The organism is Chitinophagales bacterium, from assembly GCA_040877935.1.
Lineage (GTDB): Bacteria > Bacteroidota > Bacteroidia > Chitinophagales > CAIOSU01 > JBBDNB01.
Genome location: JBBDNB010000040.1, coordinates 1 through 57,671, shown reverse-complemented (window position 1 = coordinate 57,671; position 57,671 = coordinate 1). Strand labels below are relative to the sequence as shown.

Here is a 57,671-nt window from a genome sequence, read left to right as displayed (position 1 = left end):
TGCATCTTTCAGGAATTTATACAAAGGAACTTTCAATTGTTCGCCCAGTTTGCAGGCCGGGTCGCAGATTTCCCAATCATCAAAACGCAGGATTTCATTTGCTGCTGCGCGGCTTTTTTCAATGCGAATGGGATAGAGGTGACAGGATACCGGTTTCTTGAAATCAATATGTCCGGCTTCATGGGCTTTTTCAATTCCACAAACAGCAATGCCCTTTTCATAATTGACAAAAGCACAGGCTCCGCCATTGATCAATGTTGTTTTGCGCTGATATTCATCATTGGGGTGTGCAGTGTAAACACCTTGCCTATCTATGGCGGCTTTCCCTTCTTCAGTGAGAAAGGGCTTTATTTTATCAATATGGTCTTTTAGAAATTCTATTTCCCCCTTTTCCAGCGGTGCTCCGCCCTCACCCTCTACACAGCAAGCTCCTTTGCAGGCTTTCAGGTCGCATACAAAGTGCTTTTGTGCAATTTCGGGATGTACCAGTTTATCTTCTATCAGCAGCATAGTGAAAAAAATTTAGGCTGTAAGCCTGTAAGCCGGATTCTGTACTCTCGGAAAACCGAAAGCCTCTATCATTTATCTGGGACCATGATCGCTCACAGCCTCTATCGATCAACCCCTCCCGCCATCCCGACCCGAAGGTGCGGGATTCGACCGGGCAGGCTTTTTCCCAAAAGGGAAGCGGGATATATTTGATCTTTCGACTTGCAAGGTTTACCCGCTTTACCGGTTGCCCGGCAAAGCAGCAGGCGCTTATCCCTGCTTTTTCACCCTTGCCCCGACCCTTGCGGGTACGGGGCGGTTATTTTCTGCGGCACTTTCTGTGTTCCGATAAATCGAAACCCCACCCGTTAGGTGGTGCAATGCCCTTTGTCGTCCGGACTTTCCTCCCCGTATTTTGCAACGAGGCGATAGAGCGGCTTACAGCCCGGTGTAAATTTACGAAGAATCAACATCATATTTCTATCAAAGTAGCGCCACTGTCATTACACAAGCTAAATCGCCTGACCTGTTTATGAGCTTTGAGCCTGCGGTGTACTTCTTTTCTTAAAATGCCAGTACCTCTGCCGTGGATTACCAAAAAAGAATGCAAACCATTCGCAATAGCTCGGTCCAGCCCCTGTTCGAAGGCAGATAACTGATAGTCCAAAGCACCAGTGGAAATATCAATGGAACTCAATCCCATTTTATCGGCATGGATGTCCATTTCTTCTGTGCAATCTTCAATGTCGATTATTTCGTTCCCACTTTTGTTGTCGAGCAATGCTTCGCGTATAAGTTCCGGGTCTATTCTCAGCTCTTGTTTTGCAACTTGTTTTTTCTCCACTGATTTCCAAATTTCAATACAATAAGCAGCAGTCTCCAACTGGACAATCATTGGCGGAATATGGGCAACATGCTTTGCCTTTGGTTTTAGTTTTTTGTTGAATGATTTGTGCTTTTCAGGCCAATTTATGTCAATATTCAGTTGGGGCGTGTCGTGGAATTGCTTGAGGTCAAATTCAGAAAACTCCGCCCATTCATTGCCTTCCAGCTCAAGATCGTGTTCTTCATCTGCTGATTCACTGAAACAGATTTCCAGTTCTATAGAAAGCTTATCTTCTGTATTGTTATAGACACCGAGCAAAAACCCCGACAGACTATTGTCTATGGCATAATATTGGGGCTCCATAATCAGGTAAATGCCCATGCTTAGTATTTTTTCTTTTGATTCCGACATTTAAATAAGTGGCTATTTTTCCCAAAGATACCGAGTGATATTGGTATTCAACATAATGATTAACGCTTAGCTTCAATATCTTCAACAATTAAAATGGGAGATTGCTCAGTTTCTGGAAATTGGTGGACAAAAAAATACCAGAAAAAGAAAGAAGCAACAGAATAGCTTAAGCGGAAAAACGTGTGATGAAGCTGCAAGATAATAAACGGAAAGGTTTTTGATCATTACCCGATGCTTTTCAAAATTTCAAATTGAAAAGAAAATTTACCTAACTTTATTATCCTAAAATTCAAAAACAAATCGATTATGTCCAAAAAATTCAAAAAACTATTTCTGCCAGCACTTGCCCTCTTGTTTTTGTTTTCCGCTTGTGAGGAATTAGAGGGTTTGTCTGACTCAGAAATTGCAGCCGGTTTAAAAGAAGCGCTTGAAGTGAGCACCGACACATCAGTAAGCCAGGCCAATAGGGAAAACGGCTATTATGCAAATGCGGCCATAAAAATATTTTTGCCGCCTGAAGTTGAAAATGTTGCCAATGTCGTAAGGCAAATACCTTTTATTGACGGTGAGTCCCTATTAAACAAACTTGAATTAGAATTAAACAGGGCAGCCGAAGATGCTGCTGGAGAAGCCAAACCTATTTTCATAGATGCCATCACCGGAATTACCATTAATGATGCTCTTGGTATTTTAAACGGAACAGATTCTGCAGCTACTGTTTATCTGAAAGACCGAACATTTGTTGATTTAAAATCGGCTTTTAAACCCAAAATAGAAACTTCACTAAGCAAAGTAGGTGCACAACAAACCTGGAACACGCTTATCTCAGAATACAATTCATACATCAACAGTCCACTTGGGGAAAGATTGGGTGCAGAACCCATCAATACCGACCTAGCAGATTATACAACAGACCGTGGATTAAAGGGGCTTTTTCATCTTGTTTCTGAAGAAGAAAAAGAAATCAGGAACAATGTCAGCAATCGCGTAACTGATTTGCTCAGAAAGGTATTTGCCAAGCAAGACAATTAAAATTGAATTAATTGGCAAAGATTGATTAATCCTTAAAAAGATGTATCTTTGTGCTGAAAATTGAGGGGGCGCGGAAGTCCCCTCTTTTTATTAGTAATTTCGATGATCGATTTTCAGAACATAAAAGAGCAGTTGCAAAGTCTTGTCAATGAAAAGTTGCAAAGCGAACCGGAATATTTCCTTGTAGATATAAAGGTTTCGCCCGGTAAAAAGATCGAGGTGTATATTGATGGTGACGATGGCATTAAAATTGAAAAATGTGCTGAGATAAGTCGTTATTTAGAAACTTATCTCGATACTGAACAACCGCTTGGAGAAAAATATGTGTTGGAAGTTTCCTCTCCTGGAATGAGCAACCCTTTGAAAGTGCTGCGACAGTACAAAAGAAGAATTGGTCGGGAGGTGGAAGTAACATTGAAAAGCGGCAAAAAATTAGAAGGCTTTTTGAAAGATGCTGATGATCAGAAAATTATTCTTGAAGAAATATTGAAAGACAAAAAAGAAAAGGAAATAGATCGAAAAATGCATGAAATTTTATTTGACGATTTTAAATCCACAAAATTGAAACTTAACTTTTAAAGCGATGAGCGAATTAAATTTAGTTGAATCATTTTCGGAGTTTAAGGACTTTAAAAACATTGACCGTCCTACACTTATGAAGGTATTGGAAGATGTCTTCAAAACTCTGCTTAGAAAAAAATACGGTTCTGATGACAACTTTGATATCATTGTCAATACTGACAAAGGTGACCTTGAAATTTGGCGAAGAAGAGAAATTGTAGAAAACGGTGAAGTTGAAGATCCTCTGGAGCAAATTGCAATTTCAGATGCACTTAAAATTGAGCCCGATTATGAAGTTGGCGAAGAAGCTTATGAGGAAATCACCCTGATGAGTTTTGGCAGAAGGTCTGTTTTGGCTGCACGTCAAACGCTTATTTCCCGAATTCTCGAGCTTGAAAAAGACGAAGTCTATAAGAAATACAAAGACCGTGTTGGAGAAATTATTACCGCAGAAGTATACCAGACCTGGAAAAAGGAAATTCTTTGTGTAGATGAAGAAGGCAATGAACTGATCCTGCCAAAAAGCGAACAGATTCGCAGCGATTTCTTCAAAAAAGGAGATACTGTTAGAGCTGTTGTAAAACGTGTGGAAATGCGCAACAACAATCCGGTAGTTATTCTTTCAAGAACTGATGAAGCATTTCTTGCCAAATTGATGGAAATGGAAGTCCCGGAAATTTTTGACGGACTTATTACGATCAAAAAAATTGTTAGGGAACCCGGTGAAAAAGCCAAAGTAGCTGTAGAATCCTATGACGATCGTGTAGACCCTGTTGGCGCATGTGTAGGAATGAAAGGTTCAAGAATTCATGGCATTGTTCGTGAACTAAAAAATGAGAATATTGATATTATCAACTTCACAGCAAACAACAACCTTTTAATACAAAGGGCATTGGCACCGGCCAAGATCACTTCAATGGAAGTAGATGATGAAAATAAAAAAGCCAATGTATTTTTGAAACCGGATCAGGTTTCTCTCGCAATTGGCAGAGGCGGAATGAACATCAAGCTTGCAAGTAAACTTACCGGTTACGAAATTGATGTTTTCAGGGATATTGATGAAAATGAAGAATACGATATTGAACTGGAAGAATTTTCAGACGAAATAGAAGACTGGATCATTGATGCACTGAAAGGCATTGGGTGCGATACTGCAAAAAGCGTACTCGAGTTGGAAGTGGATGAATTGGTACGCAGAACAGATTTGGAAGAAGAAACCGTTAAAGAGGTTTTGAAAATCCTTAAATCTGAATTTGATTTAGAAGAATAAAAGAGAGTACTAAGAATACATGTCAGAAGTTAAAAAAGCACAGCGACTGGCCAAGGTGGCCAAAGATCTTGGCGTAGGAACCAAAACCCTCACCGATTTTCTAACAGAAAAAGGATATGAGGTAAAAAACAATCCCGGCACTAAGATCAGCGAAGAAATGCATACTGCATTGCTAATGGAGTTTCAGAAAGATGCTGCAGCTAAGGAAAAAGCTGACGACATTAACCTGGGAGCTTCAAACAGGGAAGAAGTATCTATTTCTGATGCAAAAAAATCTTCTAAGGAAAAAGCCAAAGAAGATTCTGATGAAGTGTTTATTAACTCTCCGGGTGTAACTGAAGAAGTTGTTGAAAAAGAAGAAAAACCAGCTTCAAAAGAAGAAGAAAAAGAGACTCCAAAAAAAGAAGAGAAAAGCGAAGAAAAAACCAACTTAAAAGCCCCCAAAGTAATTGGCAATATTGACCTTGATGCCGATAAGAAGAAAAAAGCTGCCGAAAAAGAAGAAAAGAAAGAAGAAGAAAAAGAGAAAAAGAAGAAAGAAGAAAAAAGCACAGAAGAAGTTGCCAAAAAGAAAGAAGCAGATCAAGAGAAGAAAGAGGAAATAGAAGAAGCCCACGAAATAAAAACCCAGAAGACCAATCTTCAGGGGCCTAAAGTACTCGGCAAAATCGACATTACCGATAAGTTTGAAGAGCGCAAAAAAAAGGAGAAAAAAGAAGCTGCCGAAAAGAAAGAAGGAGCCAAAAAGAAACGCAGAAAAAGATTTATTAAATCTACCGATAAACCCGGCACTTCATCGAGAAAAGGACCAGACAAGAAGAAAAGATCGGATGAACCCCAGGAAGTTTCTGAAAAAGAAATTGAAGAAAAAATAAAAGCAACACTTGCCAAGCTTGGCGGAAGTCAGAAAGGCGGAAAAACACGCTCTAAATTACGGAGACAAAAACGCCAGGATATAGCTGCAAAAACCGAGGAGGAAGAATTGCAGCATGAAATAGAAAGCCAAACATTGCAGGTTACAGAATTTATCTCTGTGAGCGAATTGGCTTCTATGATGGATACAACTGCTACAGAAGTGATCAGCAAATGTATGCAACTGGGCATTATCGTTTCCATCAATCAACGCTTAGATGCCGAGGTTATAGAATTGGTAGCTGATGAATTTGGCTTTGAGGTTAAGTTTATTGATATCGAAGATCAGGAAGAAGATATTATTGAAGAAGAAGAAGACGATCCAAAAGACCTGGTAGAACGCGCACCAATTGTCACTGTTATGGGACACGTTGATCATGGTAAAACTTCATTGCTTGATCACGTTAGAAAGGCCAATGTAGCCTCAGGTGAGGCAGGTGGTATTACGCAACATATCGGTGCATATGAGGTGATAACAGAAGATGAAAAACGCGTAGTTTTCCTTGACACTCCAGGTCACGAAGCTTTTACAGCTATGCGAGCCAGGGGTGCAAAAGCAACAGACGTTGCAGTAATTGTAATTGCAGCAGATGACAGTGTAATGCCGCAAACCAAAGAGGCCATCAGTCACGCTCAGGCAGCAAGTGTCCCAATGATATTTGCCATCAACAAAATTGATAAACCTGGATCCAATCCTGAAAAAATAAAAGAACAACTGGCGGGTATGAATCTTCTTGTAGAAGACTGGGGCGGCAAGTTCCAGTGTCAGGAAATTTCAGCAAAACAGGGCTTAAATATTGACAAGCTTCTTGAAAAAATATTGTTAGAATCTGAATTGCTTGAACTCAAATCCAATCCAAAAAAACCAGCTACCGGGACTATTATTGAAGCATCCCTTGACCGTGGTAGAGGATATGTATCTACTGTTCTGGTTCAAAACGGGACTTTAAATGTAGGTGATGTTGTTACTGCCGGAGTATATTATGGTAAAGTAAAAGCCATGTTCAACGAGCGCGGTGAGCGCAAAAAAGAAGCTGGCCCTTCAACTGCCGTACAATTACTGGGCTTCAACGGAGCCCCACAGGCAGGAGAGGTTTTCCGTGTTGTAGAAAGTGACCAGGAAGCCAAGCAAGTTACTCAAAAACGCGAACAGATTATGCGTGAACAGGGCTTGCGTACCAAAAAACATATTACACTTGATGAAATCGGCAGACGATTGGCACTGGGCAACTTTAAAGAACTCAATGTTATTATCAAAGGGGATGTTGACGGTTCAATTGAAGCGCTTTCAGATGCATTGATGAAATTATCTACCGATGAAATTCAGGTAGGTGTTGTTCACAAAGGTGTAGGGCAAATTACCGAATCCGATGTGCTGCTCGCTTCAGCTTCAGATGCTATTATTATTGGCTTTCAGGTACGTCCTTCCCAGGCTGCCAGATCATTGGCCGAAAAAGAAAATATCGAGATCAGGCATTACTCTATTATCTATCAGGCTATTGATGAACTGAAAACTGCCATGGAGGGAATGTTGGAGCCTACCATTCAGGAAAACATTACCGGCAACCTTGAAGTCAAGGAGATTTTCAAAATCACCAAAGTGGGAACTGTAGGTGGTTGCGAAGCAATTGATGGAAAAATCTACAAGAACGAAAAAATCCGTGTAATCCGCGAGGGAATTGTAGTGCACAGTGGAGAATTGGAATCTCTCAAGCGCTTTAAAGATGAAGTAAAAGAAGTTGTTTCCGGACAGGAATGTGGTATTAAGATCAAAAATTACAATGACCTTCAGAAAGGTGACATTATAGAATGCTACCAGGAAAAAGAAGTGAAGCGTAAATTGTAACTTATCTGATCAAGAGCTATAACCTAAAGCAAACCCTTCAAGCTAAAATAGTTTGAAGGGTTTTTGTTTTTATCACATAGAATTTAGAATGCTAACTTTGGTATATCATTGATTTGTACTTGTTTTAGCTGCCGACAAAGTCAGGTGACATAAAATAAATTTTGAACAGATGAAACCTTATAATACCCCTGTTTATTTGGATTATAATGCTACTACTCCCGTGGATAAAAGAGTGCTGGAAAAAATGTATCCCTATTTTTCAGGGAAATTTGGCAATGCCGCCAGCAAAACCCACGCTTATGGTTGGGTGGCCGATGCAGCAGTTGAAAAAGCCCGCAAGCAGATAGCTGCACTGCTCAATGCCGATGCATCTGAAATCTCTTTTACAAGCGGCTCTACAGAAGGTATCAATTTAATCCTGAGGGGTGTGGCGGGGCTTTATCAAAGTAAGGGAAAGCACATCATCACTTGCGCTACTGAACACAAAGCCGTACTCGATACCTGCGCTGATCTTGAAAAGCAGGGTTTTGAAATTACTTATTTGCCAGTTGATAAAAATGGATTGATCGATTTAAAAACACTGGAAAATGCAATCAGGACTGATACCATTCTAATTGCCATAATGTGGGCCAATAATGAAACAGGGGTAATCCAGGATATGAAAGCAATTGCTGAAATGGCGCATCGACATAAGGTAATTCTGTTTTCAGATGCTACGCAGGCTGCCGGAAAAATAAAAATGGACATTCAGGAAACAAAAGTGGATGCGCTTTGCCTAAGTGCCCATAAATTTTATGGACCAAAAGGCGTGGGAGCCATTTACCTGAGAAGGAGAGATCCGCGTGTAAAACTACAGGCGCAAATCACCGGGGGCGGGCATGAAAAAGGGTTGCGTTCGGGCACCTTGAATGTTCCTGGAATTGTAGGCATGGGCGAAGCAGCAAAATGGGCTGCAAAGGAATATAAAGACAGGAATTTGTACTGGGGCAATCTCAGTGCCTTTTTTTTGGAAAACCTGTCGCGGAAACTCAAGGGCTGGCATGTAAACGGGGATTTTGAAAAGCGCATCAACAATACGCTTAATCTAAGATTTGAAGGCATCAAAAGTGAGCGGCTGATTAAATTACTGGCGAAAGATCTGGCCTGTTCTACGGGTTCGGCCTGCACTTCTGCCATTATGCAGCCTTCGCATGTACTAACGGCAATGGGCTTAAGCGATACTGAAGCCGATGCTTCACTGCGTTTGTCTATGGGGAAAGACACTACACAAGAGGAGATGGAGTTTGTGCTGGAGGTTTTGTCCAGGGCTGTTGAAAAATTGAGGGCTTTGTAAAGCTTCAAAATTTTGAACTTAAAAAGAGTACATTCGTTTCTAAATTTGTAAAAAACCGCAACATATGCTTTTTGTATCCGATCAAGCAAAAAAACAGATTGAAAGTATCCGAAAAAAAGACAGTCTTGGCGATGATTATTTTGTCAGGGTAAGCGTGGTGGCCGGAGGTTGCTCGGGCTTTACCTACAACATGGATTTTGACAATGAAAACCGCGATGGCGATGAGGTTTTTGAAGACAAAGGCGTGAAAATCGTTACCGATAAAAAAAGCTTTCTCTACGTATTCAACACCACGCTTGATTTCTCAGATGGACTGGAAGGAAAGGGTTTTTATTTTGACAATCCCAATGCTTCCAGAACCTGCGCCTGCGGGGAAAGTTTTGCGGTTTGATACTTATTTAAAAACCTGATTCTTTTTACAATTAAAAATTGCAAAATGTTACCTAAATGGGTAACTTTGTGTAGTGAGTGAAAATTTTAAAAGGAAAACTTTTGTTTATGGGAATGAGTTTTGGAAATTCTACAATGCTCAAACAAAACCTGTACAAAATAAAATAGATTGGGTGATTGGGCTTGTCAGAACCCTGAAGCTTATTCCTGAAAAATTTTTCAAGCATTTAAAGGGGGCAGATGGGCTCTTTGAAATGAGGGTAAAAGTTGGAAGCGATATTTACCGCATTTTTTGCTTTTTTGATAAAGGCAAGCTCATAATTTTATTAAACGGTTTTCAGAAAAAAACATCTAAGACTCCCAAAAGCGAAATAAAAAAAGCAGAACTTCTTAAAAAGCAATACTATGAAGACCAAAACAAATGATAAATTAGTTTCCTGGGACGATCATCTGGATAAAAAATATGGAAAAGTTGGCACTGCTTCCCGAAACAAATACGAAGAAGGTTTTGAAGCCTTTAAAATAGGTGTGTTAATTCAGGAAGCTCGTAAACAAAGGCACTTAACCCAGGAAGAATTGGCACTTAGGACAGGCACAACAAAAAATTATATCTCAAGGATTGAAAACAATGCCAGTGATATTAGGCTTTCGACACTGATGAGAATTATCCGCAAAGGACTTGGTGGAAATCTTAAATTAACATTGGACCTATAACCAACACCTGCGCCTGCGGGGAAAGTTTTGCGGTTTAGTATTTTTACTTTTACAATTCTATTTTTACCATTCTAGCCCTCAAGGCCTAATTATTTTTTTCAAATGACCAAAGAAGAAATCATCCAATCCTTTAATCCCAATGATCCGGGAAATGTAGAAGCGGGAATTTATAGCCTGCCCTTTACTACCGAGCAATCCGACATTGTATTGATCCCCGTTCCCTGGGAAGCAACGGTAAGTTATGGTAATGGCGCTTGGAATGGCCCCGAGGCAATTTTGCAGGCTTCGCTTCAAATGGATCTTTGCCACTATGATTATCCCGATTTGTGGAAAAGAGGCATTGCGATGGACGAGGTGGATGAGGCATTGAAAACACTGGGGAAAACGATAAAAGGAAAGGCCGCCAAAATTATTGAGGCCCTGGAACTCGGAAAAGATCCCCAAAAGGATGAAAAGCTGAAATCCTATTATAAGGAGGTAAATGCCGCCTGCGAAAAAATGAACAAATGGGTGGAAGAAAGAACACAGTTTTGGCTGGATAAAGGAAAAATTGTCGGGCTTGTGGGAGGCGACCACAGTTCACCATTGGGTTTTTTGAGAACACTTTCAAAACAGCATAAAAGCTTTGGAATCCTTACCGTTGATGCCCACATGGATTTTCGCAAGGCTTATGAAGGTTTTACTTATTCCCATGCATCTATATTTTACAATGCGCTTCAGCTCGGTCAAGTTGAGAAAATAGTACAACTTGGTATCCGGGATTATTGCCAGGAAGAGTTGGATTTTGCCAGGAATCAAAATAAACGCATAGCTGTCTATTATGATAAAGCAATTAAACGCGCTCAAATGCAAGGTGAAACAGTTCATGCGCTCTTTCAGAAAATAATTGATGAACTGCCCGAAAAGGTGTATGTATCAATTGATATCGATGGACTGGATCCGGCACTTTGCCCCAATACCGGCACTCCTGTACCCGGTGGATTGCAATTTGAGGAGACAATTTACCTGATTCAGCTTTTAAAAGAAAGTGGCAGAAAAATCATTGGTTTTGACCTGTGTGAAGTAACTCCCGGCAATGATGACTGGGATGGAAATGTCGGATCGCGCTTGCTTTACCAGCTTTGCGGTCTTGCCAGTTGATTTGCTTATTTTTGACCTGAATATTTCTCACACAATAATACAACCCAGCAAATGACACAATTCAATCCCTGGCATGATGTGCCGGTTAATTTCAATAAAGAAGAAGCCATTACCGATGCCATAATTGAAATCCCATCAGGAAGCAGGGCAAAATATGAATTGGATAAAACTACAGGGCTGATTCGCCTCGACAGAGTGCTGTATTCTTCGGTTTATTATCCTGCCAATTACGGGTTTATTCCTCAAACCCTGGGTGAAGACCACGATCCGCTCGATATTTTGGTGCTTTCTCAAATTGCCCTAAACCCTTCCTGTATTGTAAGGGCAAAAATAATCGGTGTAATGGGAATGATCGATCAGGGAGAGCCCGATGATAAAATCATTGCAGTAGCTGTTGATGATATGAGTGTCAACCACATCAATTTCATCAGTGATTTGCCTCCTATGTTCAGTTCAGAACTCAGGGAGTTTTTTGAACAGTACAAAAAACTTGAAGAAAAAGAAGTCTTTGTGGACAAATTCCAGAAAAAAGACAAAGCGATCGAAATTCTGGAAAATGCCATTCAACGCTATAATAAGCAAATAAGAAAGTAAGCAAGGAAACCTATTTCACCCCAGCCATTGCTTCATCCACATTGATCAGGTGGTCGGCTATTTTTTCTGCGCGGTTCAGGTAGTCTAGATATATAACCCCGGCACGAGGGCTGTAAATATTTTTCTCCAACCTGTTGTAGTGGTTCCTTTTTAGGTCTTTATGCATTTTATTGATCTGGTCTTCCAGCTCCTGAGCTTCATTAATATCGACTTCATTGAAAGGCAGGTTTAAATTTTTTCGTACTTTTTTCAGCGCTGAATATACCAGGTCTAAAAATTCCCTTAGTTCTTGCATTGCATCTTCAGGTAACTTTATATTGTGCTTTTGCATGCGCTCGTAGTTTCGTGTCATTTGATAATAAATGTCTGCCACGCGCTCCATGTCATTAGCTATGCTCAGCATATTCCGTACTATTTTGGAAGAAGCAAAACTCAAATCAAATTCTGAGACTTTTGTCAGGTAATTCACAATTTCCAGCTCCAGATCATCGGTGATTTCCTCCCGCTTTTTTAGCTTATCGATAATATTTTTCTTGTTTTTTGGATTGTCAAAAAGCAGGGCTGAAAAACTGTAGCCCATTTTATCGAGTACCTTTCCAAAATTCTGAAGTTCTTTTTGTGCCTCTTCAAGCGAAAGCTCTGGTGTGGACATCACCCCGGAAGAAATGTATTGCAACCTGAACTCTTCATCACTGGCGTCTTTTGTAGGTTGTATGCGAATTAACAGTCTGTCGAATAAAGGAATTAGCGGGAAAAGGAATACAGTGTTGATTACATTAAATGCAGTGTGAAACAAAGCCAGTGCAATAGTTGCATTTTGTCGCGATTCGGGGTTGCTGTCAAAAAGGGAATACGATGCACTGAATGTTTCAGACAAAACAAAATCCAGACCTTTGATAAAAGGCATTAAAAGCAATGCCATCCAAATTACCCCGAGAAAATTGAAGAAAAAGTGAAAGCGCGCAGCTCGTTTGGAATGTACGTTTGCAATTGATGAAGCAATATTTGCTGTTACTGTAGTGCCAATATTTTCTCCCAAAACCATTGCCGCAGCAAGCGGAAATGTAATCCATCCCTGCGCCAGTATTACCATTGTAAAAGCCATTGATGCACTTGAAGATTGCAGTATAATGGTAAGTATGATCCCCGCTGCTATAAAAAACAAAGTGCTCAAAAAGCCTGAATTGATAAAAGGATCAAAATAATCTAAAATTTGTGTGTTGTTTTCGATGTTAGGGATGGTATGTTGTAACAAGCTTAATCCGAGAAACAATACGGCAAAGCCAATAATAAAACTTGCAATATTCTGAAAAGCAGCTTTTCTGGAAAAAAGTAATGGGAAAACCAGGCCTGTGAGTATGAGGGCGATTGTAGTGCTTTCAAATTTGAAACCCACTATGGCTATCATCCATGCTGTAATGGTGGTGCCGATGTTTGCCCCCATTACCACACCCATTGATTCGCTCAGTGTGAGAATTCCGGCATTTACAAAACTTACAACCATTACAGTGGTAGCAGAAGAAGACTGCACAAGAGCTGTTGTGAGAAACCCTGAGAGTACACCGCTAAAAGTTGTAGAAGTAACAGAGCGCAAAAGACTTCTAAGCTTTTCTCCTGCCAGCTTTTGAAGGGCATCGCTCATTATTTTCATGCCGTAAATAAAAAGCCCCAGGGAGCCGATAAGTTGCAGGAAATCTAAAATGGTATAGGTCATCTGGTATTAAGAAATTGTTAAGCAAAAATAAGTATCAAATTTGGCACCTATTCCAACAAATGATTAACTAATTGTTAATTCTCTAAAGTGGACTCTCTAAAAACCTGAGTTCGGAAATTCTTTATTGCTCAGAATGCCAGAAAATAGTGAGATTCGACTGGAAATATTGATGGAATAGCGGGCTATTTTGAGATATTTCCGGGAAGAAGATTGCTGTTTTCTGGCATTTTAAATCCATAAAACACAATTTGCTGCGTTGCATTTGCTTGATTTATCCCGATAAACCTTCTCAAACGCGCCTTGCCTATTACGTTTTAGTGAATTTCTGAGCTCTTAAATAATTATCGAAATCAGGTTAAAAGTATAAATAAATTTCACTCAATTTGAATGCAATGCAAAATAAGGATGATGTATCAAAATTGAAAGAATAACAATACTCCAATAAACTCTATATTTATAGATTGAAAAATAATACTTGAAAAAACCTTACACTTTGATTAATTTAGTCAGCTTGATCGTCAATTCTATATTAGTCGTCATTTAAAAAAATGTTGTCGTGAAAAAAAATATTCTGATTCTTGCTGCACTGGTATTTAGTGTAGCATTTCTTTTTGCCCAGGATAATGTTGGAGTGGGTACACTCAACCCCGACCCCAGTGCTATTCTCGACTTATCATCTAGTGAGAAAGGCATACTGATTCCCCGAATGGATTCTACGGAAAGAAATGCCATTGCCAGTCCTGCTCGGGGGCTAATGGTCTATGATACCGATTATGACCAGTTTTGGTATTTTGATGGAGTTGTTTGGGTTAGGGCAGTAGGAACGCCCGGCCCACAGGGTCCGCAAGGACCAGTTGGTCCCACGGGAGCAACAGGCCCTCAAGGTCCGCAAGGTAGTCCCGGGCCGGCAGGACCACAGGGCGATCCTGGTTCACAAGGTCCTCAAGGCGACCCCGGTCCACAGGGACCGATTGGTCAAACTGGCCCGCAAGGCCCGCAAGGCCCGCAAGGCCCGCAGGGACCTCAAGGTGACCCTGGTCCCACAGGCCCTCAAGGACCAATAGGTCAGACAGGTCCACAGGGGCCGCAAGGCGATCCTGGACCAACAGGGCCACAGGGGCCAATCGGTCAAACAGGACCAGCCGGGCCTCAAGGCGCAACAGGCCCTCAGGGAGCGACAGGACCACAAGGACCTCCCGGCCCCACAGCAGATGTAGTTAGCACCTCACTTACTTCTAATATTGAAATTACGGCTGCTTCATATTCCAATGTGCCCGGATTAAGCACCTTGACTTTTACAGCTACCAAATCAACTGCTTTGGTAATGTTTTCTGCTTCGGGTTTTGCCTATACCAATTCTATGGCCAATGTGCTTTTTAGGGTAAGAAACACTACAAACAATAGCACCATAGGTGGAACAAACACTACCATGCAAAGCTATGATGATGTTACCGGCACTATTACTCCCTGGAGCTGTACATTTACAAAAGTGATCAGCGGACTAACAGTAGGAAATTCTTATACCTTAAGGGTACAGGGATACACTGATGGAATCTTTGGAACTTTAAATGCCGTTGTGTGGCCAAGCACCCACGATTCGCATCATATGACACTTTCCGTATTGCAATAAAACCAGTTTTGCCCTTACAGGAGAAACTATAAATATTCTTAACTTAGACCTACAATTTTTGCCATATACTTAAGCTGAAATTATAATGAAGATCAATTATTATAAAGAATTGTTTTTAACATTGCTCCTGTTCGCAGGATCCTTATTCAGTGTTTTTTCCCAGGCACTGGTCAACAACAACGGGGCACTTATTTCCATCAAGGACAGTGCACTGGTAATTGTAAAAACCAATTCGGTAAACAATGAAACGGGATACATCAGTAATGCGGGGCGTTTTATTATAGAAGAGGACTTTATCAATACTGATACCGCAACAGGTGGAATGGCCAAAGGCCGCTACGAAGTGGAAAGACACTGGGAAAATAGCGGGGTCTTTATAGCAGATTCAAGCACAGTAGAATTGTACGGTGCCAATCAATTGATCACCGGTGATTCCGTTACGGAATTTTACCACTTGCAATTGACAGGAACAGGAATTAAAACACAAACCATTGATGCCAAAGTCAACAGTCTTTTAGAGCTCAATGACAGGGAATTGGCCACTGATACCAGTAAAATGTTTGTGATAAACCCCGGAGTAAGTGCAGTTTCACGAACAACAGGTTTTGTAAGCAGTCTTGCTGATGGCAGGCTTTCCAGGGAAATGAACAGGGATACTACTTATCTTTTTCCCGTAGGTTCATCTATTGGCACTCAGCGTTATCGACCTATTACAATCACTCCGCCAGTATCCAACCCCAAAACCTTTGAAGTAAGAATGGCTAATGTGGATGCTACGAGTGAAGGATTTGACAGAAGTGAAACTGCCCCGGATATTTGCGAGATCAACCCCGAATTTTATCACCTGATTGATACCACAGAAGGTCAGGGCGCTGTTGATCTTACTTTCTTCTACGATGCTGCATCCGATGGCGACTGGAGCGAAGTAGCACACTGGGAAGGTGTTCCACAATGGGAAAGCACACGCCCCAATCCGGGCGGAGTATCTGGTGCTTTCAATACTTTAGCAATTAATGGCTGGGACACTTATCAATACGAAGCATATGCTCTGGCCAGACCGAGTCCAAGCCTTGATTATTCAAATGTGAATGATGTGAGTTGTTACGGAAATAATGATGGAGTTATAGTTGTAGATGCGATTATCGGAACCCCGGATTTCACTTACGAATGGAATGCCCCGGGATTAAGCGGAGATAGTATTTCCGGTCTATCGCCAGGCGAATATAGCCTTACTATCACCGATGCTAACAATTGCCAGGCAACAGATACGCTTGTAATTTATGAACCGGACAGTCTTGAGCTTGAGGCAAGTGCCGATGTTACAATTTCATATGGCACATCAACCGACCTTGAGGTAATATACACTGCGGGAGGTGCTCCTTTTTACGAGTACTTATGGGAGCCGGATGCTGGATTAAATAACACTACCGGTGAATATGTGACAGCTTCTCCCGATTCCACAACCAGTTATATTGTTACAGTAATAGATGAGAATGGTTGTAGAAAAACAGATACTGTAGTTGTTAACGTTGACCATACGCTTTATGTATTTCCAGAGGGTTTCACTCCCAATGGGGATGGCCACAATGACAATTATGAAATTATCAAGAGTGAAGGAGTGGAAGTGCTGGAGTTCAAAATATACAATCGCTGGGGGGAATTGATCTATACAGATAATGCAGGAAACTGGGATGGGCGATATAAAGGAACACTACAAGCTATGGACACTTATCTTTTCAGAGCCGACATTGAACTTCCAAATGGAAGTCGTGTAAGTGAATCCGGTGATTTTGTTCTCGTTAGATAAAATTAATAATCCAAACAAGCATGAATTTTTTTAATCAAAAATCACACATGAAGATGATTAAAATAAATTCATGTGAGAGCGAAGCGGTTCCATCTGTGCAGAAATTTTTCTGCATTTTTGGAACAAGCAGAAAAATTTTAAACAGATGAAAAAATTAATTGTCGTTATTATAATTTTCACATTCGGGAGTGAATTGCTAAAAGCCCAGGATGTGCATTTCTCACAATTTTTTAATGTACCAGTCTTTTTTAATCCGGCAATGACGGGAAACTTTGATGGAAGCTTTAGGGCTACAGCAATTTATCGCAATCAGTGGCCGGGACCAATCAATGGAAGAACTTCTTTTTCAACACCAGGCTTATCTGCAGATGCACCTATTCGATTGAAAAATAGTGATATGATTGGTGTGGGTGCCTATTTTGTGAATGACCGTTCTGCCGGAGCAAATTTAAAGCGTGTCAATTTTATGGCTTCTGTAGCGTATCACAAAGTAATTGCAAAAAATCACGCATTGTCATTTGGGCTTCAGGGTGGTTATCTTCAGTATAGTTTGCAGGATATTAAATTTGGAGACCAATATGATGAGCTCAATAATTTTGTTGGAGGAGGGGCGGATCAGGGTCTTGCGGGCAATGCTGCCAATTTTGATTTAAATATAGGCATTGCATGGAACTCCAGGCTATCGGAAGACTTGCGTTTTTCATTTGGTGTAGCAGCATTTCATATTTTAGAACCTGAAATTTCTTTTTCCGACCAAAGCAGAGCCGGTAATGTACCAAGAAGATACAATGCGAACCTGAGCTTTGACTGGCGGTTGAACGATAAAATTTCGCTTTTACCTGCCTATTTATATATGCATCAGGCCAAAGCTTCACAGCATAATTTCGGACTTGCTTCTGCCATCAACCTCAAAGAAAAAACCGAGCTCTTGCTCGGAGCATTTTACCGCGTAAAAGATGCTGTAATACCTTATGTAGGACTTCAGTACCACAGCTTTAAACTTGGATTGTCATATGATGTTAATGCTTCCACATTGAATGCCACAAATGGAGCTGCGGAATTATCATTGACTTATACCGCTCCTTATGTGCCTGTTCCCGAAGTAGATCCATCGCTGTATTGTCCGAGATTTTAATAAACAACTAACAGAAGATTTATAATGAAATTTAAATCCCTAATCTTTATACTTGCTATTGTCTTACCATACCTGCTTTTTGCGCAGGAAAACTCCAATGCAGAAAAACAGGATCCCCTCAAAGATTTGCCCTACAAGAAAAAGCTGAAATTCGCTGACAATGCATTTGAATATGGCAATTATTTTCAGGCTATGGAGCTCTATAAAAGTTTTTTGGAGGAACGCCCAGGCAACAATCAACTGTTTTACAAAATTGCCTACTGCTACATGGAAGCCAGAGACTATAAAAATGCAGAATCACATTTTAAAAAAGCTATTTCCGCGGGCAATACCAATGCCGAGACCTACTATTACAAAGCATTGATGCTGAATATGCAAGGCAAATATGATGCAGCTAAAAATACCTACGCTGATGCAGTAAAGAAAAACACCGCGCCCTGGTCAGATAGGGCTAAACAGAAAATTGAATTCTGTGAGTTTGCCAAGAAATTGATTAAAGATTCGGTGAATTATAAAGTCACACATTTGGAGCGGCCTGTAAATGGCCCTTTTACAGAGTATGCTCCACGTGTTTATGATGCTGAATTTTATTATTCTTCATTGAATATGGATAGCATTCTAAATCAGCAATTTTACCGGGGAAATAAAAAGCATTATTCCAGAATTTATACTAAAATACCTGCTCCTAAAGGAGAAAATTGGAAAGCCGTAAAACCTTTGTCTCCACCATTCAATGGTCCTGATTTCCACTCCGGTAATTTCAGCTTATCTGCGGATGGTAAAAGGGCATATTTTACAAAATGTCAGGACGAAGGCAATGCCAATATCACTTGTAAGATATTTCAGACTACAAAAATTGGCGGATCATGGTCGGAAGCAGTAGCACTTGGAAATGAAGTGAATGCATCCAAATCAAACAACACACATCCGGCCGTTGCGGAGTCTGAAGGAGATTTTGACATCCTTTATTTTTCCTCTGACAGAAATGATGGTGAAGGCGGCTATGATATTTATTATGCAGAGGTTGGTGAAAACGGGAAAGTAAATAGCGTAAACAATTTAGGCCCGGTGATCAACACCTCGGGCAATGAAAAAACACCCCTTTACTATGCGGAGCATGGCCTGCTTTATTTCAGTTCTGATATGCATCCGGGCTTGGGCGGTTTCGACAATTTCAGTGCTGAAGGAAGTTTGCAAGAATGGACTGAACCAGTTAACCTGGGTTACCCAATCAACTCCAGTGCCGATGATCAGTTTTACGCCCCCGGAGAAGACAGGCGAAGCTATTATTTCGTTTCCAATCGTCCCGGTATCATTGGTCTGAAAAGTGAAACCTGCTGCGATGATATTTTTATGGCCAAAGATTTGTTTGTCCCCGATTTTGCTGTAAAAGGTAAAATTAAAGAACAAGTAGATTCTACAACAACAAGTCCGCTTAAAGGGGTGGACATAGCAATTTACAGTGTTGAGAATGGTAAACGAGCACTTTTTGCCATTGATTCAAACAAGAACCTTACAAGTTATTTTCACAATCTGAAGGCCGGTAAAGATTTTGAAATGGAATTTAAAAAACAAGGCTATTTCACTTTTACTGAAAGCATCCAAACGAAAGGTGTTTTTGAGTCGGATACTTTTGAAGTGGATGCTACTTTGGAAAAAATCAGAAAAGACAAGTCCTATACGCTAAGCAATATTTATTATGCATACAACAGCGCAGAACTCAATGAAGCATCAAAAGAAACCCTTGATCAGCTTTATACAATTCTCTCAGAAAATGAAAGCCTGATATTTGAGCTTTCTTCTCATACCGACAGTATTGGATCAGCCGGTTACAATCAGCGTTTATCCCAAAAAAGAGCGCAGGCCTGTGTAGATTATTTGCTTGAAAAAGGCGTGTCAAAAGATCAGTTAATTGCAAAAGGCTATGGCGAAAGTCAACCCATTGCACCCAATACAAAACCCGATGGCAGTGATAATCCTGAAGGCCGTGCCATGAACAGGAGGACAGAATATAAAGTAATTGGTGAATTTGAATTTGAAGGTGATCAAGTGCTTTTCAAAGAAGGGCAGTAATTATCAAATTCAGATCAATAACTTCTTAGAATCTCAAATTCTACCCTGCGATTGATTCTGCGGTCTTCATCGGTTTTTTCTTCTTTAATGATCGGTTTTGAGCTGCCATAACCTATGGCGATAATCCGCTCCTCAGCTATTTTACCTTTGTCGATGATAAACTTTTTAATGGCATCTGCCCGGTCTTGTGATAGCTCGTTATTGTGAGCTGGGTCGCCCTTTGAGTCAGTATGCCCGCCAATTTTTAATTTTTTATCCGGATTGTCCAGCATAAAGTCCACGAGTTTGATCAGGTCGCCTTTCATTTCAGGCAATATCTCAGCGCTGTTGCTGGCAAATTCAATACTCTCAAATTTGATGCGCACTTTGTTGATCATTTCTGCATTCACAGTGAAACTTGTATCCTGATTCAATCTGAATGCTTGCTCAATACGAAAGAAATCTTCGCCCTGAATTACGAGCAAATATTCATTGTCTTCAATCAGGTTGAAATCAAAACTCCCGTCTTCTCTTATAAATTTTGGCGCAACTTCAATACCTCTACTCAAATCAATAACAGAAACCATCCCCTTCAAAGGTTTTCCAGAACTGGAATCGATCAAAACTCCTGAAAAATTGGTGTAAGCCATTGGTTGTGCTTCCATAGGTAGTGGAAAAGAATAGAGGTTAAGGTTTTCCATATTCTTTCCCTCGGAGCGGGCATAAAATAGCTGCTTCGATTCAGAATCTATTGTGAAATAAAATTCATCACCTTTGCCATTTACCAATGGGCCAATATTTCTAGGCTCTGTCCAATCTCCATCGATATAGTAGCTTTTGTAAATGTCGAAATTGCCAAAATTCAGCAACTGATTGTTTGAGCTAAAATAGAGCAGGTTGAATTTAGGGTGGATAAACGGACTGACTTCTACACCTATGGTATTTATCTTGGGGCCAAGATTGTATGCTCTGCCCCATTTGTCATTTTTCCCTTTTACAGAATAATAAATATCAGTCCCGCCAAAACCACCTTTGCGTCCCGAAGAAAAATACAAAGTGTCACCACTTATGCTAAGCGCGGGATGAGAATCCCATTCTTCGCTGTTTACATTCGGGCCGAGGTTTTTGACATTTCCCCAGGAACCGTTTCTCTTTCTTTCGGCACTGTATATATCACAATTTCCAAAACCATCCGGTGCATGGCAGCGCACGAAATAAATCATTTGATTGTCAGGACTCAGACAAGCAGAGCCCTCATTGTAAGCGCTGTTAATTCCTTCATATGCTTGAGCAGCTGTCCATTGGTCGGGGCCTAGTCGTTCGCTGTAAAAAATATCCTCGTTAACAAATTCATCTCCTCTATTGCGCATAATATTGCGCTTAGATGTAAACAGCAATATATCATCACTGCTGTTTAATGCTGGCCCATAATCTGCATATGGAGAATTGATAGAGTCTCCCATATTGAGCAATATCCCTTGTGGTGGTTGTATGGTATCGATTTGCCTGCGGTATTCTACCAATTCGTAATAATAATCAATAGGCACATAATCTGAGGGCTTTTCCGGATTATATGCTTCAAAGTTCTTTCTCACTTTGTCTGCATCTTCCTTAATGTTTTTGAGCAAAATCCTGTAAATCCATTTGGCGTGTTCTATTTCATTATTTTTTTCATACAATTGGCCGAGCATCCAGAGCAAGTCGCTGTCATGCGCAAAGTTCAAAATTCCGAATTTGCTAATATAATCTTCCAGCAAGGGCAATAAATCCTCCCATTTCTCCTTTTGATGAAATTTTTTAAGCCGCTTTAAATTATTCTCGTGCTGGTAAAAATCTAATTTGTGCAGATTTTGAAAAACGAATGCTGCTTTTTCAGTTTTCAGGCTATTTGCTGCTCCAGGTTTTATTTTATCCTTGCTAATGCGTACAGCATTTTTATCGAGTCCATTATTTTGAGCAGACAGCGATAGAACAACGCAATAACTCAAAATAATTACTGTGATAAAACACCTGAAGTACATATTCCTCAAATTATTAACCTGAATTCTGAAATTATTTATTGCTCTGAATACCCTTAAATAATTATTGTAATCAGGTTATTACTTTCTAAGGTAAATAATTTTAAAATTGTAGAAATTTTAAAATGCACCAGAACTTGTTTTTTGATGATTTCAGGGTATTGAATTGACTTAAAAAAAAGACACTTTCCTTTAAAAAAAGAGAAATGTGAATAAATCAGGAAAATAGCCTAAGGAAAAAAGCTGGTTTTGGGCTTAAACCTCAACCCAAGTGAATAGGAATCCCGCTTATTTTTTTGGGAAGCGCATTTTATAGGCAATATCTATATCTCCTTTGCTGATGGATCTTAATTTGCGCTGAAGCCTTCTTTTTTTCATCCCACCCAAATGGTCGGTAAACAAAACACCTTCAATATGATCATATTCGTGCTGTATCACGCGGGCATTTAGTCCGTCAAAAGCTTCTTCTTTCAAGATAAAGTTTTCATCGTAATATTCAATTTTGATATTCCTCTGCCGCTTTACTTTCTCGCGAATGCCCGGAATGCTCAGGCAGCCTTCTTCAAAGTCCCATATTTTACCCCATTCTTCTGTTATGATGGGATTGATAAATACTTTTTGAATGCCCTGGTCTTCTTTTCCTTTTTCATCTTCATAAATGGATTCGGTATCAACCACAAAAAGCCTGATGGGCAGTCCTATCTGTGGAGCAGCAAGCCCTACACCGGGAGCATTGTGCATGGTTTGTTTCATGTTTTCGATCAGCTCGTTTAATTTTGGATAGTTCTGATCAATTTCATTGGTCTCCTGTCTCAACACAGGGTCGCCAAAAGCTACTATTGGAAGAATCATTATTGCTTAATTTATTAATTGCTGAAGCAGTACTCTCAAGTGCAAAAATAATCAAAAATTAGCTGCTTTCTTTTATAGCAATTAAGGGTTGTTCTACAAATCATCATTTTACCACTATCGCTTAACTCAACCTACAGATTGCTAAATTTGTTTGCCAATAGGCAAATATTTTGCTGTGCTGCTTTTATCCACAGATTTTTTATGTAAGGGCACAATTTGTCATGTATTCTTGATATCCGACATACATTGCTTAAATTAGTACTAAAATATTGATGCACTCAAGCTTCAGAACAGAATTAGATCCTAAGGATTTTCCGCATAAACTTGCACACAGCGATGGCATTGTTTCCGTGGGTTCCTGCTTTGCCGACCATTTGAGCAGCAAGTTGCAGTATTATAAATTTAAAGTTTGTGCCCGCCCCTATGGTGTAATTTACAGCCCTTTGGTAATTGCCCATAATTTAAGAAATACCATAGCTGGTGTTAGTTTTGATGAGAGATACCTGGTTCAGCAAAACGGACTTTGGCACAGCTTTATACATCACGGGAGTTTTTCTGCTCCTGATAAAAACGAATTGTTAAAACGTATTTCGGAAAGTGAAAAAAACTTGAAACAAAGTTTAAAATCAGCAAAACTTTTGATCCTCACATTTGGAAGCAGTTATACTTATTTTTATAAAAAAGAAGCCTTTGCTGTAGCCAATTGTCATAAAATTTCTGCACGTGAATTCGAGCGAATACTCATCTCACACGAAAGAAGCTTTGCTGAATTAAATATACTTATTCAGGATTTAGAGGCTTTTAATCCTAAGCTGAAAATATTATTAAGCGTAAGTCCGGTCAGGCATTTAAAAGATGGCTTTCATCAAAACCAGCTCAGCAAAGCGCATTTGTTGTTGGCCTGTGATCAGTTGGTACAGGCACATGATGAAGTGTATTATTTTCCCGCCTATGAGTTGCTGATGGATGACCTCAGGGATTATCGTTTTTATGCTTCTGATATGTTGCACCCCAACGATTCAGCTATCAATTATATTTGGGAAAAATGGGTCAAAGCTTTTATTTCGGAAAAGAGCAAGTCATTGCTAAAAGAAATTGATGCCATTCAAAAAGGCATAGCACATCGCCCGCTGCATTCCTTGCCCGAATCAGAAAAGGCATTTGCAAAAAAGTTGCTGCAAAAGATAGATCAATTGAAGGAAAAAATTCCGGAACTTGATTTTGAAAAAGAATCGGAAAAATTGCTTCAGCGATAAGCCAGTATGTATATTACCATAGCAATGACCGGCACGGGAATTTCACCTTCTATTACCCATTTGTCTTTGTATCTATTGTCTATAGCTTCTACTTTGTTTTTGCTAATTCTGAATTCTTCCGGGTTAGGCCCATGAAGCCTTTTAATGGTTTTTCCATTCCAAATAAATTCATTCAGGGAATTGCCCCAGCGCCATTTTAAAATATTGTTTTCCCACACATAACCACTTGTTACTTTTTCATCGTCTCCCCATTTGAAAAGATACCCATCAAAAGTGTAGATTTTACCGGGATCTTTCCATTGAGGTATTAGTGTATATCCATCCCATATGTATTCAATATTTATATCGCTCATGCTCCAAATAGAACCTGATGTATTGTTTACATCAGGCACATTATCGGGATATTTTAAAAAATCCCTGGTAAGGGAATCTTTCATTGAATGCCTGAGCTGCAAGTGGTGAAAAAGCGTTGAAAGCACTATTGAATTGGCATTCCCATCTTCGTAATAGGCCAATAATGTATCGTTTTGTCCGTGGAACAAGCTGTAGCCGCCCAAATTGTTTTTTCGCCAGTAGGCCAATAGCAGGACTTCTTTTGTAGCCTCTATCGGCTGAAAATAATACCCGCCATCATAAGTGTAATAAAGCTTTTCTCTTTTGTTTCTGCTGTTTATTTCCGACCATTGCTCAGCAAAAATATCTTCCCCTTGAATTCTTAGCAATATGAACCTTCGTTTAGCTTCTATTCCTTTGAAAACTTCATTTTGTTTGAAGCTATACAATATTCGCCCGGAATTATTTTTAACAACTGTATTGGTGCTGGATACATGTAGCAAAGGGGTGCCAGAGCTGTCTCGAAAAACAAAATCATCAATTGCGGAAACTTCAAATTTTGCAAGGATCAAAAAAATGAGCAGAAACCAATATTTTCCCATAATCCGATTGAGTTTAGTCAGCGAAGTGTCCGGTTTCAACGATTTACCAGGCCATAAATAACCATAGCAATAACAGGTACAGGTATTTCACCATCAATTGCCCACTGGTTGGCATCACTTTCTGTCCACATGCTTTTAACCACTGTTCCCTGGATAATATATTCTTCCTGCTCCGGGCCATAGCGCCTTCTAATGGTTCTACCATTCCACACAAATTCATCTTTGGAAGTGTACCAGCGTCTGCGCAAAATATTGTTTTCCCAAATAAATTCTTCATTGCCGCTGCTGCTCCATACCCGCCTTAGAATAAGGCCATCATAGGTCCATTCCTGCATGGGGTTATTGCCCCATCTGCGTCTGAGAACATAGCCATCCCATTCAAACTCCTGATTGCCACCGCCCCACATTCTTCTTATAGTGCCGGAAGTATTTGTCACATCAGGCACTGTTTTATCAGGAGGTTCATAGGCTGCCACAAGTGTTTCGGACATAGCATTCGAAGTTTGGAAATAATGAAAAAGTGCAGTCAGTAAAACATCTTTAGCGTTTTGGTCGGGATAAAAAGCTAAAAGTGAATCGTTTTTTCCGTGGTATAAACTAAATCCCCCTGCTTTGTTTTTTTGCCAGTAGGCCAGCAATAAAGTTTCTGTGCTTTGCTCCGATGGCCGGATATAATAACCTCCTCCATAGGTAAAATAAATTACCTGGCCTTTTTTTTGGCCGAGGACTTCACCACTTTTTTTGCTGAAAATATTTTCTGATTTGAGCATCAGCAGAATATCCTTGCGCTTTTCACCGGTTCCGCTAAAAATTATATTGCCCTGGATATTGTATAAAATTCGCCCCTTTTCATTTTTAATAAGCGCATCAGAAACATGCAGCAAAGGTGTACCAGAACTATCGCGAAAAGTAAATACTTCTGATGCCCAGGTATTGAGCCCGGCTAAAATCAGAAAAATCAGAAAAAACCACTTTTTTTGCATCATGAGAATAACGGAGACACAAAGAAATAATTCCTTTGCTAATTTTTGGGCTTTTATGAATAATAATTCGGGCTATTGTATTATTGTTGTCTGAATCAAAAAGATTTTGAATTTTATGATTTACCTACAGGAATTGCTCCATGCCCTATATTCTGAAGAACTGGAAAAATTAAAAAGCCTACACTTGCGAGGTGTAGAAGCTAAAGTATTTGAATATGTAAAATCTCAAGACACTTCTTTTTCAGTTCCAGAAGCAGCAAATTCTTTAGATATAAGCGAAGCACATTTCAGGAAAGTTCACTCCAAATTATTGCAAAAGGCATATGATAAACTTGTTCCTGAGGGCGAGGTGAAATTATTACATTTTTTATCAAGAAGATATTTGCACAACCAAGTAAAACACGAGTTGTTTAAATTAGAAAAAAAGCTTTTAGAATCCAGTGATAAAAATGGTCTTGAACACTTGTTTTTTAATGCTGTAGAACTTTTTCTAAATGCCAATCTTGAAATTTATGATGCCAATTTTTTGAAAGAACTTCGCAAAAAGTACACGCAATACGGGAAAGAGCAGGCTGAATACAAGCATGTGATAATTGAACTGCAGGAGTACTACAACAAGGTTAGCTACATTTCAAGAAAATATGCAGTTACAGATCAAAAACGCATTGATTTCTTAAAAGACATTGATCAAAAACTAAATTATTTCGAGCAGCAATTACTTTCAGTTGTAGACCCTTTGGCCCATTTCTGGTTTTATTATTTCAAGGTGCATTATTATGAAAACTCAGGCGTAAGGAGGGAAAAGAAACAAGCGTTATTGTACAAAGTAATTGAAGTGTATGATAAAAATTCTCATTGTTTTCCTGAATATTTCAAGATCAATCCGACATTAAATTTAGCATTGACCTATTACGATCAATCAGATTTTGAACTTGCTTACAAGTACTTTGAAAAAATTTTCACTCAATATCCCGAATGGATGAAAGGGGCTATTTTTTATGTAGATATTTTCATACAACTGCATATAGCAATGGGCAAATATGCTAAGGCTGGGGAATTGATTTATTTTTATTATCGATTCGACAAGCAAAAGCCCTATAAATACAATGGAAAAAACTTTGGCGCACTATCTATTTTAGGCTTGGTTTATTTATTAGAAGAAAATTATGAGACAGCTTACAAATGCATCCAAAAAGCTCAGCAGCTTTGTGTAAAAACCAACTTTTATTACTTAGAGTCCATGATTCGTATTTTTGAAAATGCTTATTTCTTTTTAATTGATGATTTTGTTGTTTCTGAGCAATTAACGGCTAAGAACATCAAGTTTCACCAATATAAAAAATGTGGTGCCGAAGGCGATTTTTTTATGGGATTCCACCGTTTAATCACAGCATTCAGCAAGTATAAATTCGACCACAAAATCCCTAATGAAAAACATAAGCTGTTCTACAAGCAGTGGCAAAGTTCCGAATTTGCTTTTATTGGTCAGTTGCTGAAAAAAATGAAAAATGAGATTGACCTGAAAAACTGGCCTGACGAGGAGTAACAATTACAGCATTTTGGGATGATAACAATCTGATTGCTATGTTAACTTTGACAAAGATCAAATTATAAAGGAAAACTGACTAAATGGTTTCCAATCATCAAAAAACACAAATGCTGTATAATGACATTGTTTGTTAGGCAAATTTGATCAAGACATACTGTTGTCGAAAGGGAAGTGCTAGGTTGTGCTTCCTTTTTTTATCCCTCAAAATGGAAAGAAATCAATATAGTGCGTGTTTGCAACTTATCCAGGACACCTGAATAAATCAAGTTGTTGTTTACAGCATGTACATTATAGAGACCGTTGGAAATTTTTATTTCAGGAGAAAATATAAAAAGCGGAAAGAAAAACTGTACTCCTATGCCATATTCATAAGAAAAATCATGACGGCCAATTTTTATCTGGTCTTCAGCCAATCGGGCTTTAGCATTAGAAGCAAGATCCAGGTTATACTTCAATCCGGCCAACACATAGATGCGCATATCATTGATTGGCTTTGATTTTAAGCGAAGGCTTATAGGAAAATTGATATTGATGGATTCTATGTTTTTTGAAACTATAGAATCATTATAGAGTGTAAATTCAAGAGATTTATCAGCAAATGAAAGGGCAGGAACGAATCGCAGGTCAAAATGCTTTCCCAGTTTTAAATTTGTAATAATTCCCAGGTTAAAACCCGGGCCTCTTTTAGCTCCAATATTAAGAATGGTGTCATTATATGTAAATGCTTCAGAAGGGGAATATTTATAGGTGGAAATATTCACTCCCATAGTAATTCCGAAATAGAGTTTTTTATTGACATATTCGAGGTAATTGAGCTGTGCAGATGCAGTGCCCGACAAACCCAATAATGCAACAAATAAAAGCAGAACTACTTTCTGCCTGAATAGATTGATGAAATGCCAAAAGTAAGACTGGTACATTCAATAGATTTAAAACCCTGCTTTTCTAAAATTCCTACAAATGCCTTCCCTTCCGGAAATGCCTCTACAGATTCAGGCAAATAAGTATATGCCCTTTGATCTTTTGAAAATAATTTACCTATAATGGGTAATATAAAATGAAAATAAAAATAGAATATTTGTTTGACCGGAAAAACCTTTGGCTTGGAGAATTCCAAAACAGCCAGAATACCCCCCGGTTTTAATACCCTGTATATTTCTGACAATCCCTTCTCAAGATTTTCAAAATTGCGTACGCCAAAACCAACGCTCACAGCATCAAAACTATTGTCGCTGTAGGGCAGCTTTTCAGAATCTCCCTGCACCATTTCAATTAAATTTTGCAGTCCCTTATTTTTCACTTTCACTCTTCCAAAACTCAGCATTTGTTCTGACAGGTCAAGCCCCACAATTTTCTTGGGCTTTAACTTAACAAGTTCCAGGGCAAAATCACCGGTACCCGTAGCTATATCCAAAATTGATTCAGGATCAGTTTTGCCAATAATTTTTACTGCTTTTTTGCGCCACAACTTATCAATACCAAGTGACAGCAAGTGATTCAGGAAATCATAATTAGGCGCAATATTATCGAACATTTGCTCGACCTGTTGCTTTTTAGTTGTTGTGTTTTGATAAGGGGTAACTTTGTCGTGATTTTCCAACAGGATTAGATTTGTGCTATGTAGCTTGTAAGATTGTATCTTTGAAGAAACACTGCGAAATTAAAGATGTTTATTAAAAGCACCAATTACATTGCCGGCCATACTAAATTATCTCAATGCCCTAAAGACCAGCGCCCCGAATTTGCATTCCTTGGCCGGTCAAATGTAGGCAAATCCTCGCTAATCAATATGTTGTGCGAAAGGAATAAATTGGCCAAAGTTTCTCAAACCCCAGGTAAAACACGACTGATCAATTATTTTCTCATTAACGAGAATTGGTATCTGATTGATTTACCGGGTATTGGTTATGCCAAAGTTTCAAAATCGCAGCGTGCAGATTGGGAAAAAATGATCAACAGCTATTTGACACAGAGAAAAACCCTGCAAGTGGTTTTTTACCTGATAGACAGCCGCTTGAAACCCCAAAAAAACGATCTGGAATTCATCAACTGGATGGGTGCCAATCATGTGCCTTTTGTATTGGTTTTTACTAAAGCCGATAAGCCTAAACCTCGAGAGCTGAGTCAAAATATAAAGACTTTTAAAAAAACAATGTTGGAGACCTGGGAAGATTTGCCTGAAATATTTATCACCTCTGCCAACAAAAAACAAGGGCGTGAAGAAATACTCAATTATATTCATTCCTTGCTTCAAGAAATAGTGCCTGAAGAAAATTGACTTCTTTGTATTTTTTACGCTGATTTTCCCTTATATTTGCATTCCAATTTTTGAAAAGCCAAGATTATGAGAAAAGACATACATCCAGAAGAATACCGCTTTGTAGTATTTAAAGATTTTTCAGTAGATCATTCTTTTTTGACGCGCTCTGCCGCTCAAACCAAAGACACTATTGAATGGGAAGATGGCAAAGAATATCCACTTGTAAAGCTGGAAATTTCAAATCAGTCGCACCCTTTCTATACCGGTAAAATGAAATTTGTTGACTCAGCCGGTCGTGTAGATAAATTCTTCAAGAAATACGGAAAGCGCAAATAGTCGCATTCTAATTATTATACGCAAAGGCCATTTCTACTTAGGGATGGCTTTTTTGCTTTCCGGGAAATGCTTTCTTAGTAAAAATCATCTTTTTGCAAATCGCTGAACTTCTTTTTTTTCATTGCAAAATACTGAAAGACAATACTCTTTTTATAAAATCCTGCTTTGTTGGGTTTTTTGTTTCCCTGCTCAGAAAGCATTTGCCAAATTTCCTGTCTGCGCTGAATCCATTTTCTCAATTCACTCAGAAAGGAGTAATGTGCTTTCCAAACAGCCTTGAAATCTCCCAAGTGGCCGCTTATTAAATAATTGAAAGCAGAGAGCTGATCTAAAAACAAGCGGATTACAAGCGTTGATTTCCAGTTTTGCTTAGGTGCATTTTTTGCAATCATCCGCAAGTTGTTTCTGAAATTCAGAAAGGTTTTTCTCGGATTGCCATAATTCAAGCTGCCGCCCCCAAGGTGATAGACAACAGAGTCTGGACAACAGTAAAGCCTATACCCTGCATTTTTTACGCGCCAGCAAAGATCAATTTCTTCCATATGTGCAAAGAAATCTTTGTCTAAACCGCCCAATTCATGATATATATTTGCGCGAATGAAAAGACAGGCACCACTTCCCCAGGCTATTTCTGTTTCTGAATTGTATTGCCCAATGTCCGCTTCATTGTAGTCGAAAATTCTTCCACGACAAAACGGATAGCCCCAGCGATCTATAAATCCACCGGCAGCCCCGGCATATTCAAAATGACTCTGCTTTTTATATGCCAGAATTTTAGGTTGACAGGCTGCTATTTTATTATCGCTTTCTGCCTTTTGCACCAGAGTATCCAGCCATCGAGAATCCACAGCGACATCCTGATTGAGCAGCACATAATAATCTGCTTCAATTTTTTTCAAGGCAATATTGTAACCTTCTGCAAACCCTGCATTGTATCCTGTTTGAATCAATTTGACTTCAGGAAATGCTTTAGGCAACCATTCAGTTGTTCCATCAGTAGAATCATTATCAGCCACATAAACGCCATAATTGGAATATTCCGTTTTAAGTACGGAAGGCAAATACTCTTTTAAATAATTTCTACCATTCCAACTGAGAATTACAATGGCAACAAATGGCTTTTGGGAAGACATATATAAATTTGAAAGGCAAATTTAAGGCTTTCACTGCTATGGCTTCATGCTTATTGGTCGAAAAAGTCGTTGATTTGATTTCCATAGAAGTCATTACTGCGCTGCTGGGTTTCTACAGGGCTGTTAAAACCTTTACTTTGAACGAGTGTGCGCCACTGTTCATTTTTGATTTCTCCCAGGGCAGTGGAGTGAATTAATTCGTAGTTATTACTTATCAAGTCTCTGTTGAGAAATACAAATTTAACATTGGTTTGTCTGCCAATATTATCATAATAATGCCATATTTCATAAGGATTTGACCCTGCCTGACGCGGAGCTTCCAGCAATTGATTGGGGGCTCCGTATTGCAAATAAACCCTGCCCCGATCAGTTTCAAAACCATAAAGCAGATTGGTTGAATAACTGTCATTTACTTTTTTGACTTTTTCAGTGTATTCATACCATGCAAGGTAAGGGTCAACAGGATCTCGTGTAACCCAAAATTTCAGGAAAAACTGTTTTAATGCCTCTAATTCTCCTTTTTTCACAAGGGTATTGATCTCCTTGGCTTCTGCTGCATCTGCTATTGGAATAAATGAGCGCAATTGATAGCGAATGCTGGGTAAATCAAAACCTTCCACAAAAGTTTTATCTGCAACAAGATCAGTCGGTGGCTTGTTTGTAAGCGGATTGTCTCGCTGGAAATTGAGTTCTTTTCTGCAAATTAGTTCATTTTCTTTGTTTCGGGCTTCAAGCCTTAAAATATAATTGCCTGTTGGCAAATCGCTGATATTAAATCCTGCCAAAAAAGGTACTACTTCTGCAGATTGCACTTTTTTGTAACCGTTGAGATCCGCTACAATTTCTTTATTTTTTGCGCGCCTGACATTATAGGTGATCAGTAATGCGTCTTCACCAACATACTTTTCGCTGTGATAAAGCTCTGCATAAAAGGACATTCTAGTGATCGTTTTTGGATAATACTGAACGATCTGGGGCAGCATAAACAAACCATTTTTCACAAAAACAGAATTGTCTTCACTGCTTTTTTCATGATCTTCTATCAATTGAATATCCGAAAAATTTGGTATGACGGGGTCAATATCAACCGTATGCATTTCACTTATTAATGCAGTATCGGATGGATTATTGGCGTCTTTAACCAGCAATTGAAAACTGTAAACACCTTCATCCAATGCAAATCTTTTTCGGTCGATCAGTGCCAGCACATTAATTTCTGAGCTATCTATAATTTCCCTGTTGAGCCTGTATTTATCAAAGGCTACAATGCCTTCTTCGTTTTTAAACAGCAGTAGTACATCCACTGCAGCAGATAGTTTACCCGATTCGTTTTCCAGGTATTTGAGTTTGCCACCGAGGATCATCAATCCGGTTTCTACATATGTACCTTTACCGGGTGCCCAAAAGTTTTTGTTTTCTACAATTACTTCTATGGCTTTCAGTTTTTTGGGAAAAAGAAAGATGAAAAACACTAAAGTAAAAAGCAGCAATGTCTTTTTCATAATTATCATACTGAGTGTAAAGTTACTAAGCTAAGTTCGATAATTATTTAAGAGTTCTGAGTAATAAATAATTTCCGAACTCAGGTTATTCTAATTTCTTCAATTTGTGGAACTGAATTCAATAAACCTGATTTTCAGTGCTATAGTTTATTATCCTTATGCATTAGCATTGATTAACTTTGTAAAATGCAAAAAACGCTGCTTATTGAGTTGGATTATCTGGCTCCCATTGCTTATTACAGCCTGCTTTTAAAATACAACAAAGTGTTTATCGAGGCATGTGAATCTTTTGTGAAAGCCACATACAGAAATCGCTGTGAGATACTGGGGCCAAACGGAAGACAAATTTTAAGTATTCCGGTTAAGGGGGGCAGAAGCCACTCACAAGCTTATCGCCAAACTAAAATCGACTATACGCAGGATTGGCAACGCAATCACTGGAATTCCATCCGCGCGGCTTATGGGCGTTCTCCTTATTTTGAGCATTACAGTCCTTATTTTGAAAAGTTTTACGATACCCAACATCAATCGCTTTTTGATTTTAATCTGTCACTTTTGGAAACCACGCTCAAACTGTTGAAAACAGAAGTAGATTTTTCATTGACAAATAATTTTGAGAAAACAGTTCCCGGAATAGAGGACTGGCGCTCATGCATTCACCCGAATCCCGAAAAGGACAAATCAAGTGAAGTGTTGAGTTCCAAACCGTATTTACAGGTTTTCAGCGATCGGCACAGTTTTCAAAGCAATCTCAGTATTCTTGATCTGCTTTTTAATGAAGGGCCGAATGCAGAAAGTATTTTGTTAAATTCTGATTGATATTAAAAATGGCTGTCCGAAATTGAACAGCCTTTAAGATTGACGAGGGTCTATTCCCTTATTTATTCAGTTCTCTGATTAAATTCAAAGCACTACCAGCCCTGTACCAGCCAATTTGTTGTTCATTGTAGGTATGATTGGTTTTAATCAAGTCTTTAGAACCATCGGCATGCACCACTTCAATATTAATTGGTTTGCCGGTTTCAAACTGATCCAAATCCAAGAAGTTGAATGTATCATCTTCCTGAATTTTATCATAATCTGCCTCATTGTCAAATGTAAGTCCCAACAAGCCTTGTTTTTTAAGATTGGTTTCATGAATTCTGGCAAATGATTTCACCAAAACAGCTTTAACTCCAAGGTGGCGTGGCTGCATAGCAGCGTGTTCCCTTGAAGAACCCTCTCCATAATTGTGATCTCCCACAACAATGGTAGGTACGCCTGATTCCTTGTATTTTCTCTGTGTATTGGGGACAGAATCGTATTCACCGGTCAGTTGACTTTTTACTTTGTCAGTTTCATCATTGAATGCATTTACTGCACCAGTCAGGGTATTGTCAGAAATATTATCCAAATGTCCTCTGTAGCGCAACCAAGGACCGGCCATTGAAATATGGTCGGTCGTACATTTGCCTTTTGCTTTTATCAGCAATTTTATACCGGTCAAATTTTTGCCATCCCAGGGTTCAAATGGAGTAAGCAATTGCAAACGCTTGCTGTCAGGTTTTACCACAATATCCACAGCGCTTCCGTCTTTTGCAGGTTCCTGATAACCGGAATCTTCTACATCAAAACCTTTTTCGGGCAATTCAAAGCCTGTGGGTGGATCCAATTTCACTTCTTCCCCATCTTCATTGGTCAAGGTATCGGTAATGGGATTGAAGCCCAAATCTCCTGAAATTGCAATAGCGGCAACCATTTCTGGGGAAGTTACAAATGCATGTGTGTTTGGATTTCCATCTGCTCTTTTGGCAAAGTTTCTATTGAATGAATGCACAATGGTATTTTTCTCTCCTTTTTCAGAACCCGCACGATTCCACTGTCCGATACATGGGCCACAAGCATTGGTAAAAACCCGGGTGCCGAGTTTTTCAAAGGTTTCGATAATACCGTCTCTTTCAATAGTAAAGCGCACCTGTTCAGATCCCGGATTGATTCCAAAACTGGATTTAGGTTTCAATTTTTTCTCAACCGCCTGTTTGGCAATGGATTCAGCTCTTGACATATCCTCGTAGGAAGAGTTGGTACAAGAACCGATCAGTCCCCACTGTACTTCCATTGGCCAATCGTTTTTCTTGGCTTTTTCTCTCATTTCAGCAATGGGTGTAGCCAAATCAGGTGTAAATGGTCCGTTTAAATGCGGGCTCAATGTTGAAAGGTCAATTTCAATCACCTGATCAAAATATTTTTCAGGCTCGGCATATACCTCAGGATCTCCTGTTAAATGTTCTTTTATGCCATTGGCCAATTCAGCAACTTCCGCTCTTCCGGTGGCTTTAAGGTATCGTTCCATGGATTCGTCATAGCCAAAGGTTGAAGTAGTCGCACCGATTTCAGCACCCATATTACAAATGGTGCCTTTTCCGGTACAGCTCATGGATTTTGCTCCTTCGCCAAAATATTCCACAATGGCTCCGGTTCCGCCTTTTACGGTCAAAATGCCAGCTACTTTCAAGATTACATCCTTTGGAGCAGTCCAGCCGTTTAATTTTCCGGTCAATTTCACACCGATCAATTTAGGAAATTTCAATTCCCAGGGCATTCCGGCCATTACATCTACTGCATCGGCACCACCTACACCAATAGCGACCATTCCAAGTCCTCCGGCATTTACGGTGTGTGAATCAGTACCGATCATCATTCCTCCAGGAAAAGCATAATTTTCCAAAACCACCTGGTGAATGATACCTGCACCGGGTTTCCAGAATCCAATACCGTATTTATTTGATACAGATTCCAGGAAATTAAAAACCTCATTGTTTTTATTCATTGCATCCTGCAAATCTTCATCAGCACCAATTCTTGCCTGAATCAAGTGATCGCAGTGTACCGTAGAAGGAACTGCTGCTTTCTTTTTGCCGGCTTGCATAAACTGAAGCAAAGCCATTTGAGCAGTTGCATCTTGCATCGCTACGCGATCAGGGGCAAAATTGACATAAGACTTAGCTCTTTCAAAAGCTTCTTCTGCAGCGCCTTCCCAAAGGTGGGAATAAAGAATTTTTTCAGATAGTGTTAAAGGTTTTCCTACAACTTCCTTAGCTTGCTTAACACGTGCGGGAATCTTTTTGTAAACCTCTTTAATCATATCCAAGTCGAAAACCATAATGTTTTGTTTTTTGGGTTATTTTTGATCGAGTAAAATTACTAAATATTGGGTGCATTGAAAGTTGAGCACTTAATTAATAATGATTCTAAATAGGCTTTGTTCACGTTATCTGATTAAAATAGCGTTTGAATGAAATTACTTGAGTAATACCCTACAAAAGTTTTCTTAAAAATCACGAATCAAAAAAAGCAACTTTGTAATAAGAGCAATTAGCGGATGAATATTTGGCTGAATGTTTTACTGGCACTTAAAGCTATAATGGGCAATAAGTTGAGAACTACACTCACATTTTCCATTATTGCCATTGGCATTATGGCCTTAGTAGGCATCCTGACTTCAATTGACAGTATAAAAGCATCTTTGCGTTCTAATTTTACGCTTTTGGGCGCCAATACTTTTGTCATTCAAAACAAGGGCATAGGAATCAGGAGCAGGGGAAGCAAACAAGAGCAAACCCGTGATATTACACTGGAAGAGGCGCGAAATTTTAAGCGACAATTTGAATCCAAAGCTGCGGTGAGTATTTCATCGCGGGTGAGCAATATAGCAACGATTAAGTGGGAGCAGGAAAAAACCAATCCGAATATTACACTTATTGGTTCTGATGAAAATTACCTTTCGGCATCGGGTTATAATATTCAAGAGGGTAGAAATTTTTCGCCATTTGAAATTGAGAAAGGCGTAAATGTAGTTATACTGGGGCAAGGTGTCTATAAACAATTGTTCAGTTCACGCACCAAAGCAGAAGGAGTACGCCTTTATGTGGGGAATATTCCATACCAGGTAATAGGAATACTTGAAGAAAAGGGCTCCAGCATGGTAAGCTCCGACAATATGGTTTTAATTCCCCTGCGGTCTGCATTGTCTAAATTTTCTGAGCGCAAATTTCAATTTGACATAAATGTGTTAACACCCCAGGCAGAAGCACTTGATTTATTGGTGAGTGATGCAATTGGTCTTTTCAGGGTTGTTCGTGGTTTGCATCCACGCGAAGAAAATGATTTCGCAATCAATAGAAGCGATAAACTGGCAAGTACGGTAATTGATGAATTGCAGTATATATCACTTGCAGCTACTTTAATAGGACTTATTACCTTACTTGGAGCTGGCATAGGTTTGATGAATATTATGCTGGTTAGCGTCTCTGAACGCACCCGTGAAATAGGTGTGAGCAAAGCATTGGGCGCATCTAATAAAATGATCCGCTTTCAGTTTTTGACAGAAGCCATCGTGATTTGTCAAATTGGAGGCCTGTTGGGCATTGTTCTGGGCATATTGGCAGGAAATGCCGTTTCACTGTTAATTGGCGGGAGCTTTATCATTCCCTGGCTGTGGATTGGCCTGGGCATTGCTTTCTGCTTTTTAATCGGTTTGCTGGCAGGAATATACCCGGCACTGAAAGCAGCAAAGCTCGATCCTATTGAGGCGCTAAGGTATGAGTGATGTTTCCCAATTTGGCGCAATTAGCAAATAATTTTCAATCTAATCAGCTTGTATATTAAAAGTCTATTTGATGAGTTTTAATATTTTATATCTTTAGGAATCTTTAGAAAATAAACAACTGAAATAAAGAAAACGAATGTTTGAACAGACTTTTAAAAATATAGATGACATACTCCACAAAGACGCAGGTTGTGGAAGTGAATTGGATTATGTCGAACAGACCTCTTGGGTATTGTTCCTGAAATATTTGGACGACTTGGAGCGTGACCGTGCCACTTCTGCCGAACTCACAGGAAAAACCTATACGCCCATTATTGACCAGGAATACCAATGGAGTGTTTGGGCAATGCCCCTTCGACAGGCTCAGGGGCCGAATGCAAGAACGAGAATGAAGGATGGTGAGCTTGTCGAACCAGACCACAACGCTCTGACAGGAGACGACCTTTTGGACTTTGTGAACGGCAAATTGTTTCCCTACCTGAAAAAATTCAAACTTTCTGCCGAGAATGCCGACACGATTGAATACAAGATTGGCGAGATTTTCAGCGAACTGAAAAACCGCATCCAAAGTGGCTACAACTTACGTGAAGTAATCAACCGTATTGACGAATTGCGTTTCCGTACTCATGCAGAGAAGCACGAAATGAGCCATCTGTATGAAGACAAAATAAAAAACATGGGCAATGCAGGGCGAAACGGTGGTGAATACTACACACCCCGACCGCTTATTACCACCATTGTAAAAGTGGTGGCACCAAAAATTGGCGATAAAATTTATGACGGTGCAGCAGGTTCTGCGGGCTTTCTTTGCGAAGCATTCGACTATCTGAAATCCGGCCCTTCGACAGGCTCAGGGTCCGGCCTTTCTACCAGGGAATGGGAAACTTTGCAAAAACGCACCTTTTACGGCAAGGAGAAAAAATCATTGGCGTACATCATTGGCATCATGAACATGATTTTGCACGGTGTGGAAGCACCCAATATCATACACACCAACACGCTTGCCGAAAACCTGGCCGACATACAAGAAAAAGACCGCTATGATGTGGTGCTGGCCAATCCACCTTTTGGTGGAAAGGAACGTGCCGAAGTACAACAAAACTTCCCGATTAAAACAGGCGAAACCGCTTCGCTTTTTTTGCAACACTTCATCAAAATTTTAAAAGCAGGCGGCAAGGCAGGTGTGGTCATTAAAAATACCTTTTTGAGCAATACCGATAATGCGAGCATTGCTTTACGAAAAGAATTATTGCAAAATTGCAATCTGCATACTGTCTTGGATTTACCGGGTGGGACCTTTACCGGTGCAGGGGTAAAAACTGTAGTGCTGTTTTTCGAAAAAGGAAAACCTACACAAAAGGTTTGGTTTTACCAGTTGAACCCGGGACGTAATTTGGGCAAGACCAATCCACTTAATGAAAAGGATTTGGAAGAGTTTCTTGCCCTGAGCTTGTCGAAGGGGGATAGCGAAAAATCCTGGAAGGTAAACATCAAGGATGTTGACCAAAGCACCTTTGACCTGAGCGTAAAAAACCCAAATACGCCAGAAGCTGATCCACTTCGCCAACCGCAGGAAATTTTGGAAGAGATGAAAGCTTTGGATGAAGAAAGTGCTTTGATAATGGATAATTTACAATTGATAATTGGCAAGTAGTAATTTATAAAAACAACAGACAAGGATTACTTGACAGTTTAAAAAATGAAAATAGAATAAGTGAAAGACGAAATCATTTTATACCGCCCGGATGAACTTGCCGAGCATATTGAGGTAAGAATTGATGAAAAATCAGAAACGATTTGGCTGACACAACAACAAATAGCCGACTTGTTTGGAACCCAGCGCCCTGCAATTACAAAGCATTTAGGCAATATTTTCAAGTCGGGCGAACTTGACGAAAATGTGGTTAGTTCCATTTTGGAACATACCACTCAACACGGGGCAATCAAAGGGAAAACTCAGAGCATTAGAGTAAAGTATTACAGCATTGATGCAGTATTATCAGTAGGCTATAGAGTAAATTCTGTTCGTGCAACCCAATTCCGTATTTGGGCAACCCGGGTTCTGAAAAACTATTTATTAAAAGGTTATGCCATTAACAACCGGATGAACCGCTTTGAAGACCAAGTAGAAAGTTTGAAAAATAAAGTAGATCAAATAGGCCTACAAATCAGTACCCACCAAATCCCTACACAAGGTGTATTTTTTGACGGACAAGTGTTTGATGCCTATGAGTTGGCATCCAAGATTATTCGTTCGGCCAAAGAAAGAATTGTGCTGATTGATAATTACATAAACGAAAGTACTTTGACCCATTTGGCCAAAAAGAAAAAAGGAGTGCAGGTACATTTTCTAAAATGGAAGCAAAATCGGTGGGCAGTATTATGAACGAAATAAAGGAATTGGTATGAAGCAGGGTTGGGAAATAAAGCAATTAGGAGATGTCTGTGGGTTTGTTCGAGGTCCTTTCGGTGGTAGCTTGAAAAAAAGCATTTTTAAAAAGTCAGGTTATGCTGTTTATGAGCAACAACATGCTATTTATAATCAGTTTTCGGAAATACGATACTTTGTAGATGAAAATAAGTTTAAAGAGATGAAACGCTTTGAACTTAAACCGAATGACTTAATTATGAGCTGCTCAGGAACAATGGGTAAAGTAGCTATAGTTCCTGCAGGGATTAAGAAAGGCATAATTAATCAGGCTCTACTTAAACTTACTTGTAGTGGAAAGCTTAATGTTGAATATCTCAAACTTTGGATGGATAGTCCGCAATTTACAAAAGAACTTCAGAAGAACACTGTAGGAGCTGCTATAAAAAATGTAGCATCAGTAAAAATTTTAAAAACAATTCCAATCCCACTCCCTGCCCTCCCCGAACAACAACGCATTGTTTCTATTTTAGACGAGTGCTTTGCCGCCATTGCCAAGGCAAAAGCCAATGCCGAACAAAACCTTAAAAACGCGAAAGAACTTTTTGAAAGCTATTTGCAGGGGGTGTTTGACCCTTCGACACGCTCAAGGCAAGGACAGAGTGATGGATGGAAAGAGAAGAAGTTGGGGGAAGTTGCTGAATATGATAAGAATCAAAGCATTCACAAAGGATTGCCTTATGTTGGATTAGAACACATCGAATCAAATTCAGGAAAATTCTTAGGAAGTTTAGAACCTCAAGAAGTAAAAAGTTCAACATTCCATTTTGATGAACATCACGTTCTTTATGGGCGTTTGCGACCTTATTTAAATAAAGTGCTGTTACCCGACTTTGAAGGTCATTGCTCTACTGAAATTTTCCCCATAAAAGTTCAAAAAGAAATACTTAGAGAGTTTCTATTCTATTGGTTAATAGCTAGTTCAACAGTTAAAAAGATAAACGCAACTTGGACAGGAGCAAGAATGCCGAGAGCAAATATGAATCAAGTTTTAGAGTTTGATTTTGCATTTCCATCACTTAAAGAACAACAAACCATCGTACGCCAATTAGATACTCTGCGAGCCGAAACACAAAAGTTGGAAGCGGTGTATCAAAAGAAAATGGATGATTTGGAAGAGCTAAAAAAGAGTATTTTGCAAAAGGCGTTTGCGGGGGAGTTGCCTTTACGGCAGGCGGGGTTGGAAACTGAAAAGGCTACAGAATCATTGAAAGCATGACTAAACTAACCTATCAAAAATATCGTTTACCAGTAGTTGAGGCGTTAAATTCATTCGATCTATTTGAAACGGGTACAACTGCACCTATGGCTATATGGGGAGTTGATAGTGATACAGGGGAAAGAGATCGCTTTGTTGTGAAATTCAAAAAACACAACCGAATGACCCCAGTTAGTTCGGCATTTGAATTTTTAGGAGCTTGGATGGCAATTGAAATTGGGCTTCCTGCAGCAGAACCTGTAGTAGTTAATATTTCAGATGATTTTGTCAGTACTTTATTGGGGCGAGATGGATACAAGGCGGCAAGTCAAAGCTTAGGGTTTAATTTTGGCACACGTTACAATTCTGGTATTACTCAAATACCACAAATTGGATTTAAGCTTAATGACACAATGTTAGAGCAAGCTAAACTATTGTTTGCTTTTGATTTGTTTATTCAAAACATTGATAGAGGACATCAAAAACCCAATGTTGGAACTAATGGAGAAGAGTTATTCGTATATGATCACGAATTGGCGTTCTCATTCATACATCAACTTCCTTTTTTAAGAAGTAAAACTCCATGGGTTTTATCTTCTGCTGAATCAGAATTATATAAAAAGCACTTTTTCTACAAAAGATTAAAAGAGGAACAAATTGATTTTACAGCACAAGTAGATAAGATGGATTGTTTTAATGACTATTTTTGGAATGAGGTTTTCACTAAAATACCTAAAGAATTTCAAGTGGATAAAATTAAATATGTTATAAGTTATCTTAAACTTACTCTTGACCATAGATCAGAATTTGTTAATTCACTTAATAAAATAATTGCATCATGAAAAAGTATCAATATCAGCTTATACGATATGTGCATGACCACTTTACGGGTGAGTTTGTAAATGTTGGTGTGATTTTATATAGCAAAGAAAATCAGTTTCTTGCATGCAAGACAATTCGCAAATATCATAGAATAACCCAAATGTTTCCTGAAGCAAATGGGCGGTGGGTTATTAGGCTTTTGAATTATTTAGAACAAAAAATTAATGCTGATAAAGCTAAGCTTCAAGAATTGTTTAGTCTGCCAGACCAGATTGAATCTATAACCAATGGCGTTTTAAATAATGACAATAATGCCATAAGAATGTCCGAATGCAAATTAGGGCTAGATATTGATCTGGATGCTGCTCTTTCAGGTTTGTTTTCGCAAGTAGTTGAAAAATATTATTTGGGAAATGAAGATAAAACACGATTAAGTGATGATGAAGTTTGGAAAAAAAAATACAAACAATATTTTGAAAAATATGGTATAGAGTCGAAATTAAGCACACATGAAGTTTCTGTTCCAAATGATATTTTGTCATTTGATAAGTCCTGGAAAAATGAAATATGGCACAGTTATGAACCATTGTCTTTTGAGTTAAAGAAAAAAGACAGCATTAAAGAGAAGGTGTATAAATGGGCAGGAAAAATCCAGGCACTCAAACAATTAAACGAACCACTGCATATTTCTTTTCTTACTTCTATAAATCCTAGGCATAAGGAGTTAATGGGTTTTATCCATGAGTATCTTAAATCTACAGACAGCAACTTAGGGGTTGAGGTGGTTACAGAAGACCAGGCCGAAAATTTTGCAATAGAAATAAAAAAGCAAATGGAACGGCACGATCAAGGAGATTAATTCTGCTTACTAAAACCTGCAAGAAAATCAATAAATGCTCAATAGAAATTAATCCAATGAACAAAGCAGAAACAAGAGCGGAATATTAATGAGCGATAAAGATAAAAATACCGAAGGTTTTATCCCCATCCATGGTGGTTATCGCAATCTGTTCAGTTATCAGAAGGCGGAGATCATCTATGATGGCACGGTATATTTTACCAATCGTTTTTTTCATAAGTACGACCGCACGGTCGGGCAAATGGTGCAGGCAGCACGCAGTGGTAAGCAAAACATAGCAGAAGCCAGCATGGCCTCCGGCACATCGAAAGCAACAGAAATCAAACTCACCAATGTAGCACGTGCCAGTTTGGAAGAACTGCTCATAGATTATGAAGATTTTCTAAGAACAAAAAAGTTGCCCATCTGGGAAAAAGGCCACCGTTTGGTAGCCCGCATGCGTGAGCTTAACAAAAGCACTCCCAAACCAACTTACGAAACATTTAAAAAAGCCATTGAGCATGAAAATCCAGAGATTTGTGCCAATGCTATGATAACTTTAATAACAATTACTACTTATCTGCTAAAACAGCAGATAAAGCAATTGGAAGCCGCTTTCCTAAAAGAAGGCGGTTTACGTGAACGAATGACAAAAGCGAGAATAGAAGTAAGAAAGAAGAAAAAGTAAAAACAATTTGTGGGACAAGTGGGACTTCTGCGACTGTGTCGCCCGCATCCCAAGAGTCCCACAAAACAAAAGAAGATACAAATGAACGAAGCAGAAACAATAGCTGAGCTAATTACTGCAGAAATAAGTCTGCAATTAAATGTTTTATAAGTAGTTATAAAAATTTAAAACATGAGTAAAGATTTAACAAATTCCAGTATTGATCGAAAGAATATTCTAAATAATAACCTTGCCATTCAGGAGGTCTATGAACAAGTAGGTTTTTACGGGATTAAATTCGATGGAAAATATCGGTTTACTCGTCAGCAGTTGGCTTCATATTTTGAAGTAGATATAAGAACCATTGAGCGGATTGTAGAAAGTAATAAGGCCGAATTGGAGCAAAGTGGTTATGAAATATATACTGGAAACAAACTTCGTCAATTTAAAGAGGGTATTGCTGATTTTTTGCGGATCGCCAAGGAAAAGACGGATGTCTCCGACATGCATGTCGGAGACATCATCCAATTGTATGATGGTGAACTAGATAGCTTGTTAAAAGCACCTCAATTATCGGTGTTTACTTACAAAGCATTTTTAAATGTGGGGATGCTATTAACTGCTTCAGAGAAAGCTCAAAAGTTACGCTCAGCTATACTGGATATAGTTATTGATGTTTTGAACAAAAAAATAGGAGGTAAAACAAAATACATCAACCAAAGAGAAGAAGAGTTTCTGCCAAGTGCAATCCGTGAATATAACTACAGGCAAGAGTTTACCAATGCTTTAGATTATTACATAGTGGAAAATAAATTTAAATATGGACAATTAACCGATAAGATTTACAAAAGTATATTTAAAGAGAATGCCAAAGAGTACAGACAGATTTTAAAATTGAATTCAAAAGAAAGTGTGCGTAGTACAATGTACTCAGAAGTTCTCGATTTAATTGCCGGATATGAAAATGGATATGCAAATTTTCTAAAGAATGAATTTGAGGAGAAGGGGACTAAAATATCTCTATCAGAAGCTCATATTTTGTTTAGAAAATATGAAGATTTAACAGAGTCAACCTTAATTCCTTTGCGGGAAAAAGCAAGAAGCCTAATGGCCAGCCGTGATTTGGTTTTTAGAGAAGCTTTACACGAGAAATTGAAAGACTACATTAATGAAGTAAGTCCTGATGATTATGATAAATTTCTGGGGGAACGTAGCATGGATTTAGAAAAGCGGCTGGAAGACAACAAGGAAGTTTTTAAACGCTTAAAAGATAGATAGGCATGGACTTCAATTACTTTACAGCTGAATATGCTATCAGAATTCATGATAAAATCATTGATATATCAGGAGGCCGCGCTGGCATAAAAGATTATGGTAATATAGAGAGTCCGTTAACCCATATACAGAACGATGATTACTATCCAACTTTTGAAGAAAAGCTAAATCACATTGTGTTTTCATTTAATAAGTTCCATGCTTTTAATGATGGGAATAAAAGAACGTCTATCGCTATGGGGGCATTTTTTTTGGAGGTTAATGGTTTAGATGCTTTTGTAGATAAATTCATCATAGAAATGGAAAATATTGCTGTTACAGTTGCAGATAATTTCATTGATAAGGACTTGTTATTTGAAGTTATATATTCGATAATTAATGAAGTAGATTATAATGAGCAGCTAAAGCTTAAAATCATTAATGCTTTGAGCCAGGTAAATCCTGATGAAGAGCAATTAAATATTGGTGTCGAATTCTACAAAGATCTATTTTAATATGAACGAAGCAGAAACAAGAGCAGAACTAATTGACCCCAAGCTTAAGGCTTGCGGTTGGGGCGTGGCAGAAGGCTCTAAAGTGCTTCGTGAATACCAGATTACGGATGGTCAAATCCAGTCGGGTGGTGGTCGTGGCAGAAAGATTATTGCAGATTACATATTGGTGCATAAAGGCATCAAGTTGGCCGTAATAGAAGCAAAAAGTGATGAATTGGAAGTGGGCGAAGGCGTGATGCAAGCGAAGCAATATGCCGAGAAACTGCAATTGGAAACCACCTACAGCAGCAACGGAAAAGCCATTTACCAAATCTGCATGAAAACAGGCGAAGAAGCTTTGGTTACAGACTTTCTAAGTCCCGAAGAACTTTGGAACAAAGCATTTCCAAAAACAAACGAACCTGGCGCTGAGCTTGTCGAAGCATGGAGAGAAAAGTTTGCCAATGTTCCTTTTGAAGACAAAAGCGGCACTTGGCAGCTTCGTTATTATCAGGAAATAGCAGTCAATAATACTTTAGAAGCATTGGCAAAAGGCAGTGAACGCATTTTGCTCACCCTTGCCACAGGAACAGGAAAAACGGCCATTGCTTTTCAAATTGCCTGGAAGCTTTTTCAAACTAGATGGAATTTACAACGAGACGGTAGTCGCAGACCAAGAATTTTGTTTTTGGCAGACAGAAATATTTTAGCCAATCAGGCTTTCAATTCCTTTTCCGCTTTTCCCGAAGATGCCTTGGTTCGAATAAACCCCAGCGAGATTAAGAAAAAAGGAAGAGTACCCACCAACGGCAGTATTTTCTTTACCATTTTCCAAACCTTTATGAGCGGGGGTTCGACAAGCTCACCCACCGCTTTCAAAGATGAAGAGATTGATTTTCCTGAAATTGAAACTAAAGAAGAAGCTTATGGATATATGTATATTCTACAATGTGCCGATGGAAGTTTTTATACAGGTAGTACTAAAGAATTAGCTCTAAGAATTGAACAACATAAAAACGGTGAAGGGGCTAATTTTACAGCAAAGAATTTACCTATCAAATTGGTGTACTACGAAACATTTGAGAGAATTGATGAAGCCTTTAAAAGAGAAAAGCAAATTCAAAAATGGAGCCGTGCAAAGAAAATTGCTTTAATCAAAGGCGATATTGAATTACTCAAAAGACTTTCTAAGAATAAATCTGAGCAAAAGGTTGGTGAGCTTGCCGAACCATACTTTGGCGAATATCCAAAAGACTATTTTGATTTTATCATCATTGACGAGTGCCACCGTGGCGGAGCAAATGACGAAAGCAATTGGCGGGATATTTTGGAGTATTTCAGTCCGGCAGTGCAATTGGGTTTAACCGCTACACCCAAACGAGATGATAATGTGGACACCTACAAATACTTTGGCGAGCCTGTTTACATCTATTCGCTAAAAGAAGGCATCAATGATGGTTTCTTAACGCCTTTCAAAGTAAAACGCATCAAAACGACCTTGGACGATTACCGCTACACTTCGGACGATACCATTGTGGAAGGCGAAATTGAAGAAGGTAAGCTCTATGAAGAAAAAGACTTTAACCGCAGCATTGAAATTGTAGAACGTGAAACCGCTCGTGTTAAGATATTCTTAGATGAAGCCAATCAAAACGAAAAGACTATCATTTTCGGAGCGAATCAAGCACACGCAGCATTGCTTCGGGATTTGGTAAATCAATATTCAGATAGTAAGGACCCTTTTTATTGCGTTCGTGTAACCGCTAATGATGGAGAAGAAGGCGAAAGACTGTTGCGTGAATTTCAGGACAATGAAAAAACATTGCCAACTATTCTGACCACTTCGCAAAAACTCTCAACGGGAGTTGATGCACGGAACATTCGAAATATCGTATTGCTTCGTCCTGTCAATTCCATGATTGAATTTAAACAAATCGTTGGCCGTGGCACACGCTTATTTGACGGCAAAGAGTTTTTCACCATTTACGACTTTGTAGATGCCTACAAGCATTTCAACGACCCGGAATGGGACGGAGAACCATTAGAGCCTGAGCCAAGCGGTGTAATGGAACCTAAAGAAGAGTACCAACCGAAGGAATCAAAAGAGCCATCAGAACCAAAGGAGCGTAAGAAGAAAATTAAAATCAAACTGCGAAATGGAAAAGAAAGAGAAATCAAGCACATGGTTTCCACTTCCTTTTGGAGTGCAGACGGCAAACCCATTTCAGCCGAAGAATTTTTGAATAACCTATTTGGAGAACTACCCAAACTGTTCAAAGACGAAGAAGAATTGCGCAAACTATGGAGCAATCCGCTGACCCGAAAAACTTTGTTGGAAAACTTAGATGCAGCAGGCTTTCCCAAAGACGATTTACTGACTTTACAAAAGTTGGTAGATATGGAAAAAAGCGACTTGTATGATGTATTGGAATACGTTTTCAATGGCGACTATATCGCCATGACAAGAGAAGCGCGAGCCAAAGCAGCCGAAGCGACCATTTTTGCATTGCTAAATGACAAACAAAGAGAATTTATCGCATTCGTCTTGAGCAAATACGTTGAAGCAGGCGTGGACGAACTCGACCAGGAGAAATTACCAATCCTGCTGACAAACAAGTATCAATCATTGGAAGACGCAAAAGAAATATTGGGAGACGTGGCAAACATCAGCCGACTTTTTATAGAGTTTCAGGAGCATTTGTATAAAGAGAATGTTGCATAATGATAGAAACTTTGCGATATAAAGTCACGCTTTACAGACACACAATATGGCATATAAAAAATTGGGCGGAAAGCGGTAAATTTCAATGGCCTAGCTTTCAAGTAAGTTTTGTTTTTGGTGGACAGTTAATCTCTCCCAAATACCCTACGTTGCAGGAAATACTGTTTCTTTGCCATTGGCCTGCTGGCAGGAATTTACCCGGCACTGAAAGCAGCAAAGCTCGATCCTATTGAGGCGCTAAGGTATGAGTGAGTTTTTCTGAATAATAAAATCTAAATATTGCTCAGCAAAGGTTTTGTCATTGAAAAAAATTATGTCAAATAGAAGTAAACAACCTCGGGGCAAGCCCACGAGGCATTTATTTGGAAAAAATACTTTTGATTACGAGGCAAGCCTCGGAGCATTCAAATCTAGATTATCGAGTAAAAAAATCCTGGTCTTATTCGTGCTCATTGCTGGAGTTTTTTTGCAAATGAATCAAAACCCCTATCCCAGGACTATTGAATTGCCTTATAACTCTGAAAAATTTACGCCCCCCAAAATTCCAGCGGATAACCCACAGAGCATTGAGGGCATAGCGTTGGGTAGATTATTGTTTTACGACAAACTCCTTTCAAACAACAATCAACAGTCCTGCGGCAGTTGTCACATACAGAAATTAGCTTTTACAGATGGCCAAAAACGAGCCATTGGCTCAAAAGGGGACACTGTTTTAAGAAACACTATGTCCTTGATTAATCTGGCATGGGGCAATCAATTTTTTTGGGATGGAAGAGTAAAAAGTTTAGAAGGACTTGTACATCATCCTATTACTGATACGCTTGAAATGAACAGGGATACAAGCCAATTGATTTCAGATTTAAAGGAACATTCCTATTATCCGGAATTATTTCAGCGTGCTTTTCCTGAACAAGCAATAAATATGGAAACTTTGTCAAAAGCGCTGGCACAATTTGTACGCACTATTACTGCGGAAGCGCAGGATTTGCCCGATTCAATCAAAATAGCCTACCAACTCAACGACATTAATCTCTCCCCTACGCAAAACAACCTCCCTTATGAGATATTCTCATTGGAACCAGAAGGGCTTTCTCTTTCAAAAGCCGATACTCAAACTTATGCGGCTTTCAAAAAACAGAGTTTCAGTACGGATATGCAAACAGAAGCTTCTTTTCAAGGCATGTATTTCAGACTGGGCATTATGTGTACTCCCTGCCATACTGGGGAATCATTTGGCGGTGCATTGATGGCCAATAATCTTTTGGATAAAAATCAAAATACTTTGTTTAAAGTACCTTCTCTGATAAATATATTGCATACCGCCCCCTATATGCGCGATGGTAGGTTTGATTCTCCTGATGAAATATTGGAACATTACGATGCGCATATCTCAGAATTACATCTAGTGAATACACACCTAAACATTCCTCCTATTCCAAATCTTATCACCGAATATGATAAAAAACATTTCAAGAAATTCCTTGAAATTTTTAATGATTCAACTGTAATTCAGAGAGATGCCTTGAGCAACCCTTTTGAAGCAGAAGACTTTAGTTGGAAAAAATATATGAGTAAAGAAAAGTAGTTTAGAGCAACTTTTTTTAAATAATGCGCCCTTAATCTGTTTTTCTAAACTTCGGCTAATTACACTAAATTCAAAGCATCACTTTATTTGGTCTATTTTTTGTTATGACCTATAAATATTAAAATCAATCCTATGAGTTTCTATAAATTACTTCTAATCCCCTTTTTTAGCATTTTTTTGAGTATGCCCTGGTGGCAAGAACCTGCTAAAAGTGCTAAGTACTATGAACAAAGCAAGTGGGCAGAACTGGATTCACTTCGCGACATTCGACAGAGTCAATTGCTGTATAAAAAAAGCGATGCAATACTTCAAAAAGCATTAAAAGAAAATCAACATGCCATTGCCTTAAAAGCATTGAACTACAAAATGATGTCCAGGGAATTCAGGGAAGAAAATGCTGCCCAAAAAAACTTTGAGGAATTAGAATTGCTTATTGAGAATAGTGAATTTCCGCTCAATCAGATATTAGCATCCATGCAGGTGGAATTGCTTCAGAATTTTTACAGCAGGAAAAAATACAGCATTGATCAGCGCAAAGCAACAAGCAATGAAAGAGATGCCCAGCTCGATTACTGGACAAAAAATGATTTTCAGGAAAAAATGCTGGAACTACAGCTTTTTGCCATTAGTAATGCTGAAAAATTAGATGCCGAAAAATTAAATTCCTACAAGATACTTTTTCATAAAAACCAAAAAGATTCAAGTGAATATTTAAGCAAAAGCCTCTATCCAATTCTCTTCAATCGTGCATTGTCATGGTTTGCTTCTATGGATTTTGAATCTACAAACCCAAAAACAGAATCAGCAATTGAGCAGCCGGTTTTGTTTGCCCCAATTCCGGAATTTGTAAAAATTGACATTTCAAAAGACAGTCTGCTTACCCAAAGCACGGGATCAATTTTTCTTTTCAGGGAAATACTGCATTTCTACAACAAAAAAGAAGAGGAATTGGTATTGACACATTTCAATATAGAAAGGTTAAAATGGGCACATTCCGTTTCCACATTAAATAACAAGGATTCGCTACTGCTAAAAAGTTATGCGCAGTTCCGTAATACCCTCACAACAGATGCTGCCCGGAATTGGGTGAATTCAGAGCGTGCACGACTTTTTCAAAATTTGAGCAATAATGCAGAATGGGCTTCGCAGGAAGATAAAGTTACTTTTAGAAAAGGTGCATTGTTTATTGCGAGTATTTTACTCGCAAAAAATGATACCGCTTTCTGGAAAAACAGAATGCAGCAGTTGAAAGAGGAAATTCTCAGCGAAACTTTTTCAGCAGAACTCCCCGAGCACAGCTTTCCCGGATCGCCTAATCTAGTGCAAGTCAATTACAAAAATAAAAAGCAGGTCTATTGGCAATTGATCAAATTTAATTCCTGGTCAGATGAGCTGCGTTGGCATAATACAAAAGAAGCATTCAGCGAGTTAAAAAAAGGCAAAGTACTTCACAATGGACGCTTCGATTTAAAAGGCAGTGAGGATTATTTTCCCCACAGCATGGAGTTCAAATTGCCCGCCCTTGAAGCTGGCAACTATATCCTTTTGCTCAGCGATTCTGCAGAATTTACCGATACTTCTCAATTGCACCTAAAGCATTTCAATACAAGCAACCTAACTGTGGTGCATCGGAAAAATTCAGAAAATGGAGCGCTTGAGTGGGTTGTCAGGGATGCAAAAAGTGGAGCAGCATTGAAAGGAGCGGAGCTGCAATTGTATTTCAAGTCATACGATTATCAATCGAGAAAAAGCATTTATAAAACCGGGCCAAAACTAAAAAGCAACAGCAAAGGCCTTTGTTCTTGGATGTCCGGTGATAAATATCGCGGATCCATTTATATTGATGTAAGCTACAATGATGAAAAGCTGGAAAAACTCGGTTCCTTCTACAGTTCCCCTCCACAAAAACCTACAGATCGGCCGGCAATTAACTTTTTTAGCGATCGCAGCATTTACAGGCCAGGTCAAACCCTGCATTTCAAAGCCATTGCTGTTCAGCCCAATGGAAATGAAAGATCCCTTAAAAGTAACTGGACACAAGAATTTCAATTGCTCGATGCCAATTATCAGGAAATCGATAAAAAGTCATTAAAAAGTGATGATTATGGTGCCTTTAACGCTTCATTTCAATTGCCCGAAAGCGGACTCAATGGCAATTACCGTATCAAAACAAATTACGGCACCTACACTTTTAAAGTGGAGGCTTATGAAAGGCCAAAATTTGAAATAGAGCTGCTTCCCCTTGAAGGATTCGTAAAAATCGGAGACAGCATAAAGATAAAAGGAAATGCTGCTTCTTTTGCCGGGGTTGCTCTGCAAAATGCAGACTTAAAATACAGGGTGGAATTGCTCCCGCAATACCGTCCTTATTATCAAAGGGGTGGTTGGTATCCCGGAATTAAAGGAAAAGAAATCAGCTTTGGAGCACTAAAAGTTGACGATAAGGGCAATTTTGAGTTCAGCTTTTTAGCTAAAAAAGGAAAGCAAGAAGATTTTCAGAACTACAAAGTAGAAGTATCAGCAACAGACATTACAGGGGAAACCCAAAAAAGTGAAAAAATTTACCGTATTGATAAAGCCCCTTTTCAGATTAAAGCGGCTATTCCCCAATATATTTATGATCGCGAAAATGCAAAATGGAATATTCGTGCAGTCAACAGCAGTGAGGCGACAGTCCCCGCAGCGGGAAAAATAAAGGTTTATAAATTACAAAGTCCCGAAAAGCCAATTTTGGCAAGAAGTAATGAGCCCGCTGAATTTTCCTCTATTTCAGAAGCAGAATTTAAAAAAAATTGGCCATACCTCGCCTTTAAGGAAGAACACAAAAAGGAAAATTGGCCACAAGGTGAATTGGTGTATGAGGCAGGAATAAAGGACGATACCGTATTGACTCCCGATTTTTTACAACATGCAGAAGCAGGTGCTTACAAAGCGGAAATTACACTTTGGGGTGGTTCTTCCCAACCTATTCAGCAAGAACAGTATTTCAGTTTGTTTGATCTTGAAAAATTGAAAATGCCCGCAGCAGAAGCCGCGTTTTTTCACATTTCTGAAAGCAGCGCAAAAGTAGGTGAGTCTCTTGAGCTTTTTATCGGATCGGGATTTAAAAATGCTGAATTTGAAGTGTTGACCGCATACAAAGATGGTGAAGAAAGTAACCGTCATACCATAAGCAATGAACTGAAGCAAATTTCTATTCCTATCCACAAATCTTATGAAGGCAATTTCACTGTTGAGGTAAATATGGTGAAATTCGGCAGAAGCTTTTCTTTCAATAAAAATATTACGGTACCCTATGAAAACAGCAAACTGAAACTGGAATTGGAAAGCAAGCGCAGCACTCTTACACCCGGTTCTGAAGAAGAATGGACCATCCGCATAAAAGACGAAAAAGGCAAACCAGTAGTTGCGAGCCTATTGGCCGCAATGTACGATGCTTCCTTAGATCAAATTTATGCGCATTCATGGAGTTTTAATCCCATGCCGGTATTTTCCTTTAATCAATATTCCTGGTCGGGAATTATGGGTCAAAAGCGCAATAATCTACTCACCCTTATGCGCAATGATGCTGAAGTTCCTTTTCCAAATTTACAACAGCCACAGATACCTGATTTCGAAAGTATTTTTAGCCGATATTATGGATTGAGGTATAGAGGAGCAAGATCAGAAGCACTTTCAGTTGATTCGGATAATGAAATGGCAGAAGCTATGGAAGATGAGTCTGCCGGAGGGAAATCCGATAAAGTGGGATTGGCCAATTATGCAGAAGATGTTGAGAAGGCTATTGAGAAAACACAAGAGCAGCCTGAGGAAAAAGTCCGCAGCAATTTTGCAGAAACCGCTTTTTTCTTTGCGCATATTGAAAGCAATGAATCGGGCGAATCAGTATTCAAATTTACCCTGCCCGATGCCATTACCCGCTGGAAAATGCAGGCACTGGCACATAGTAAGTCATTGCAATATGGGCTTTTGACAGAAAGTTTTGAAGCGCGCAAAGAACTGATGATCGAGGCACAACCCCAAAGATTTTTACGTCAGGGCGACAGTATTTTATTTCACGCAAAAATCAGCAATCTCAGTGATAAGGCAATCAATGTTTCAGCTATGCTGCAATGGTTAAACCCCTATAGTAAAACAGAATTGACCCCTCAATTTATTGATAAATCAGAAATGAAAATTCAGCTTTCGCCCAATGAAGTGAAAAGTATATCCTGGCCGGTAAAAGTGCCCGCTGATTTTGATCAACCGCTGATGTATCGTCTTAAAGCCAAATCTGAATCATTTACAGATGGAGAGGAAAAAATGCTGCCCGTCTTAAAAAACAATATCGCATTGTCAAAATCCCGTGCTTTTCAGATAGATGAAAATCAAGATAAAATCTTTGATTTGGAAAAGCTGAAGCAATTGCCTGAAAAGGCACAGATCAGAGCAATAGAATTGGAAATTAATCCCAATCCGCATTGGTACATTATTCAGGCACTGCCATATCTCACAGCATCGAATTACAAAAGCAGCAATACACTATTCAATCAATTTTATGCCCAGAGCATCAGTGCTTCATTGGCCAATCGCAGTCCCGATATCCGCCTATTGTTTCAGCAATGGGGAGATGCTTTAAAAGCACCACTGCAAAGAGGAGAAGCCTTTGCCATCAGTGAGCTGAACAATACACCCTGGCTGCGCGATGCTTTGAAAGACGAGCAAAGAATGAAAAATATTTCCCAACTTTTCGATGTCAATATGCTGAACTACGAAATGGAGCAAAGCCTGAAGGAATTGCTTGAAATGCAAAGTCCCAATGGCGGCTGGCCCTGGATTAAATCTATGCCCGACAGCCGCTTTATTACTCAAAAAATCGTACTTGGATTTGCCCGTTTGCAAGACAAAGAACTGATAAACACAGCAACGCTTAAAAACCTGAACACTGCCCTGCAAAAAGCAGTGCAATACCTGGATGAGCGCAATTTGGAAGAGTACAATAAAATAATGGAAATGGAAGAGCGCTTGCGCAAAAAACAACAAATTGGTGCCCTGGACATTCAATATCTGTTATTGCGCTCTGCTTTTCCGCAAATTCCACTTCAGGGCGACAAGAAAAAAGCACATGATTATTTCCGTGAGCAAGCAGCAGAATACTGGAACAATTTTTCACTGATGCTGCAAGCACAAATTGCTCTTGTAATGCATCGCAATGAAAAAGCTAAAAATGCAGATTTGATTTTAGAAGCACTGAGACAAAACAGCATCATTGATGCTGAACTGGGCCGTTACTGGAAAAATGAAAGCAGTCCTTATTGGTACCATTCTCCAATAGAAACACATGTTGCAATACTTGAAGCCTTCTATGAAATTGATGGTAAAACACCTATGATTGCTGAATTACAGAAATGGCTGCTCAATGAAAAGCGCACTACGCACTGGGGAAATGCTTCTGCTACTGCCGATGCCTGCTATGCATTTTTATTGGACAGTGAACAAAGCTGGATACAGGAAAACAAAACGGAAGTGCGCTTGAATGGGAAATTGTTGAGTCCCAATAAAAAATCCAATGACGGAAGCGGAACATTGACTTATTTGTGGAGAGGAGAAGGGGAAATCAAGGACTTAAAGGGAGAAATAAAAATCACTAATGGACAGAAAAACCTGGTATGGGGTGCGGTGAAAGTGCATTTTGACAGTCCACTTGAAGCAGTGCGCAGTCATGGAGAAGACCTGAGCATTAAAAAAGAAATTTTTGTGCAGAGCAGCAGCTCCTCCAAAGAAAAATTAAAATCCATTGCTGAGAAAAACCCACTTGTTGGTGAAGAACTTTGGGTAAGGTTGAGCGTGGAGGCAAAGCGCAATTTTGATTTTGTACACCTGAAAGATTTACGAGCTGCCGGAACTGAAACAGCAAATACACTCAGCGGAAACCAATGGAAAAGTGGTTTGTATTACTACCAACAAGCAGATGATGAAGCCATGCACTTTTTTATTCCAAAACTGCAAAAAGGACGCTACGTGCTGGAGTATCCACTGTATGTTTCAGGAAGTGGTCGTTTTTCAAGTGGGCCTGCACAAATTCAATGTACTTATGCCACAGAGTTTGAGGCTTATTCTGATGGTTTGATTTTTAGGAGTGGGAAGTGAAGCTTTGATTTACCATTTACTGTCAAAAACACAGTTATTAGTCAATTCCAAAAAAATTCAGGAGAAGCTTGCTCAGAAATGCATATTTAATCATAAGCCTTCTTACTTTTGAAGATTATTTAGAGGGATAAAAAATTGAAAGTGTTATGCAAGAAAAAGCTGCAAATAAACTGATAGAAGAGATAAGGAAAACAACCAAGAAGAAAGGTTTTGATCCTGAATACCTGGTAACTCAGTTTAAAGAATTGAGAAAATATGCGCTTGAGGAACAAGATCCAACTGTAACCAAAGTATTGCGATTGTCTTATGAATTTATTGGGGCCAATGAATCTTTTATGATTGGTCTTGAGGAATTCACACCGGAAAGCGATGAAGAATGTGTAGATTTCTTTTTGCAATTGCTCTCCGAGTCTGACAAGCCCCTCAACAGGGAAGAAATCAAGGAATTCCGTGATGTGCTAAAAGACAATCTGGATTAATTCAACGCTATGCCTTTTCGTCTGCACTATAATGCACCGGTGATACTGACATTTTCGCTGATCTGTGTATTGGTCTATGTTGCCGATTCAATCAGTGGGGGCAATGTACTTCCCTATTTTGCATTGAAGCAAAATGTTAATTTTGATCGCTTGAGTGATTATCCAGGTTTATTGCTCTATATATTCGGCCATTCAGGATTAAATCACCTGGTTAATAATCTTACCTTTCTATTGCTTTTAGGCCCCATTATAGAAGAGAAATATGGTGCGCAACGCCTGTTGATTATGATTTTTTTGACCACACTTTTTACTGCTATTCTCAATATCGTGCTGTTCAAAAGTGGATTGATAGGAGCCAGCGGTATTGTTTTTATGCTGATTATGCTCGTGTCGTTTACCAATTTCAGTGCAGGCAGAATCCCTCTAACTTTTGTGGCTATTTTAATTTTGTTTATCGGCAAAGAATTTATTGATGGATTCAAACAGGATGAAATCTCTCAATTTGCCCATATTATTGGCGGATTCTGTGGGAGTATTTTCGGCTTTACCAAAGGCTTGAAAAAATAAATACTGTGTTTAACTTTCCTGGCTGTAATAAATTTTGTAGAATTTTCTGCCTTTTTCATCCACACCATGCTCGATCAAATCGCGATTGCCATGAATGTAAACGTGAAAATTCTTATCCAGCTTTAGCACACTCTTAAAAATACGCGACTGTTTTTTTACCGCAGGTGCTGAAATAGAAAATTGCGCATTCATATCCAGATCTTGCTCCTGTTCAAAATCCTCCTTGTATTTTTTAAAAGAATCAATCAGCGTTTCGTGCTGTAAGACTTCTTTTTCAAAATGTTCCTCGTCAAAGCGCTCATTATTTTTAAAAAAATCCATAGAGCGATTCAGGTAATCGGCACGATCGGCACCACTGACTTCAAAATCTTCAGGAAGCCTTTGGGAAACATAGTTTTTCGTCAGTGACATAAAATTTTTGGTATAGTGATAATCATCTCCACAAGGGCGCAAATATAAAAAGCGGTCTTTCCAGTATTGCGCCTCGGCTGAGGCTTTGCTACTGCGATCAATGATACAGACCTTAAAGCCTTCATCCCTGTCGGTTTTGAAGATCAGGCAGGATTTATCCGCCTTATTGATATTAATGCCATTGTCGCAGCTCAATTGAAAAGTTTCATTGCTGTATTGCAATTTTAGAAAAGCATCTTTGTTTTCTGCTTTGAAAATTCCGATGGCTTCCGTGTTTTCTCCCTGGAAATTGACATTGCTAAAATGTGCCACATAAAAATCCCCGGATTTTATATTGGGATGATCCGAGCAATTGTAAAGGTGCTTTGCCAATTGTACGCTGGCACTGTGAAATGCCTGATCGTTTTTTTCATCGAATATTTTACTTGCATATTTATACACCGGATTCAGGCTCAAATCATCATCAGAAAAGCTAAAGGAATAAAACTCGGGAACTTTAAAATGCGATAGAAAATATTGCAACAGTGATTCCCGGAGATTGCTTGCTTCTATATCTAAAGGTTTTTTTGATAAATGCAGCAGCTCTTCTTCTGCTTTGCTGCCTACCTGATGTGCTGATAGTCGTATAATACTGGACTCACTGTAGTCGAACATAATAAAGTGTTTTTATTACTGATGGCTTAATGCAAGAAAGAATTTTCAAAAGCAAAAGTATAGTTTCAGTTTAACTTGTTGCCTCAATAATTTTAAATAATTAGTGTCTGGTCGAAAAGCACCATAAATCTAAGATTCCATTAATTTTTCAATGA

Annotated in this window: 45 protein-coding genes and 1 other RNA gene (1 of these 46 running past the window's edge); 32 read left to right on the top strand and 14 right to left on the bottom strand. The window is 39.1% G+C overall.

The window, feature by feature from the left end; all coding sequences use genetic code 11:
• The 3 genes from WD048_10560 to WD048_10550 form a co-directional block, all read right to left on the bottom strand.
• Positions 1–510 carry the 5' portion of a DUF3109 family protein gene (locus WD048_10560; GenBank protein MEX0812646.1) on the bottom strand. The gene continues 72 nt to the left of window position 1, outside the view, so 510 of the gene's 582 nt are visible here — the first part of the coding sequence; the start codon lies at positions 508–510; the stop codon falls past the left edge of the window.
• 12 nt (positions 511–522) lie between these two features.
• An RNA gene (gene rnpB, locus WD048_10555) (RNase P RNA component class A) lies at positions 523–934 on the bottom strand.
• Positions 935–961: 27 nt separating this feature from the next.
• Positions 962–1,726 carry a Smr/MutS family protein gene (locus tag WD048_10550; GenBank protein ID MEX0812645.1) on the bottom strand — a complete coding sequence of 255 codons (765 nt, stop codon included), beginning with the start codon at positions 1,724–1,726 and terminating at the stop codon, positions 962–964.
• 306 nt (positions 1,727–2,032) lie between these two features.
• Here WD048_10550 and WD048_10545 point away from each other — a divergent pair, with 306 nt between their 5' ends.
• From WD048_10545 to WD048_10505, 9 genes are all read left to right on the top strand, one after another.
• Entirely contained in the window at positions 2,033–2,758 is a 726-nt protein-coding gene (locus WD048_10545) for a DUF4197 domain-containing protein (protein ID MEX0812644.1), read from the top strand.
• Between the two features lie 102 nt (positions 2,759–2,860).
• Positions 2,861–3,337 carry a ribosome assembly cofactor RimP gene (rimP, locus tag WD048_10540; GenBank protein ID MEX0812643.1) on the top strand — a complete coding sequence of 159 codons (477 nt, stop codon included), beginning with the start codon at positions 2,861–2,863 and terminating at the stop codon, positions 3,335–3,337.
• Positions 3,338–3,341: 4 nt separating this feature from the next.
• Positions 3,342–4,589 carry a transcription termination factor NusA gene (gene nusA, locus WD048_10535; protein MEX0812642.1) on the top strand — a complete coding sequence of 416 codons (1,248 nt, stop codon included), beginning with the start codon at positions 3,342–3,344 and terminating at the stop codon, positions 4,587–4,589.
• 19 nt (positions 4,590–4,608) lie between these two features.
• Positions 4,609–7,347 carry a translation initiation factor IF-2 gene (infB, locus tag WD048_10530; GenBank protein MEX0812641.1) on the top strand — a complete coding sequence of 913 codons (2,739 nt, stop codon included), beginning with the start codon at positions 4,609–4,611 and terminating at the stop codon, positions 7,345–7,347.
• A gap of 169 nt (positions 7,348–7,516) precedes the next feature.
• Positions 7,517–8,680 carry a cysteine desulfurase family protein gene (locus WD048_10525; GenBank protein ID MEX0812640.1) on the top strand — a complete coding sequence of 388 codons (1,164 nt, stop codon included), beginning with the start codon at positions 7,517–7,519 and terminating at the stop codon, positions 8,678–8,680.
• A gap of 64 nt (positions 8,681–8,744) precedes the next feature.
• Positions 8,745–9,071 carry an iron-sulfur cluster assembly accessory protein gene (locus WD048_10520; protein ID MEX0812639.1) on the top strand — a complete coding sequence of 109 codons (327 nt, stop codon included), beginning with the start codon at positions 8,745–8,747 and terminating at the stop codon, positions 9,069–9,071.
• Positions 9,072–9,475: 404 nt separating this feature from the next.
• Positions 9,476–9,784, top strand: coding sequence for a helix-turn-helix transcriptional regulator (locus tag WD048_10515; GenBank protein ID MEX0812638.1), 309 nt, complete (start codon positions 9,476–9,478; stop codon positions 9,782–9,784).
• Positions 9,785–9,886: 102 nt separating this feature from the next.
• Entirely contained in the window at positions 9,887–10,924 is a 1,038-nt protein-coding gene (locus WD048_10510) for an agmatinase family protein (protein ID MEX0812637.1), read from the top strand.
• 51 nt (positions 10,925–10,975) lie between these two features.
• A complete protein-coding gene (locus WD048_10505; protein MEX0812636.1) occupies positions 10,976–11,518 on the top strand; it encodes an inorganic diphosphatase in 543 nt (180 codons plus the stop codon).
• 10 nt (positions 11,519–11,528) lie between these two features.
• On the opposite strand, the gene WD048_10500 is transcribed toward WD048_10505, so the two are convergent.
• Positions 11,529–13,232, bottom strand: a complete 1,704-nt coding sequence (locus WD048_10500) for a Na/Pi cotransporter family protein (GenBank protein MEX0812635.1) — start codon at positions 13,230–13,232, stop codon at positions 11,529–11,531.
• A 556-nt stretch (positions 13,233–13,788) separates the two neighbouring features.
• On the opposite strand from WD048_10500, the gene WD048_10495 reads away from it, so the two are divergent.
• From WD048_10495 to WD048_10480, 4 genes are all read left to right on the top strand, one after another.
• Positions 13,789–14,862, top strand: a complete 1,074-nt coding sequence (locus WD048_10495; GenBank protein ID MEX0812634.1) for a hypothetical protein — start codon at positions 13,789–13,791, stop codon at positions 14,860–14,862.
• Between the two features lie 85 nt (positions 14,863–14,947).
• Entirely contained in the window at positions 14,948–16,669 is a 1,722-nt protein-coding gene (locus tag WD048_10490) for a T9SS type B sorting domain-containing protein (protein MEX0812633.1), read from the top strand.
• Between the two features lie 145 nt (positions 16,670–16,814).
• Entirely contained in the window at positions 16,815–17,804 is a 990-nt protein-coding gene (locus WD048_10485; protein ID MEX0812632.1) for a PorP/SprF family type IX secretion system membrane protein, read from the top strand.
• A 24-nt stretch (positions 17,805–17,828) separates the two neighbouring features.
• Entirely contained in the window at positions 17,829–19,877 is a 2,049-nt protein-coding gene (locus tag WD048_10480; protein MEX0812631.1) for an OmpA family protein, read from the top strand.
• A gap of 14 nt (positions 19,878–19,891) precedes the next feature.
• Here WD048_10480 and WD048_10475 read toward each other — a convergent pair whose 3' ends face one another.
• Both WD048_10475 and def read right to left on the bottom strand, forming a co-directional pair.
• Positions 19,892–21,877, bottom strand: a complete 1,986-nt coding sequence (locus WD048_10475) for an OmpA family protein (GenBank protein ID MEX0812630.1) — start codon at positions 21,875–21,877, stop codon at positions 19,892–19,894.
• 285 nt (positions 21,878–22,162) lie between these two features.
• The gene (def, locus tag WD048_10470) at positions 22,163–22,726 is read right to left on the bottom strand and encodes a peptide deformylase (protein MEX0812629.1); all 564 of its coding nucleotides are present in this window, start codon (positions 22,724–22,726) and stop codon (positions 22,163–22,165) included.
• Positions 22,727–22,998: 272 nt separating this feature from the next.
• On the opposite strand from def, the gene WD048_10465 reads away from it, so the two are divergent.
• Positions 22,999–23,982 carry a GSCFA domain-containing protein gene (locus WD048_10465; GenBank protein MEX0812628.1) on the top strand — a complete coding sequence of 328 codons (984 nt, stop codon included), beginning with the start codon at positions 22,999–23,001 and terminating at the stop codon, positions 23,980–23,982.
• Here the strand turns inward: WD048_10465 and WD048_10460 are convergent.
• Positions 23,973–24,917 carry a hypothetical protein gene (locus WD048_10460; GenBank protein ID MEX0812627.1) on the bottom strand — a complete coding sequence of 315 codons (945 nt, stop codon included), beginning with the start codon at positions 24,915–24,917 and terminating at the stop codon, positions 23,973–23,975. The two genes, WD048_10465 and WD048_10460, sit on opposite strands and share 10 nt — an antisense overlap.
• 35 nt (positions 24,918–24,952) lie before the next feature.
• Positions 24,953–25,903, bottom strand: a complete 951-nt coding sequence (locus WD048_10455) for a hypothetical protein (protein ID MEX0812626.1) — start codon at positions 25,901–25,903, stop codon at positions 24,953–24,955.
• Between the two features lie 112 nt (positions 25,904–26,015).
• Here WD048_10455 and WD048_10450 point away from each other — a divergent pair, with 112 nt between their 5' ends.
• The gene (locus tag WD048_10450; protein MEX0812625.1) at positions 26,016–27,446 is read left to right on the top strand and encodes a hypothetical protein; all 1,431 of its coding nucleotides are present in this window, start codon (positions 26,016–26,018) and stop codon (positions 27,444–27,446) included.
• 197 nt (positions 27,447–27,643) lie between these two features.
• Here the strand turns inward: WD048_10450 and WD048_10445 are convergent, their stop codons facing one another.
• Positions 27,644–28,369 carry an outer membrane beta-barrel protein gene (locus tag WD048_10445; GenBank protein ID MEX0812624.1) on the bottom strand — a complete coding sequence of 242 codons (726 nt, stop codon included), beginning with the start codon at positions 28,367–28,369 and terminating at the stop codon, positions 27,644–27,646.
• Positions 28,318–29,049 carry a bifunctional demethylmenaquinone methyltransferase/2-methoxy-6-polyprenyl-1,4-benzoquinol methylase UbiE gene (gene ubiE / locus WD048_10440; GenBank protein MEX0812623.1) on the bottom strand — a complete coding sequence of 244 codons (732 nt, stop codon included), beginning with the start codon at positions 29,047–29,049 and terminating at the stop codon, positions 28,318–28,320. Before ubiE ends, WD048_10445 begins: the two co-directional genes overlap by 52 nt.
• 66 nt (positions 29,050–29,115) lie before the next feature.
• Between ubiE and yihA the strand changes: the two genes are divergently transcribed.
• Positions 29,116–29,727 carry a ribosome biogenesis GTP-binding protein YihA/YsxC gene (yihA, locus tag WD048_10435; GenBank protein MEX0812622.1) on the top strand — a complete coding sequence of 204 codons (612 nt, stop codon included), beginning with the start codon at positions 29,116–29,118 and terminating at the stop codon, positions 29,725–29,727.
• Between the two features lie 66 nt (positions 29,728–29,793).
• Entirely contained in the window at positions 29,794–30,045 is a 252-nt protein-coding gene (locus tag WD048_10430) for a type B 50S ribosomal protein L31 (GenBank protein MEX0812621.1), read from the top strand.
• Between the two features lie 74 nt (positions 30,046–30,119).
• On the opposite strand, the gene WD048_10425 is transcribed toward WD048_10430, so the two are convergent.
• Together WD048_10425 and WD048_10420 are read right to left on the bottom strand one after the other, a co-directional pair.
• Complete coding sequence (locus tag WD048_10425; protein ID MEX0812620.1) at positions 30,120–31,178, bottom strand: glycosyltransferase family 2 protein; 1,059 nt, start codon at positions 31,176–31,178, stop codon at positions 30,120–30,122.
• A 50-nt stretch (positions 31,179–31,228) separates the two neighbouring features.
• Complete coding sequence (locus tag WD048_10420; protein ID MEX0812619.1) at positions 31,229–32,680, bottom strand: GWxTD domain-containing protein; 1,452 nt, start codon at positions 32,678–32,680, stop codon at positions 31,229–31,231.
• A gap of 186 nt (positions 32,681–32,866) precedes the next feature.
• Between WD048_10420 and WD048_10415 the strand changes: the two genes are divergently transcribed.
• Complete coding sequence (locus tag WD048_10415; GenBank protein ID MEX0812618.1) at positions 32,867–33,499, top strand: WbqC family protein; 633 nt, start codon at positions 32,867–32,869, stop codon at positions 33,497–33,499.
• 58 nt (positions 33,500–33,557) lie between these two features.
• On the opposite strand, the gene WD048_10410 is transcribed toward WD048_10415, so the two are convergent.
• Complete coding sequence (locus tag WD048_10410; GenBank protein MEX0812617.1) at positions 33,558–35,822, bottom strand: aconitate hydratase; 2,265 nt, start codon at positions 35,820–35,822, stop codon at positions 33,558–33,560.
• A 219-nt stretch (positions 35,823–36,041) separates the two neighbouring features.
• On the opposite strand from WD048_10410, the gene WD048_10405 reads away from it, so the two are divergent.
• From WD048_10405 to WD048_10340, 14 genes are all read left to right on the top strand, one after another.
• Positions 36,042–37,268, top strand: coding sequence for an ABC transporter permease (locus WD048_10405; protein ID MEX0812616.1), 1,227 nt, complete (start codon positions 36,042–36,044; stop codon positions 37,266–37,268).
• A 136-nt stretch (positions 37,269–37,404) separates the two neighbouring features.
• Positions 37,405–38,922: an N-6 DNA methylase gene (locus tag WD048_10400; protein MEX0812615.1), complete on the top strand. Its 1,518-nt coding sequence runs from the start codon at positions 37,405–37,407 to the stop codon at positions 38,920–38,922.
• 60 nt (positions 38,923–38,982) lie between these two features.
• Positions 38,983–39,654, top strand: a complete 672-nt coding sequence (gene rhuM / locus WD048_10395) for a RhuM family protein (GenBank protein ID MEX0812614.1) — start codon at positions 38,983–38,985, stop codon at positions 39,652–39,654.
• A 19-nt stretch (positions 39,655–39,673) separates the two neighbouring features.
• A complete protein-coding gene (locus WD048_10390) occupies positions 39,674–40,915 on the top strand; it encodes a restriction endonuclease subunit S (protein ID MEX0812613.1) in 1,242 nt (413 codons plus the stop codon).
• The gene (locus tag WD048_10385) at positions 40,912–41,736 is read left to right on the top strand and encodes a HipA family kinase (GenBank protein ID MEX0812612.1); all 825 of its coding nucleotides are present in this window, start codon (positions 40,912–40,914) and stop codon (positions 41,734–41,736) included. Before WD048_10390 ends, WD048_10385 begins: the two co-directional genes overlap by 4 nt.
• Positions 41,733–42,575 (top strand): DUF3037 domain-containing protein, encoded by an 843-nt coding sequence (locus WD048_10380; protein ID MEX0812611.1) that lies wholly within the window; start codon positions 41,733–41,735, stop codon positions 42,573–42,575. The genes WD048_10385 and WD048_10380 overlap by 4 nt, the downstream gene beginning before the upstream one ends.
• 88 nt (positions 42,576–42,663) lie before the next feature.
• Positions 42,664–43,242, top strand: a complete 579-nt coding sequence (locus tag WD048_10375; GenBank protein MEX0812610.1) for a four helix bundle suffix domain-containing protein — start codon at positions 42,664–42,666, stop codon at positions 43,240–43,242.
• A 171-nt stretch (positions 43,243–43,413) separates the two neighbouring features.
• Entirely contained in the window at positions 43,414–44,499 is a 1,086-nt protein-coding gene (locus WD048_10370) for a DNA-binding protein (GenBank protein MEX0812609.1), read from the top strand.
• Positions 44,500–44,501: 2 nt separating this feature from the next.
• Positions 44,502–44,990, top strand: coding sequence for a type II toxin-antitoxin system death-on-curing family toxin (locus WD048_10365; GenBank protein MEX0812608.1), 489 nt, complete (start codon positions 44,502–44,504; stop codon positions 44,988–44,990).
• A gap of 1 nt (position 44,991) precedes the next feature.
• Positions 44,992–47,691 carry a DEAD/DEAH box helicase family protein gene (locus WD048_10360; GenBank protein ID MEX0812607.1) on the top strand — a complete coding sequence of 900 codons (2,700 nt, stop codon included), beginning with the start codon at positions 44,992–44,994 and terminating at the stop codon, positions 47,689–47,691.
• Between the two features lie 313 nt (positions 47,692–48,004).
• On the top strand, positions 48,005–49,276 hold the full coding sequence (locus WD048_10355; GenBank protein MEX0812606.1) for a cytochrome c peroxidase: 1,272 nt from the start codon (positions 48,005–48,007) through the stop codon (positions 49,274–49,276).
• A gap of 132 nt (positions 49,277–49,408) precedes the next feature.
• Positions 49,409–55,405, top strand: a complete 5,997-nt coding sequence (locus tag WD048_10350; GenBank protein ID MEX0812605.1) for an alpha-2-macroglobulin family protein — start codon at positions 49,409–49,411, stop codon at positions 55,403–55,405.
• A 146-nt stretch (positions 55,406–55,551) separates the two neighbouring features.
• Complete coding sequence (locus WD048_10345) at positions 55,552–55,884, top strand: hypothetical protein (GenBank protein ID MEX0812604.1); 333 nt, start codon at positions 55,552–55,554, stop codon at positions 55,882–55,884.
• A gap of 9 nt (positions 55,885–55,893) precedes the next feature.
• A complete protein-coding gene (locus WD048_10340) occupies positions 55,894–56,451 on the top strand; it encodes a rhomboid family intramembrane serine protease (protein MEX0812603.1) in 558 nt (185 codons plus the stop codon).
• Between the two features lie 9 nt (positions 56,452–56,460).
• Here WD048_10340 and WD048_10335 read toward each other — a convergent pair whose 3' ends face one another.
• Positions 56,461–57,516: a nucleoid-associated protein gene (locus WD048_10335; GenBank protein MEX0812602.1), complete on the bottom strand. Its 1,056-nt coding sequence runs from the start codon at positions 57,514–57,516 to the stop codon at positions 56,461–56,463.
• Positions 57,517–57,671: the final 155 nt, after the last annotated feature.

Excerpts from the sequence above, each read along its gene's own strand:
- WD048_10550 (MEX0812645.1), bottom strand. The coding sequence starts at position 1,726 with ATGTCGGAATCAAAAGAAAAAATACTAAGCATGGGCATTTACCTGATT.
- WD048_10545 (MEX0812644.1), top strand. The coding sequence starts at position 2,033 with ATGTCCAAAAAATTCAAAAAACTATTTCTGCCAGCACTTGCCCTCTTG.
- rimP (MEX0812643.1), top strand. The coding sequence starts at position 2,861 with ATGATCGATTTTCAGAACATAAAAGAGCAGTTGCAAAGTCTTGTCAAT.
- nusA (MEX0812642.1), top strand. The coding sequence starts at position 3,342 with ATGAGCGAATTAAATTTAGTTGAATCATTTTCGGAGTTTAAGGACTTT.
- infB (MEX0812641.1), top strand. The coding sequence starts at position 4,609 with ATGTCAGAAGTTAAAAAAGCACAGCGACTGGCCAAGGTGGCCAAAGAT.
- WD048_10525 (MEX0812640.1), top strand. The coding sequence starts at position 7,517 with ATGAAACCTTATAATACCCCTGTTTATTTGGATTATAATGCTACTACT.
- WD048_10520 (MEX0812639.1), top strand. The coding sequence starts at position 8,745 with ATGCTTTTTGTATCCGATCAAGCAAAAAAACAGATTGAAAGTATCCGA.
- WD048_10515 (MEX0812638.1), top strand. The coding sequence starts at position 9,476 with ATGAAGACCAAAACAAATGATAAATTAGTTTCCTGGGACGATCATCTG.
- WD048_10510 (MEX0812637.1), top strand. The coding sequence starts at position 9,887 with ATGACCAAAGAAGAAATCATCCAATCCTTTAATCCCAATGATCCGGGA.
- WD048_10505 (MEX0812636.1), top strand. The coding sequence starts at position 10,976 with ATGACACAATTCAATCCCTGGCATGATGTGCCGGTTAATTTCAATAAA.
- WD048_10500 (MEX0812635.1), bottom strand. The coding sequence starts at position 13,232 with ATGACCTATACCATTTTAGATTTCCTGCAACTTATCGGCTCCCTGGGG.
- WD048_10490 (MEX0812633.1), top strand. The coding sequence starts at position 14,948 with ATGAAGATCAATTATTATAAAGAATTGTTTTTAACATTGCTCCTGTTC.
- WD048_10485 (MEX0812632.1), top strand. The coding sequence starts at position 16,815 with ATGAAAAAATTAATTGTCGTTATTATAATTTTCACATTCGGGAGTGAA.
- WD048_10480 (MEX0812631.1), top strand. The coding sequence starts at position 17,829 with ATGAAATTTAAATCCCTAATCTTTATACTTGCTATTGTCTTACCATAC.
- WD048_10475 (MEX0812630.1), bottom strand. The coding sequence starts at position 21,877 with ATGTACTTCAGGTGTTTTATCACAGTAATTATTTTGAGTTATTGCGTT.
- def (MEX0812629.1), bottom strand. The coding sequence starts at position 22,726 with ATGATTCTTCCAATAGTAGCTTTTGGCGACCCTGTGTTGAGACAGGAG.
- WD048_10465 (MEX0812628.1), top strand. The coding sequence starts at position 22,999 with ATGCACTCAAGCTTCAGAACAGAATTAGATCCTAAGGATTTTCCGCAT.
- WD048_10460 (MEX0812627.1), bottom strand. The coding sequence starts at position 24,917 with ATGGGAAAATATTGGTTTCTGCTCATTTTTTTGATCCTTGCAAAATTT.
- WD048_10455 (MEX0812626.1), bottom strand. The coding sequence starts at position 25,903 with ATGATGCAAAAAAAGTGGTTTTTTCTGATTTTTCTGATTTTAGCCGGG.
- WD048_10450 (MEX0812625.1), top strand. The coding sequence starts at position 26,016 with ATGATTTACCTACAGGAATTGCTCCATGCCCTATATTCTGAAGAACTG.
- WD048_10445 (MEX0812624.1), bottom strand. The coding sequence starts at position 28,369 with ATGTACCAGTCTTACTTTTGGCATTTCATCAATCTATTCAGGCAGAAA.
- yihA (MEX0812622.1), top strand. The coding sequence starts at position 29,116 with ATGTTTATTAAAAGCACCAATTACATTGCCGGCCATACTAAATTATCT.
- WD048_10430 (MEX0812621.1), top strand. The coding sequence starts at position 29,794 with ATGAGAAAAGACATACATCCAGAAGAATACCGCTTTGTAGTATTTAAA.
- WD048_10425 (MEX0812620.1), bottom strand. The coding sequence starts at position 31,178 with ATGTCTTCCCAAAAGCCATTTGTTGCCATTGTAATTCTCAGTTGGAAT.
- WD048_10420 (MEX0812619.1), bottom strand. The coding sequence starts at position 32,680 with ATGAAAAAGACATTGCTGCTTTTTACTTTAGTGTTTTTCATCTTTCTT.
- WD048_10415 (MEX0812618.1), top strand. The coding sequence starts at position 32,867 with ATGCAAAAAACGCTGCTTATTGAGTTGGATTATCTGGCTCCCATTGCT.
- WD048_10410 (MEX0812617.1), bottom strand. The coding sequence starts at position 35,822 with ATGGTTTTCGACTTGGATATGATTAAAGAGGTTTACAAAAAGATTCCC.
- WD048_10405 (MEX0812616.1), top strand. The coding sequence starts at position 36,042 with ATGAATATTTGGCTGAATGTTTTACTGGCACTTAAAGCTATAATGGGC.
- WD048_10400 (MEX0812615.1), top strand. The coding sequence starts at position 37,405 with ATGTTTGAACAGACTTTTAAAAATATAGATGACATACTCCACAAAGAC.
- WD048_10390 (MEX0812613.1), top strand. The coding sequence starts at position 39,674 with ATGAAGCAGGGTTGGGAAATAAAGCAATTAGGAGATGTCTGTGGGTTT.
- WD048_10385 (MEX0812612.1), top strand. The coding sequence starts at position 40,912 with ATGACTAAACTAACCTATCAAAAATATCGTTTACCAGTAGTTGAGGCG.
- WD048_10380 (MEX0812611.1), top strand. The coding sequence starts at position 41,733 with ATGAAAAAGTATCAATATCAGCTTATACGATATGTGCATGACCACTTT.
- WD048_10375 (MEX0812610.1), top strand. The coding sequence starts at position 42,664 with ATGAGCGATAAAGATAAAAATACCGAAGGTTTTATCCCCATCCATGGT.
- WD048_10370 (MEX0812609.1), top strand. The coding sequence starts at position 43,414 with ATGAGTAAAGATTTAACAAATTCCAGTATTGATCGAAAGAATATTCTA.
- WD048_10365 (MEX0812608.1), top strand. The coding sequence starts at position 44,502 with ATGGACTTCAATTACTTTACAGCTGAATATGCTATCAGAATTCATGAT.
- WD048_10360 (MEX0812607.1), top strand. The coding sequence starts at position 44,992 with ATGAACGAAGCAGAAACAAGAGCAGAACTAATTGACCCCAAGCTTAAG.
- WD048_10355 (MEX0812606.1), top strand. The coding sequence starts at position 48,005 with ATGTCAAATAGAAGTAAACAACCTCGGGGCAAGCCCACGAGGCATTTA.
- WD048_10350 (MEX0812605.1), top strand. The coding sequence starts at position 49,409 with ATGAGTTTCTATAAATTACTTCTAATCCCCTTTTTTAGCATTTTTTTG.
- WD048_10345 (MEX0812604.1), top strand. The coding sequence starts at position 55,552 with ATGCAAGAAAAAGCTGCAAATAAACTGATAGAAGAGATAAGGAAAACA.
- WD048_10340 (MEX0812603.1), top strand. The coding sequence starts at position 55,894 with ATGCCTTTTCGTCTGCACTATAATGCACCGGTGATACTGACATTTTCG.
- WD048_10335 (MEX0812602.1), bottom strand. The coding sequence starts at position 57,516 with ATGTTCGACTACAGTGAGTCCAGTATTATACGACTATCAGCACATCAG.